Raw genomic sequence first — 57,671 nt, forward strand, 5'->3', positions numbered from 1 at the left:
TATCAGACAATCTGTGTGGACACTGCGCGGGAAGGTATCTTCAGGTAAGGAGGTGATCCAACCGCAGGTTCCCCTACGGTTACCTTGTTACGACTTCACCCCAGTCATGAATCACAAAGTGGTAAGCGCCCTCCCGAAGGTTAAGCTACCTACTTCTTTTGCAACCCACTCCCATGGTGTGACGGGCGGTGTGTACAAGGCCCGGGAACGTATTCACCGTGGCATTCTGATCCACGATTACTAGCGATTCCGACTTCACGGAGTCGAGTTGCAGACTCCGATCCGGACTACGACGCACTTTGTGAGGTCCGCTTGCTCTCGCGAGGTCGCTTCTCTTTGTATGCGCCATTGTAGCACGTGTGTAGCCCTACTCGTAAGGGCCATGATGACTTGACGTCATCCCCACCTTCCTCCGGTTTATCACCGGCAGTCTCCTTTGAGTTCCCGACCGAATCGCTGGCAACAAAGGATAAGGGTTGCGCTCGTTGCGGGACTTAACCCAACATTTCACAACACGAGCTGACGACAGCCATGCAGCACCTGTCTCAGCGTTCCCGAAGGCACCAAAGCATCTCTGCTAAGTTCGCTGGATGTCAAGAGTAGGTAAGGTTCTTCGCGTTGCATCGAATTAAACCACATGCTCCACCGCTTGTGCGGGCCCCCGTCAATTCATTTGAGTTTTAACCTTGCGGCCGTACTCCCCAGGCGGTCGACTTAACGCGTTAGCTCCGGAAGCCACTCCTCAAGGGAACAACCTCCAAGTCGACATCGTTTACGGCGTGGACTACCAGGGTATCTAATCCTGTTTGCTCCCCACGCTTTCGCACCTGAGCGTCAGTCTTTGTCCAGGGGGCCGCCTTCGCCACCGGTATTCCTCCAGATCTCTACGCATTTCACCGCTACACCTGGAATTCTACCCCCCTCTACAAGACTCAAGCCTGCCAGTTTCAAATGCAGTTCCCAGGTTAAGCCCGGGGATTTCACATCTGACTTAACAGACCGCCTGCGTGCGCTTTACGCCCAGTAATTCCGATTAACGCTTGCACCCTCCGTATTACCGCGGCTGCTGGCACGGAGTTAGCCGGTGCTTCTTCTGCGGGTAACGTCAATCGACGCGGTTATTAACCGCATCGCCTTCCTCCCCGCTGAAAGTACTTTACAACCCGAAGGCCTTCTTCATACACGCGGCATGGCTGCATCAGGCTTGCGCCCATTGTGCAATATTCCCCACTGCTGCCTCCCGTAGGAGTCTGGACCGTGTCTCAGTTCCAGTGTGGCTGGTCATCCTCTCAGACCAGCTAGGGATCGTCGCCTAGGTGGGCCATTACCCCGCCTACTAGCTAATCCCATCTGGGTTCATCCGATAGTGAGAGGCCCGAAGGTCCCCCTCTTTGGTCTTGCGACGTTATGCGGTATTAGCCACCGTTTCCAGTGGTTATCCCCCTCTATCGGGCAGATCCCCAGACATTACTCACCCGTCCGCCACTCGTCACCCAAGAGCAAGCTCTCTGTGCTACCGTCCGACTTGCATGTGTTAGGCCTGCCGCCAGCGTTCAATCTGAGCCATGATCAAACTCTTCAATTTAAGTTTGATTTGCTTAAACAAGTTAAGCGGTGCTCATCTGTAAAACGTCATAATGAATTTCATTATGTGTTCACTCGTGAGGCTTGATATTTTTTTACGTCCGGAGACGCTGATATCAATCCTGCGAGTGCCCACACAGATTGTCTGATAAATTGTTAAAGAGCAGTGCGAACAGTGCGTTAGCGTCCTGTCGCGAGGTGGCGTATATTACGCTTTCCTCCTGCAGAGTCAACCTCTTTCTCAGAAGTTTTTCTCCGGCGGCGCAGTCTCCTGTGCCTCTCAACCCGCTTCCCGTTGCCGGTGTTCCGTGTCGATGGAGGCGCATTATAGGGAGTTTCCGCGGGCTGACAAGCGTTTCTTTGAATTAATTTGCTGAGCGCATCTTTTTTAAACGAACGGCTTAAAAAGAGACGTTTCATGACGGAATAACGCACAAAAATCGCCATTAAACGTTGTAAAGAGACCTGCCGTTGCTTAATGCGGGTGCTATTATTTTGCTTCTTCTCGCAGGATAACCCCAGGAAGGATACTCAATGATAAAATCCGCGCGCAGCATGGCTGGTTTGCCATGGATAGCTGCCATGGCCTTTTTCATGCAGTCACTCGACGCCACCATACTGAATACTGCCCTGCCCGCTATCGCCACCAGCCTCGACCGTTCTCCTCTGGCCATGCAATCCGCCGTCATCAGTTACACCCTGACTGTCGCTATGTTGATTCCGGTCAGCGGCTGGCTCGCCGATCGCTACGGCACGCGCAAGGTATTTATCGTTGCCGTTTCGCTGTTCACCCTCGGCTCGCTGGCTTGTGCACTTTCTCCCACACTCCAGGTACTGGTCATCTCGCGCATCATACAGGGCGTCGGTGGCGCAATGATGATGCCGGTCGCGCGACTGGCGCTGTTACGCGCCTATCCGCGCAGTGAGCTGTTGCCGGTGCTCAACTTTGTCACCATGCCGGGATTAGTTGGCCCGATACTGGGGCCAATGCTGGGCGGCGTGCTGGTGACCTACGCGACCTGGCACTGGATTTTCCTGATTAATATCCCGATTGGCATTCTCGGCATTATCTACGCACGCAAATATATGCCGGACTTCACCACGCCGAAGCGCCGCTTCGACTTTTTCGGCTTCTTATTGTTCGGGGCTGGACTGGTGATGATCTCGATTGGGATTGAGCTGTTTGGCGAGCGGATTGTTTCCGCCTGGCTGGCGGGCGGGATATTACTCAGCGGGATTGTGCTTTTGCTTCTTTATATAGTGCATGCCCGAAATCACCCTTCGCCACTGATCAATCTGCCGATGTTTAAAACCCGGACATTCTCAGTGGGCATCGGTGGCAACATCGCGTCACGTCTTGGCACCGGTTGTGTGCCCTTTTTGATGCCGCTCATGTTGCAGGTCGGCTTTGGCTATTCAGCGATTATCGCGGGCTGCATGATGGCACCTATCGCCATTGGTTCAATACTGGCGAAGTCGACGGTGACGCAACTACTGCGCTGGCTGGGTTACCGCCGCCTGCTGGTTGGCATTACCGCCATTATTGGCATTCTGATCGCCAGCTTCTCTCTGCAGTCGCCCGCTGAAAGCATCATCGTGCTATTACTTCCGCTGTTTATTCTCGGCATGGCCATGTCTACGCAGTTTACCGCCATGAATACTATCACCCTGGCCGATCTGAATGATGATAACGCCAGCGGTGGTAACAGCGTGCTGGCCGTGACTCAGCAGCTAGCGATCAGTTTTGGTGTGGCCGTCAGCGCCGCGGTGCTGCGCTTCTACCAGGAGTTTGAAACCAGCACCATTTCACAGTTCCACGCCACGTTTATGACCATGGGCGTGGTAACAGTACTGTCGGCGCTGACCTTTATGCTGCTGAAAAACGGCGATGGCCGTAATCTGATCAGTAATCGCGACAAAAAGAAAAAGCGCTAAACCGATCCACGTACCACCAGTTCCGGCGTCAGCACCAGCGTTTGCTGACTGGCGTCGGGATTGCTGAGACGATGGAGCAGGGTGTCTATCGCCAGTTCACCCAGCGCATCTTTCGGTTGATGAATGGTACTCAGTGGCGGAGTGAGATAGCGCGCCAGTTCGATATCGTCATATCCCATTACCGCCATCTGCTGCGGAACCTGCATGCCGGCCTGGTAAAGTGCGTGATAAACGCCCACCGCCATGGCATCGTTGCTGGTGAAAACCGCTTCCGGCGGCGTTTCCAGCGCCAGCAGTTCGACCATCCCGTTGTAGCCTCCCTGGAATTCAAAGTCACCATTCACCACATAGCCGGGCAGAATCGCCAGGCCACTCTTTGTCATGGCGTTGCGATAACCTTCCAGGCGCATACGAGCCGGGGTTTTATCCTGAGGACCGGCGATACAGGCGATGCGGGTATAACCACTGTCGATAAGATGCTGAGTCGCCAGCTCCCCGCCCAGCAGCGCGTTATCCTGAATAATGTCACCACGGCCTTCAAACGGCGCCCAGTCCATCATGACGGCAGGTATAGAGGGATAACGGTTCAGAATGTCGGCCGAGGGCAGGTGACTTTCCGTACACATGATCAATAAACCGTCGACGCGCTTCTGCATCAGCGTTTCCAGGCTGCGGTTCATCCGCTCTTCATCACCTGCCGTGTTACAGAGAATCAGGCTGTAGCCACGCTGATAGCAGCTCTCCTCCACACCCCGCACCACTTCGGCATAAAATGGGTTACTACTGGTGGTCAGCAGCATACCGATCGTGTGCGTCTGATTGATTTTCAGACTGCGCGCCAGCGCAGAGGGGGCGTAATTCAGATGGCGGATGGCCTGCTCAACTTTTTCGCGCACGCCTTCACTAACAAAGCGATTGTTATTGATAACGTGCGAGACAGTGGAGGTAGAGACGCCCGCCAGGCGAGCGACATCTTTCATGGTGCTCAAATGCTTAGCCCTGCTGCTGCAAAAATTCATCGATCTCCGCGCGCCACGGCACGGAGGGCTGCGCACCCGAGCGGGTAACGGCGATAGCAGCGGCGGCATGGGCAAACCGCACCGCGTCATACATCGTTTTCTGCTCCAGTCGCGCGGTAATAAAGGCGCCATTAAAGGTATCGCCCGCCGCGATGGTGTCGATAGCTTTAACACTGAAGCCAGCAATACGCTGACCTTCTCCCTGCTCGCTCAGCCAGACACCGCGGCGACCCAGAGTAATCAGAACCGTGCCGATACCTTTCGCATGCAGTACTGCCGCAGCGCGGGCGGCATCTTCATCGTTGCTGACCGCAATGCCGGTCAGACTCTCGGCTTCGGTTTCATTCGGGGTAATAATGTCGATCAACGCCAGCAGTTCATCTGAGAGCTGGGTGGCGGGTGCAGGATTGAGAATAACCTGCGTCTGATGCTGTCGGGCAAGCGTCGCGGCGGCCAGCACACTTTCCAGCGGTGATTCCAGCTGCATTAATAGTGCATCGGCGTCGGCGATAATCTGCTGATGGCGCGTCACGCAGGCGGGTGTTAACGCCGCGTTTGCACCGGAGTAGATGCCGATGTTGTTCTCACCGTCACCATTGACGAAAATCATCGCCACGCCGGTTGACTCACCCTCGACCACTTCGACCGGCGTGGTATCAATATTGTCCTGGGCCAGTTGCTGACGAACACGTTCACCAATGTCGTCAGCGCCCACACAGGCGATAAATGCGATATCGGCACCAGCACGACCGGCGGCGACAGCCTGATTCGCACCCTTACCGCCAAACGCAATCTGATAATTCTGCCCGATCACCGTTTCACCGGGACGAGGAAAGTGCGCCAGATTAAGGATGTGGTCAGCGTTAATGCTGCCAAGAACGGCCAGTTTTGCGTTTTTGCTCATTAGGGGAGTCCGGAATAAGTGCGCCACCAGGAGGGTGGCGCAGTGCCCTGCTTTTCTTTGAGTTATTGAGTGACCAGCTTCAGGTCGACCGGGTTGATCGCCTTCACTTTTTCACCCTTCAGCACTTTATCAGCGGTATCTACGCCGATCATGCCAATTTTGTCTGGCATCTGTGCCACGGTCGCGGACAGTTTGCCACCTTCTACCGCTTTAACGCCATCAGCAGTACCGTCAAAACCAACGACGATCACACCAGTTTTACCGGCGGTCTGCAGCGCACGCAGTGCACCCAGCGCCATTTCGTCGTTCTGAGCGAATACGGCCTGAACGTCCGGATGTGCCTGAAGCAGGTTCTGCATGACGTTCAGACCTTTGGTACGGTCAAAATCGGCAGGCTGGCTGGCGAGGATCTGGAATTTATGCGCATCAGCGGCCTGTTTGAAGCCTTCGCCACGCTCACGGGCGGCAGAAGTCCCGGCAATGCCCTGCAGTTCAATAATTTTGGCGCTTTCGCCGACTTTTTTGGCGATGAAGTCGCCGGCCATTTTACCGCCGAAACGGTTATCGGAGGCGACGTGGCTGACAACGGTGCCCTGTGCCGCAACGCGATCCAGCGTGATCACCGGGATGTTCGCCTGGTTAGCCATCTTCACCGCATTGCCCACAGCATCAGAGTCGGTTGGGTTGATCAGCAGCAATTTGGTGCCGCGAACAGTCAGATCCTGCACGTTAGCCAGCTCTTTCGCCGGGTTGTTCTGTGAATCCAGCACCACCAGGTTGTAGCCCAGCTTGTCCGCTTCTTTCTGCGCGCCCTCTTTCAGCGAAACAAAGAACGGGTTATTCAGGGTTGAAACCACCAGCGCGATAGTATCTTTGGCCATAGCGCTGGTACTGAGCGTTGCGCCAAGGATCACGGCCAGTGCGGTTAACTTTTTCATCATGTCATCCTGTGTAAGGTCAGAGTTATTTACTGCTTTTATTATCTACCAGCACCGCCAGCAGGATTACTACCGCCTTAACGATCATCTGGTAGTACGAAGAGACGCCCATCAGGTTCAGGCCGTTGTTCAGGAAGCCGAGAATCAGCGCGCCAATCAGGGTGCCGAAAATACGGCCCTTACCGCCTGCCAGGCTGGTTCCGCCCAGCACGACCGCAGCAATCGCATCCAGCTCATAGCCGGTGCCCGCTGTCGGCTGTGCCGAAGAAAGGCGCGCCACTTCAATGGTGCCTGCCAGCGCTGCCAGCATGCCACTCAGTGAATAGACGATGATTTTGACGCGATTCACATTGATACCGGAGAGACGCGTTGCCGCTTCATTACCGCCAAGCGCATAGATATAGCGGCCCAGGCGGGTGTGCTGCAGCATGTACCAGGCAGCAATAAAGACCAGCGCCATCAGCCAGACCGGCGCAGGGATACCCAGCGGACGACCAATACCAAACCAGCCCAGCAGATCGGCATTGGCATTAAAACCCGTGTTTACCGGACTGCCATCGGTATAGACCATGGTGACACCACGCAGCAGCAGCATCATGACCAGCGTGGCGATAAACGCCTGCACTTTGCCGCGCGCCACAATGGTGCCGGTCAGGGCACCGATTGCCGCTCCCAGCGCCAGCGACGCCGCCACCGCGACCAGGGCATTGACCTCCATACCCACCAGCGATGCACCCACCGCGCCAGTCAGGGCCAGCAGCGATCCTACAGAGAGGTCGATACCAGAAGTCAGGATCACCAGCGTCATCCCGACCGCCATAATGGCGTTAACCGAGGTCTGCTGCAGAATGTTGAACAGGTTCGCCACGGTAAAGAAGTTCGGGCTCTGGCTGGCCACCACGGCGATCAGCACCATCAGCGCAATCAGCGACTTCTGTTCCAGTAGCCAGCTTTTGCTAAACCAGCGACGGCTGGCAGGTAAAGTTTGGGTCGTCATACCACTAAATCCTCGCTGTGTTGCTTGCCTACGGCGGCTGCCATCAGGCTCTCCTGAGTGGCTTCTTCTCGGGTAAATTCGCCGCTGATACGGCCTTCATGCATCACCAGAATCCGATCGCTCATGCCCAGCACTTCCGGCATTTCCGAGGAGACCAGAATGATGCTCAGCCCTTCGGCTTTAAACTGGTTAATCAGTTGATAGATCTCTTTCTTCGCGCCGACATCCACACCGCGTGTCGGTTCATCCAGAATCAGTACGTTAGGCCGGGTCATCAGCCCGCGGGCAATCGCCACTTTCTGCTGGTTGCCGCCCGAAAGCAGACCAATGGGCTGCTCCATTGAAGGCGTTTTAACGTTAAACAGCCGGATAAAGTCGCCCACGGCCAGCTGCTCTGCCGCGTGTTTCAGCGTGCCGCTGCCGTGACTGAAATAGCCTAACGCTGTCAGCGACATGTTCTCTTTTACTGACATGCCCAGCACCAGGCCATCGCGCTTACGATCTTCGGAGATATAGACGATGCCGTTAGCCAGCCCATCCTGCGGTGAGCGCGTCACCACTTCCCGACCATTGAGCCACAGTGTGCCTTCGCGACGCGGCAGGGCGCCGTAAAGCACCTTCATCAGTTCGGTACGGCCCGCGCCCATTAAGCCGGAAACCCCAAGGATTTCACCTTTGCGCAGGCTGAAACTGACGTTATCCACGCCCGGTCCGCTGACGTTCTCCACTTTCAGCCGCACGTCGCCTGGCGCCTGATCAATATGGGGATATTGATCTTCCAGCTTACGGCCGACCATCATTTCGATCAGGCTCTCTTCGGTCAGTTCGCTGACCGGGCGTTCAGCAATAAACTGACCGTCGCGGAACACCGTGACGTCATCGCAGATCTCAAAGATCTCTTTCATGCGATGCGAGATATAGACGATGCCGCAGCCCTGCGCTTTCAGTTCGTTGATCACCCGGAACAGCGACAGCGTTTCGGTATCGGTCAGCGCATCGGTCGGCTCATCCATGATGATCACCTGCGACTCAAAGCTCAGGACTTTGGCGATTTCGACCATCTGCTGATCGCCAATCGACAAATCCCCCACCAGCTTGTGGCTGTTGAAGCGCAGATTAAGCCGTTTAAGCAGCGCATCGGCTTCGGCATACATGCCCGGCCACTGGATACGGCCAAAACGGCTGACATATTCGCGGCCGAGAAAAATATTCTCCGCCACGGTTAATTGAGGGATCAGGTTCAGTTCCTGATGAATGATGCCAATACCCGCTTCCTGAGACGCTTTCGGCCCGCTGAAACGGGTCTCTTTGCCCAGCCAGCGCAGCGTACCGGCATCATATTGATAGATGCCGGTCAGCACTTTCATCATGGTGGACTTGCCTGCGCCGTTCTCGCCCACCAGCGCCATCACGCGTCCTGCCCGGACATTCAGCGACGCCCCCTTGAGGGCTTTCACACCCGGAAAAGATTTTTCAATGCCGTCGAGTTGCAGTAAAGGTTGCATAGCGGCCTCAGAAGGTCACACCGGCGCTGAGGATGACATTCGCAAACGGAGAGCACTCTCCGCTGCGAATGACCGCCTGACTACGCTGCGTTTGTTGTTTGAATTGTTCATGACTGGTGTAGCTGATGGTGATGATATTCCCCTGGTGCTGTTGCAAGGCTTCGAGCACGGCGACAAGCGCGCTATGAAGTTGCGGATTATGCTGCTTAATCTCTTCCGCGATCAGGGCGCTCTCTACCTGCATCTCCAGTGCAACAGCATTAACCACCTGCATAAAATCGGGCGTACCCGGCGTGAGCGCTAAATCGATGCGCTGCGGTCCGGCCGGAATCGGCAAGCCTGCATCAGCAATCGTCAGCGTATCCGTGTGTCCCAGGCGGGCAATCACATGAGAGAGTTCAGCGTTTAACAAGCGACCTTTTTTCATCTTTTCACTCCACAGCGAAACGTTTCGCTGTCAGGAGTGTATGAAAAGCCGCCATCAACTCAACCGGCAAAGAAGAAATCTGTGATCGCTATCGAAACGTTTCGCTCACGCGGGGAGAAATTTGTATTAAGTCGGGGGAGGGGCAGAAAAAAGGGCCGCGAACGCGGCCCCGGAGGAGAGGATTAAGGCAGTTTCTTAACCTGCTTAACGTCCATCTCAATGCTGTTGAAATCTTTATCCAGTTCACCCGTCAGCTCGACGTTGTCTTTAGGTGAGATAGTCTGGCCGTTCCAGTGCTTGTGGTCGATTTCGACTTTCATGGTGCCGGTCTGGTCGCGGAACAGATAATCTTCGTTGCCGATCTGTTTCTCCAGCTTACCGCGCACGGTGACCCAGCTGTCATCTTTCATCTCTTCAGCCTGCTTTACGGTCACCACACTGGTGTGATCGGCACTGAAACCACCCTGACCGGCTGCTGCCTGCGTCTGTGCGGCTGGCGCACTGGGATCAACAAATCCACCCTGCTGTGCAGCGAAAACCGGGGCGGAAGCCAGCATTACGACGGCCAGAATTGCAGCGTGCTTTTTCATTTTGTCACCTCTTTTCCATGATGTGGTTCGTCTTGTTGAGCTTAGTTGACCATAAAGTTCTTAACAGCTTCTTAAGAGGCAAAAATAAGCTATTTTCGCCGAAATCAGCTGTACAAGCAGGAAGTTGCTTCGTATAAAGCGCTATCGGAACAGGGAGACGTGATGCGTATTTTACTGATTGAAGATGATCGTTTAATTGGCGACGGTATCAAGGCGGGGCTGAGTAAACTGGGCTTCAGCGTTGACTGGTTTACCTCTGGTGAGACGGGGTTTAACGCGCTGGAGGCCGCGCCCTGGGATGCGGTGATCCTGGATCTCTCACTGCCCGAGCGGGATGGGCTCGATATTCTGCGGCAGTGGCGACAGCAGGGGAAAGATGTACCGGTACTGATACTGACCGCACGCGATGCGCTCGATCAGCGGGTCGAAGGTCTGCAACTGGGAGCCGACGACTATCTGTGTAAACCCTTTGCCTTAACCGAAGTGGCTGCTCGCTTACAGGCGCTGATCCGCCGCCGTCATGGCCAGCTGCAGCCCGAACTCCGGCACGGTAATGTGGTGCTGATACCCGGCAGCCACAGTGTGATGCGCGAAGGTGAGGCGATTGCGCTGAAAAGCCGTGAACTGGCGCTGCTGGAACTGTTTATGCGAAACCCGGGCCGGGTGCTGACACGCAGCCAGCTGGAAGAGAAGCTCTACAACTGGGACGCCGATGTCTCCAGCAATGCGGTAGAGGTTCACATTCATCATCTGCGTAAAAAACTGGGCAGCCAGTTTATCCGCACGCTGCACGGCGTCGGTTATACCCTGGGAGCGGCTGAATGCGATCAATGAGCCTGTTTCTGCGGCTGGGTATCGGTTTTGTGCTGCTGCTCGGGATCTGCTGGGCCAGCGCCAGCCTGAGTGCCTGGCATCAGACACGTGAAACCCTTGATGAGCTCTTCGATACCCAGCAGATGCTGCTGGCAAAGCGTCTGCTGACGCTGGATTTCTCCTCGCTGGACAACGCCACTCTGCCTAAAACCAAAGAGATACTGCGCCACCATCGCGGCGATCAGGATGACGACGCCCTGGCCTTTGCCGTCTTCACGCGCGACGGCCGGCAGGTGATGAATGATGGTGACAATGGCCGCTACCTGCCGTTTGAGGCGGAGTATCAGGGATTTCATGAGGGTCAGCTCACCAATGATGACGATCGCTGGCGGTTTGTCTGGCTGACTACGCCCGACCAGCAGTTCCGGGTGGTGGTGGGTCAGGAGTCCGAATACCGTGACGACATGACGCGGGATCTGATGAAAGCCAGCATGCTGCCCTGGCTGATCGCGCTGCCCTTTATGTTGCTGCTGCTGATCGGTCTGGTCTGGTCTGAACTGCGCCCACTGAAGACGCTGGCACAGCAGCTGGCGCAGCGCGCGCCCGATGATGATACGCCGCTGCAGGCAGACCGCGTGCCGAAAGAGGTGCAACCGCTGATGGTCGCGCTCAACGGTCTGTTCAGCCGCATCAGCGCAATGATGCAGCGTGAACGGCGCTTTACCTCTGATGCCGCACATGAGCTGCGCAGTCCGCTGGCCGCGCTGCAGGTGCAAAGCGAGGTGATCCAGCTGACTGCGGATGATGAAGTGATGCGAAGCCATGCGCTGCAGCAACTGGATGCCGGCATTATCCGCGCAACCCGGCTGGTGGATCAGCTGCTGACGCTCTCACGGGTTGAAGCAGATGATGCACGCAGCGCCTTCGAAACGGTGGCGCTGAAACGCACGGTCCAGGAGACGCTGGCTGCACAGCTGCCGCTGGCGGATAAAACGGGTGTCACGCTGCGGCTGCATGCTGACGCCGATCCGCAGATTCAGGGGCATCCGCTGTTACTGTCATTGCTGGTGCGTAATCTGCTGGATAATGCCATTCGCTATACGCCAGCGGGCAGCGAAGTTGATGTGCGGCTTCAGGCGAATAGCCTGTCGGTAGAGGATAACGGCGAAGGTCTGAGTGCAGCCGATCTGCAACGGCTTGGTGAACGTTTCTGGCGACCGCCAGGTCAGGAGAAAAGCGGAAGCGGGCTGGGATTATCGATAGTCCACAATATCGCCCAGTTGCACGGGATGCAGGTCAGCTTCAGCCAGCGATCGGGTGGCGGATTATGCGTTATGCTGCGCTGGTCAGCGCCCGCCCCGTAAGGCGGGCGCTGCAGATCAAATCTCGACCTGGGTGCCCAGCTCAATCACCCGGTTTGGCGGGATCTCAAACTGGTCTGGCGCACGGAGCGCATTGCGCTGCAGCGCCAGGAAGAGTTTGCCACGCAGGCGCAGATACCACGGCCGTTTGCCGATAATCAGCGACTCATGCGACATGAAGAACGATGTCTCCATCATGCGGCAGTTGAGCCCTTCCAGCCCGCAGCGGTGGAAAATCTCCTCGACGTTTGGCGTTTCGCGCCAGCCGTAGCTGGCCACCACCCGCCAGAAGGTGGGTGACAGCTGCTCAATCGTCACGCGACGCACGTTGTGCACGTAAGGCGCATCTTCTGTCCGCAACGTCAGCAGCACCACCCGCTCATGCAACACTTTGTTGTGCTTAAGGTTATGCAGCATGGCAAACGGAATCACATTCAGCGCACGCGACATATAGACCGCCGTGCCCGGCACGCGAACCGGCGGCGATTTCTCCAGTGACGCGATCATCGCCTCCAGAGAGTTGCCATGCTCGTGCATGCGGCGCAGCAGGCGGAAACGTTCGCTTTTCCACGTCGTCATAATGATAAACATCACCAGGCCGAGACAGAGCGGCAGCCAGCCACCGGAGAAGATTTTCACCAGGTTGGCGGTAAACAGCGGCACATCGATACAGAGCATCAGTACCAGGATGACGGCAACCGCCAGCTTATTCCAGTGCCAGTTTTTAACCGCCACGGTACAGGAGAGCATCGCGGTCAGCACCATGGTGCCGGTGACGGCGATACCGTAGGCCGCAGCCAGATTACTTGAATGCTCAAAGCTGATAATCACAATCAGCACGGCGAAGTAGAGTACCCAGTTAATCACCGGAATATAGATCTGGCCCGATTCGCGCTCAGAGGTGTGGATGATACGCATCCCCGGCAGATAGCCCAGTCGCACCGCCTGACGCGTCAGCGAGAAGACGCCGGAGATCACCGCCTGTGAGGCAATCACCGTGGCCAGCGTCGCCAGAATCAGCATCGGGATCAGCGCCCAGTCCGGCGCCAGCAGGAAGAAGGGGTTTTTAATCGCTTTGGGATCGCTGAGTAACAGCGCGCCCTGACCAAAGTAGTTCAGGACCAGCGACGGCAACACCACCGAGAACCAGGCCAGTCGGATCGGCACTTTACCGAAGTGACCCATATCGGCATACAGCGCTTCAACCCCGGTAATCGCCAGCACCACCGCGCCAAGCGCGAAGAATGAGACAGATTTATAGTGCAGGAAGAACTCGACCGCATAGGCGGGATTCAGCGCATGCAGCACTTCCGGGTTTTTCATGATGCCGCTGACCCCCAGGATCGCCAGCACCAGGAACCACACCAGCATCACCGGCGCGAAGAGTTTGCCCACCATGCCGGTGCCATGTTTCTGAATCGCAAACAGCAGCGTCAGCACCGCAATCGACATCGGCACAATAAAGGGATCCAGCGACGGCGCGGCAATCTCCAGACCTTCAATGGCTGACATCACCGAAATGGCCGGCGTGATCACCACTTCCCCATAGAAGAAGCTGCCGCCAATCAGGCCCATGATCACCAGCACTGCCGTGGCGCGTGCACCCGTATGGCGGCCCGCCAGCGACATCAGTGTCAGAATACCGCCTTCACCGGCATTGTCGGCGCGCATCACATAACTGATGTACTTCAGTGATACCACCAGCACCAGCAGCCAGAAAATCAGCGACAAAAAGCCAAACACCGCTTCCCGCTCAACGCCGAAGCCGAACTGTCCGGAGAGACATTCACGCAAGGTATACAGCGGACTGGTGCCGATATCCCCGTAAACAACACCAATAGCGGCCAGCGTTAATCCGCGAAGTGACTGCTTATTATCCGAGCTCATAGAGTTATCTTTTGTTGGAGTCTAAGAGGCGCAACAACCCCTCGCTCAGGCCATCAAAAAGCGCACAGTATGCACGGTTTGCCGAAAATTCCTATACCCGCTTCGCCTGTCTGCCAGGGTAACGGGGTGGTTTCAGGCATTAAAGCGTTAATGCGCCGCTTTCAAAGCAGGCAAACCTTATGAAACAAAAAAGCTGACAGCTATCAACGCTTTCACGCATGATGATCTATAGAGTAAGGCGCTTGCTGAAGCGCGGCGGCCCGACGATCGTAAGGACATTGAAGTGATTATGGCTCAACCCCATCTTTTGGCAGAAAGAATTTCTCGCCTTAGCAATGCGTTAGAAAAAGGATTGTATGAGCGACATCATGCCATCCGCCTTTGCCTGCTGGCAGCGCTGAGCGGTGAAAGCGTGTTCCTGCTGGGACCGCCCGGCATCGCCAAGAGCCTGATTGCCCGCCGCCTGAAATATGCCTTTCAGCACGCCCGCGCCTTTGAATATCTGATGACCCGTTTCTCCACACCGGAAGAGGTGTTTGGCCCGCTATCTATTCAGGCACTGAAGGATGAAGGGCGCTATCAGCGCCTCACTAAAGGTTATCTGCCCGACGCGGAGATTGTTTTTCTGGATGAGATCTGGAAAGCCGGCCCGGCGATTCTGAATACACTGCTGACCGCTATCAACGAACGCCGCTTCCGCAATGGCGACAGCGAAGAGGCCATTCCGATGCGTCTGCTGGTCACCGCCTCTAATGAAATGCCGGAAGCGGACAGCGGCCTTGAAGCGCTCTATGACCGGATGCTAATCCGCCTGTGGCTGGATAATGTGCATGAGAAGCAGAACTTTCGCAGCATGCTGACCCATCAGCAGGATGAGCACACCAATCCGGTCGCGGAATCCCTGCGCATCAGTGATGAGGAGTATGCGCAGTGGCAGCTCGGCATCAGTCAGGTCAGCCTCCCGGATGCGGTGTTCGAGCTGATTTATCAGCTGCGCCAGCAACTGGAAAGCCAGCCCGCCGCGCCCTATATTTCCGATCGTCGCTGGAAAAAAGCTATTCATCTGCTGCAGGCCAGCGCCTTTTACAGTGGCCGCAGCGCCATTGCGCCGATAGACCTGATCCTGCTGAAAGATTGCCTCTGGCACGACGTCGCGTCCATGCAGCTGCTGGAGCGCGAAATCGATCAGCTGATGACACAGCACGCCTGGCAGCAGCAGCCGATGCTGCTGAAACTGCATCAGATAAAAGCGCGTCGCATAGCTCTGCAGCAGCAACAGAGCATCGCACAGGCGATCACCCTGGAAAAACACAGTGGGATGTTCAGTCGCAAACCCCATTACGATCTGCCGGAAAGCTTCACTGATGAGCAACTGACGCTGATGCTGCAAAAGCCGCTGATGCTGCATGACATGCAGGTGACACATCTGGTTATCGCGCGTGATGCACTGAATCAGTGGCTGCAGAAAGGGGGCGAGGTTCGCGGCAAGCTCAATGGAATTGGCTTTGCGCAGAGTCTGGATTTACAGGTGGATGCGCAGCACTGCCTGGCTATCCGTGATGTCAGCCTGCAATCGTCGCGTCTGACACTGCCTGGCGTCAGCAATAGCGAGCCGCTGCCCGGTGAGATCACCGAAGCGCTGGATGCACTGGAGAGTGAACTGCGGTCGCAGCGTCATCTGTTCAGCCAGCATCAGCGCTGCCTGTTTATCAGTGATGACTGGCTGGCGCGCGTTGAAACCAGCCTGCAGGATGTGGCGGAACAGTTGAAACAGGCGCGTAAATGATCCCACTGGAGACGCTCAGCACACTGCTCTCCGTGGGTGAAACCGAACTGATTGAAGAGCTGATTATTGCCCTGCTGGCGTCTCCACAGCTGGCGCTGTTTTTTGAAAAGTTTCCCGGGCTGAAAAAAGCACTGTTACGCGATGTGCCACGCTGGCGAGCGGAGATCAACGCTGAGCTCAAAGCCACGCCGGTTCCGGCCACGCTGGCCGAAGAGTTTCAGCTGTTCCAGCGGGTACAACTCCTCAGCGATCGTGAATTCAGCCACCAGCTGAATGCCACGCTTCAGGCGCTTGAAAGCCTGCCTTCCCCTTTTCTGGATGAAGCCAACCGGCTGCTGCAGCACACCGATATCAGCCATCTCAGCAGCGCGCAGCACCAGCTTTTTCTACAGCGCTGGCGGCTGAGCCTGACCTTACAGACCCTGACGCTGAATCAGACGTTGCTGGAACAGCAGCGCGAACGCCTGCTGGCGGAACTGCAGCAGCGTATGGCGCTGAGCGGTCAGCTGGCACCGATTCTTGGCGACGATGACGAAGCCGCCGCTGGCCGGCTGTGGGACATGAGCAAAGCGTCACTGCAGCCTGGCGACTATCAGCTGATGCTGCAATATGGCGACTTTCTGGCGCAGCAGCCGGAGCTGCTGAAACTGGCCCAGCAGCTGGGTCGCAGCCGCGAGGCAAAATCGGTGCCGTCGCAGGATGCCCCTATGGAGGCCTTTCACCATATGGTGCAGGAACCTGCGGCCGTGCCGGAGGAGGTCAGCGGCATTCACCAGAGCGATGACGTGCTGCGTCTGCTGCCGCCGGAGTTAGCTGCGCTGAGTATCAGTGAACTGGAGCTGGAGTTTTACCGGCGGCTGGTAGAGAAACGGCTGCTGACCTACAAGCTGCAGGGCGATGCCTGGCATGAAAAGGTCACGATGCGTCCGGCCAGCCACCAGCAGCATGAAGAGCAGCCGCGTGGGCCTTTCATCGTCTGCGTCGATACCTCGGGTTCGATGGGTGGCTTCAATGAGCGCTGCGCCAAAGCGTTTTGTCTGGCGCTGCTGAAAGTCGCGCTGGCCGATCGCCGTCGCTGCTACATCATGCTGTTTGCGCACGAGGTGATCGGCTACGAACTGACCGGTGATGATGGGCTGGAACAGGCGATTCGCTTTCTCAGTCAGCGCTTTCGCGGCGGCACCGATCTGGCAGCCTGCCTCTCTTCCGTTGTGACCCGAATGGAAGGCGTCCTGTGGCAGGAAGCCGATGCGGTGATCGTCTCCGATTTTATTGCCCAGCGTCTGCCGGAAGAGGTGATCGGGACCATTAAAACGCGTCAGCGAAATAATCAGCAACGTTTTCACGCCGTGGCTATGTCGGCCCACGGGAAACCAGGCATTCTGCGCATCTTCGACCATATCTGGCGTTTCGATACCGGCATGAAAAGCCGTCTGCTGCGTCACTGGCGGCGTTAAGTCATCGGGCAGAAATGCATATTTGCTATAGTAAATTACCGTTTCACTTACTCAGCAATCTGGAGCTTCCTGTGACGCTTGCTCAACCTCATCGCGATCTGCCTGCGCCGACGCGAACGCTACTGCTCTCCGGCCATAACATTGAACAAAAACGTGCCGAATTGCTGGCCTATTTCCACCAGACCTGGGAACAGTATGAAAGTCTGTTTACCTGTCTGGCCGATTCCCAGGCCTGGTTTACCAAAGCCATTCCGCTGCGCCATCCTTTAATCTTCTATTTTGGCCACACCGCTACCTTCTACATTAATAAGCTGATGGCCGGACGCCTTATCGACGCGCGTCTGGACGATCGTATCGAAGCGATGATGGCGATTGGTGTGGATGAGATGAGCTGGGACGATCTCAACGACAACCACTATGACTGGCCTACTGTCGAAGAAGTCCGCGAATACCGCGGGCGCGTTAAAGCGCTGGTCAGCGATCTGATCCAGACCCTGCCGCTGACTCTGCCGATCACCTGGGAGAGTCCGGCCTGGGTGATCCTGATGGGCATTGAGCATGAGCGTATTCATCTGGAAACGTCCAGCGTACTGATACGCCAGTTACCGGTCGGGTGGGTGAAACCCCAGCCTGCGTGGCCGGTCTGCCCGATGGCGCGCCACCAGCGCGAGGCTGTTCCGGCCAATACCCTGCTGCCGATGCCCGGCGGCACCGTCACGCTGGGTAAAACCGACGAGACCTATGGCTGGGATGTCGAATATGGCCGCCAGCAGATCGCGCTGCAGCCGTTCAGGGCGAGCAAAATGCTGGTCAGCAACGCGGAATTCCTGGCGTTCGTTGAGGCGGGGGGTTATCAGGACGCTCGCTGGTGGGATGACGAAGGCTGGGGCTGGTGTCAGTTTGCAAAAGCGGAGATGCCCACCTTCTGGGTCGGCACGCCTGCGATGCCCGATCAGCTTAAACTGCGTCTGATGTGTGAAGAAGTCGCAATGCCGTGGGACTGGCCAGCCGAGGTTAACCAGCTGGAAGCGGCGGCCTTCTGCCGCTGGAAAGCGGATCAGACGGGAATGAGTGTTCAGCTCCCCTGTGAAGCGGAGTGGGCTCAGCTGCGCGAACAGGTCGCGGGCGATCAGCCGGATTGGGATCGGGCACCGGGCAACATTAACCTGGCGTACTGGGCTTCCTCTTCACCGGTCGATCTCTTCGCCCAGGGCGACTTCTTCGATATCGTCGGTAACGTCTGGCAGTGGACGACCACGCCGACCAACGGCTTTGAAGATTTTAAAGTCCACCCGCTTTACGATGATTTCTCTACCCCGACCTTTGATGGCAAACATTCGCTGATCAAAGGCGGTAGCTGGATATCGACCGGCAACGAAGCGCTGAAATCGGCACGCTATGCGTTCCGCCGCCACTTCTTCCAGCATGCCGGTTTCCGCTACGTGGTTTCCAGCCATCAGGAAACCATGGCGCTGAACCCGTATGAATCTGACGCCATGGTGTCGCAATACCTCGACTTCCAGTATGGCCCGCGCTATTTCGGCGTGGATAACTATGCCGAAAGCCTGGTAAACCTGGCGCTGAACTACACCACAGCACGCGGCGAGGCACTGGATATCGGCTGTGCCACCGGACGCGCCAGTTTTGAACTGGCCCGCCACTTTGAACGTGTCACCGGCATGGACTACTCGGCGCGCTTCATCGATGTGGCGCTTCAGCTGGCCAGCGGCGAAGACTTCCGTTATCTCCTGCCACAGGAAGGCGATCTGGTGGAGTATCGCCAGGTTCGCCTGAAAGATTTCGCGCTGGAGAGCGAACTGGCGCAGCGGATTCAGTTTGTTCAGGGCGACGCCTGTAACCTTAAGCCGCAACCCGCCCGTTACGATCTGGTACTTGCATCCAACCTGATCGATCGCCTGCGTCAGCCCGCACGCTTCCTGCGGGATGTCACGCCGATGCTGCGTCAGGGCGGCATTCTGGTGCTCTCATCGCCCTATACCTGGCTGGAGGATTTCACGCCGAAGGAGAACTGGCTGGGCGGCGTGCGTGAAAACGGTGAGGCACTGACGACGCTGCAGGCACTGCAACGTCTGCTGGCGGCCGACTTCGACCTGGTCGATGAACCGCAGGATAAACCGTTTGTGATCCGCGAAACGGCCCGCAAGTTCCAGCACACGCTGGCGCAGGTCACCGTCTGGCGCAAACGCTAAGTGAACCGGCAGCGACGCCCGTCGCTGCCGGGAGTTGCCTGAACCACTATTTTGCTGCACATTCATCCTTGTTTACTTAAGCAGACCAATAACGAGGATGGCCATGGCCGAACATCTGCAGCTCGATAACCTGGATCGCGGCATTCTGAATGCCCTGCTCGACAATGCGCGCACTGCTTACGCCGAGCTGGCAAAACAGTTTAACGTCAGCCCCGGCACCATTCATGTCCGCGTGGAGAAGATGAAGCAGGCGGGCATTATCCTGGGCACCCGGGTTGATATCGATCCGCGCCAGCTGGGGTTTGATGTCTGCTGTTTTATCGGCATTATCCTTAAGAGCGCGCGTGACTATCCGGCGGCGCTGAGCAAACTGGATGCGCTGGATGAAGTGGTTGAAGCCTGGTACACCACCGGCCACTACAGCATCTTTATTAAGGTGATGTGCCGGTCCATTGATGCCCTGCAACAGGTGCTGATCAACAAGATCCAGACCATAGATGAAATTCAGTCGACGGAAACGCTGATCTCGCTGCAAAACCCGATCATGCGCACTATCAAGCCCTGATCCTTCTCCGCCTTGTGCATAATCTTATCCCTGACGAATGTGGCGGCTGGCAACGGCTGCGTTCGCTTCTCATAATCTATTAACCCTGTTGTCCACAGGTGGATCACCGCTTGATCACAGCGTACAATGCTCGCCTTAATGTCCGGGAGAGCAAGATGGCCGATATCACCTTAATCAGTGGCAGTACTCTGGGTAGCGCAGAGTATGTGGCTGAACATCTGGAAGAAAAATTACAGGAAGCGGGCTTCTCAACGCAGATGCTGCATGGCCCGGAGCTGGATGAAGTGCCACATGAGGGTATCTGGCTGGTGGTCTGTTCAACTCACGGTGCAGGCGATATTCCCGATAACCTGCTGCCGCTGTTCGAAGCCATCACGGAAAGCCAGCCCGATCTCTCGCAGGTCCGGTTTGGTGCCATCGGACTCGGCAATCATGAATATGATCTCTTTTGTGGCGCGATCCGCCAGATTGAAGCCCTGTTAATTGCTCAGGGTGCCCGCCAGATCGGCGATCGTCTGGAGATTGATGTGCTGGAGCATGAGATCCCTGAAGATCCCGCAGAAGCCTGGCTGGAAAGCTGGAAAAAGGCGATCTGAAGGGGGCTGGGGATCGCGAAATAGTAACGATCCCCAGTGGAAGATGCTGATTTTATCCTTTTCCGCTCGTTTATTTTGTGGATAACTACCCTCTTTTACTGCGTATAACCGGTAGTTATCCAAAGAACAACCGTAGAATAAATTTTGAGCTGTGGATAACATGCCATTTTGATCCCAGCTTATACGGATCAGGATCACCGATCACTAACAGGTAGTGATCCTCTTCATCCTGTTGTTTCTGCTGTGCTTCTGGCACATATCCACAGAAAAGCGGGATCCTAATAAGAGATCTAACAGAAAGATCATATACAGATCTAAGATCCTTTCTTTTAAAACCGGACGATCCCGCGGCTTTCACCCCAGACGGAATTTGAGTAGAATCCACGCCCCAGGACGACGATCCTGCAAGTTCATCAACCGAGGTACCACTTCATGTTTTATCAGGATCCTTTTGACGTCATCGTAATTGGTGGTGGTCATGCGGGCACCGAAGCCGCAATGGCGGCAGCCCGAATGGGTCAGCAAACCCTGTTACTCACCCATAACATTGATACGCTTGGACAAATGTCCTGTAACCCGGCGATTGGTGGGATTGGCAAAGGACATTTGGTGAAGGAAGTGGATGCCCTGGGTGGTCTGATGGCCAGTGCGATTGACCAGGCGGGTATCCAGTTTAGGATACTAAACGCCAGCAAAGGTCCGGCAGTGCGGGCAACCCGTGCTCAGGCGGATCGCGTGCTCTATCGCCAGGCAGTGCGTACGGCACTGGAGAACCAGCCCAATCTGATGATCTTCCAGCAGGCGGTCGACGATCTTATCGTGGAAAACGATCGTGTGGTGGGTGCAGTCACCCAGATGGGACTGAAGTTCCGCGCGAAAACAGTCGTACTCACCGTCGGCACGTTTCTTGACGGCAAAATTCATATCGGTCTGGATAATTACAGTGGCGGTCGTGCAGGTGATCCCCCGTCCATTCCGCTGGCAAAACGACTGCGTGCGCTGCCGCTGCGGGTAGACCGCCTCAAGACTGGTACGCCACCGCGTATCGATGCGCGCACCATCGATTTTTCAGTGCTCAGCCCGCAGCACGGCGATAACCCGATGCCGGTGTTCTCGTTTATGGGCAATGCGTCTCAGCATCCGCAGCAGGTACCATGCTGGATCACTCACACCAATGAGAAAACCCATGAGGTGATCCGCAATAATCTGGATCGCAGCCCGATGTATGCCGGGATCATCGAGGGGATCGGTCCACGCTACTGCCCGTCTATCGAAGACAAAGTGATGCGCTTTGCCGATCGTAACTCGCATCAGATCTTCCTGGAGCCGGAAGGGCTGACCAGCAATGAGATCTACCCGAATGGCATCTCAACCAGTCTGCCATTCGATGTGCAGATTCAGATCGTTCGCTCCATGCAGGGCATGGAGAATGCGAAGATCGTGCGTCCGGGCTATGCCATCGAGTATGACTTCTTCGATCCACGCGATCTCAAACTGACGCTGGAGAGCAAATTTATTCACGGCCTGTTCTTTGCCGGCCAGATCAACGGCACAACCGGCTACGAAGAAGCCGCTGCGCAGGGGATGCTGGCGGGTATGAATGCCGCCCGTCAGTCTGCGGACAAAGAGGGCTGGGCACCACGTCGTGACCAGGCTTATCTGGGCGTACTGGTTGATGACCTCTGCACGCTCGGTACCAAAGAGCCGTACCGGATGTTTACCTCCCGTGCTGAATATCGTCTGATGCTGCGCGAAGACAATGCCGATCTGCGTCTGACCGAAACCGGTCGTGAACTGGGTCTGGTGGATGATGCGCGCTGGGCGCGTTTCAATCAGAAGCTGGAAGCGATTGAACAGGAGCGTCAGCGCCTGCGCGATATCTGGGTCCATCCGAAGTCAGAGCATGTGACGGAAGTGAATACGGTACTCAGTGCGCCACTGACCAAAGAAGCGAGCGGCGAAGATCTGCTGCGCCGTCCTGAGCTGACCTATCTGAAGCTGATGACGCTGGATGCCTTTGGTCCGGCACTGGCTGATGAGCAGGCCGCTGAGCAGGTTGAGATTCAGGTCAAATATGAAGGTTATATCGCGCGTCAGCAGGAAGAGATCGATCGCCAGCTGCGCAACGAGAACACGCTGTTACCGGTGGAGCTCGACTATCGCCAGGTGAACGGCCTCTCAAATGAGGTTATCGCCAAGCTGAACGATCACAAACCGAGTTCGATTGGTCAGGCGACGCGTATCTCCGGTATTACGCCGGCGGCCATCTCAATTCTGCTTATCTATCTGAAAAAACAGGGTCTGCTGCGTAAAAGCGCCTGATCTGAAAACGGGGCGAGGAGACTCGCCCCCGCTGAATGGACTTATGCTGTGATCAACACACTCACGTCGCTGCTACAGGCAGCCGGTATTTCCCTCTCCGATCAACAAAAACAGCAGCTGGTTGCCTATGTCGGCCTGCTGGATAAGTGGAACAAAGCCTACAATCTGACATCAGTGCGCGATCCGCAGCAGATGCTGGTACGCCATATCCTCGACAGCATCGTGGTGGCGCCGCATCTGCAAGGCTCACGTTTCATTGATGTTGGAACCGGACCAGGACTGCCTGGCATTCCGCTGGCTATCGTGATGCCTGATGCGCACTTTACGTTGCTCGACAGCCTGGGCAAGCGGGTGCGTTTCCTGCGTCAGGTTCAGCATGAGTTAGGACTCACTAACATTACTCCGGTGCAGAGCCGGGTTGAGGCGTTCCCGGCTGAGCCGCCCTTTGATGGCGTGATCAGTCGTGCATTTGCCTCGCTGACCGACATGGTGAACTGGTGTCATCATCTGCCGGGAAGAGAAGGGCGCTTCTTCGCGCTGAAAGGCGTGCGTCCGGACGATGAAATTGCGGAGTTACCGGCAGGCTACGTCTCTGATGCTGTGATTAAGTTGCAGGTACCACAGCTGGAAGGTGATCGCCACCTGGTCATTCTTCGTCACCAATAGGCTTTCGACTGGCAGAGATTTAGCGTTTATCTGCCAGTGATTTTCGTCAGTTCCGGGATGAAAAAAGTGCAGATGATGCGCTATCAATAAAAGATTTTGATTAAGCCCTGGCTGACCGAAGGTTAAAATGCTGACGGAAATTATCCGAAAAGCTCTGTTACATTTAACGTTTAATTCACATTCAGTTATCAGAAATATCACTTGTATAGGCGGGTCGCTGAATAAAAGTAGTCACGGCAGAAAATATATCGCGGTAATAACTTTGCGTGCGTAATATCAATTACACGATTCTTAAGCACAGTTCGATGTCAATAGCGTGTTTTCTGTGAAAATAGTCTTGCAGATGCATTTTTATAATTTCAATGCTTTGATTTTATTGAGTTAATTTGTAATACAGATTGTTCTTAAATAGCGAGAAGATAAAACTCAGTGTAGTGAAAGTGCTTATTATGTGATCTAAAGCACGCTTTAAAAGCAAGTTGCGAGGGAATTTTCAGTCAGATTAGGGTGAATCTCTGCAGGGTAATCTTTGGAAAAATAGCCCTCCGGAAAGAAATTTAAATAATTGTTCACCTTTTCGCTACTTACCGATTGAAATCGCAGGTGCGGCCCGTATAATTTGCACGGCTTTTGCTGCTTGACTCAACTGCGCAAAGGCAGTCTTATACGACACGCGACATACCCCTAACGGGGCAGGAGAGTATCAGCGTCATGTCAGTGTCTCTTTACAGTGTAAAATACGCCCGAACGGTGCTGATGATTCAGCTGGTGACGATAGTCATCATCGGTGCACTCTTTGCTCTTAAAGATGTCATCTGGGGTCTCTCTGCTCTTGCTGGCGGTGCGGCAGCCTGGCTGCCAAACGTATTGTTTTTGTTTTTAGCCTGGCGCCTGCAGGGGCAAACCCCAGCTTCGGGGCGAGTCGCGTGGAGCTTCGCTTTGGGTGAAATAGCCAAAGTGTTTGCGACCATCATTTTGCTCATTGTGGCGTTGGGTCTATTCGGAGCGGTTTTCTGGCCGGTCGGAATAACCTGGTTATCGGTGCTGGTGGTACAAATGCTGGCACCGGCGGTAATTAACAACAAAGGGTAAGAGGCATCATGGCTGCAGGAGAAATCTCTACTCCGCAAGAGTACATTGGTCACCACCTGACTCATCTTCAGTTGGACCTGCGTACCTTCGAGATAGTGAATCCGCACGACGCTCCCGCGACGTTCTGGGTATTAAATATCGATTCCATGTTTTTCTCTATGGTGCTGGGAATCATCTTCCTGGTGTTGTTCCGTAGCGTGGCAAAATCTGCCACCAGCGGTGTGCCAGGGAAAATGCAGGCGGCTATCGAACTGGTTGTCGGTTTCGTCGATAGTAACGTGCGCGACATGTATCACGGTAAGAGCAAACTTATCGCCCCGCTGGCTCTGACAATCTTTGTCTGGGTCTTCCTGATGAACTTCATGGATCTGCTGCCAATCGACTTGCTGCCATATATTGGCGAGCACGTATTGGGGTTACCGGCGCTGCGCGTCGTACCATCTGCAGACGTGAACATCACGCTATCTATGGCGTTGGGCGTATTTATTTTGATTCTGTTCTACAGCATCAAAATGAAAGGCATTGGCGGCTTCACTAAAGAGCTGACGCTGCAGCCTTTTAACCACCCGATCTTCATCCCGATCAACCTGATTCTGGAAGGTGTGAGCCTGCTGTCTAAGCCTGTATCACTGGGTTTACGACTGTTCGGTAACATGTATGCGGGTGAACTGATCTTTATCCTTATTGCCGGTCTGTTGCCGTGGTGGTCGCAGTGGGTGCTGAATGTGCCGTGGGCCATTTTCCACATCCTGATCATTTCGCTACAGGCTTTCATTTTCATGGTCCTCACGATTGTCTATCTGTCGATGGCATCTGAAGAACATTGATTTTTTTCTCAACACTACTTTCCCTCTTGATTTCGGGTTGCAGCGCACACCGCTGAAGCCCGGAAGATGAAGGGAGCATTTAACTGAAACAAACTGGAGACTGTCATGGAAAACCTGAATATGGATCTGCTGTACATGGCTGCCGCTGTGATGATGGGCCTGGCGGCAATCGGTGCTGCGATCGGTATCGGCATCCTCGGAGGAAAATTCCTGGAAGGCGCTGCTCGTCAGCCTGACCTGATTCCTCTGCTGCGTACGCAGTTCTTTGTTGTAATGGGTCTGGTGGATGCAATCCCGATGATCGCTGTTGGTCTGGGTCTGTACGTGATGTTTGCTGTCGCCTAAAGCCCTGTGTTCACTCAGCGCACAATGTGCAAGGGTGAACGGATTCTGCCGCTTATCGTTGATAACGGCAGAAAAGTTAAATACTCAATCTAGAGGCATTGTGCTGTGAACATTAATGCAACAATCCTCGGCCAGGCTATCGCGTTCATCCTGTTTGTCGCGTTCTGCATGAAGTACGTATGGCCGCCGCTCATGGCTGCTATCGAAAAGCGCCAGAAAGAAATTGCTGAAGGCCTTGCTTCTGCTGAACGTGCAAAGAAAGATTTGGATCTCGCGCAGGCTAATGCGACCGACCAGCTGAAAAAAGCCAAAGAAGACGCTCAGGTCATTATCGAGCAAGCGAACAAGCGTCGCGCGCAGATTCTGGACGAAGCCAAAACCGAAGCTGAAAACGAACGTAATCGCATCGTGACACAAGCGCAGGCTGAAATTGACGCTGAACGCAAACGTGCGCGTGAAGAACTGCGTAAGCAGGTCGCGTTGCTGGCTATGGCTGGCGCCGAGAAGATCATCGAACGCTCCGTGGATGAAGCTGCTAACAGCGACATCGTTGATAAACTGGTCGCTGAACTGTAAGGAGGGAGGGGCTGATGTCTGATCTGATTACTGTAGCTCGCCCCTACGCCAAAGCAGCTTTTGACTTTGCTGTTGAGCATCAAAGTATTGAACGCTGGCAACAGATGCTGGCGTTTGCCGCAGAAGTGGCTCGCAATGAACAGATGGCTGATCTTCTCTCAGGTGCATTAGCACCCGAAGCGCTGGCAGCGTCGTTTAACGCAGTCTGTGGTGATCAACTGGATGAACCCGCGCAGAACCTGATTAAGGTGATGGCGGAAAACGGACGTTTGACAGCGCTTCCGGCTGTACTGGCTCAATACATCGAACTGCGTGACGCTCATGAAGCCACCGCTGAAGTTGATGTTATCTCCGCCAGTACGCTGAGTGACGACCAGCTGAATAAAATCAGCGCCGCGATGGAAAAACGTCTGTCACGCAAAGTTAAGCTGAATTGCAAAATTGATAAGTCTGTGATGGCAGGCGTGATCATCCGTTCGGGTGATCTGGTTATTGATGGCAGCGTACGCGGCCGTCTTGACCGTCTGGCTGACGTCTTGCAGTCTTAAGGGGACTGGAGCATATGCAACTGAATTCCACCGAAATCAGCGAACTGATCAAGCAGCGCATTGCTCAGTTCAATGTCGTGAGTGAAGCTCACAACGAAGGTACGATTGTTTCTGTAAGTGACGGTATCATCCGCGTACACGGCCTGGCCGATGTCATGCAGGGTGAGATGATTGCCCTGCCGGGCAACCGTTACGCTATCGCCCTGAACCTCGAGCGTGACTCGGTTGGTGCAGTGGTGATGGGCCCTTACGCTGACCTCGCCGAAGGCATGAAGGTTAAGTGTACTGGCCGTATTCTTGAAGTACCGGTAGGCCGTGGCCTGCTGGGCCGCGTAGTGAACACCCTGGGTGCTCCTATCGACGGTAAAGGCGCAATCGACAACGACGGTTTCTCTCCGGTTGAAGTCATTGCACCTGGCGTTATCGACCGTCAGTCAGTCGACCAGCCGGTTCAGACCGGTTATAAGTCGGTCGATGCGATGATTCCAATTGGCCGTGGCCAGCGTGAGCTGATCATCGGTGACCGTCAGACCGGTAAAACCGCAATGGCGATCGATGCGATCATCAACCAGCGCGACTCAGGCATCAAGTGTGTCTACGTTGCGATTGGTCAGAAAGCCTCAACCATCTCTAACGTGGTTCGTAAGCTGGAAGAGCATGGCGCACTGCAGAACACCATTGTTGTTGTGGCGTCTGCTTCTGAATCTGCTGCACTGCAGTATCTCTCTCCGTACGCAGGCTGTGCGATGGGCGAATACTTCCGTGACCGCGGTGAAGATGCGCTGATCGTATACGATGACCTTTCTAAGCAGGCTGTCGCGTACCGTCAGATTTCTCTGCTGCTGCGCCGTCCGCCAGGTCGTGAAGCATTCCCTGGCGACGTGTTCTATCTCCACTCCCGTCTGCTGGAACGTGCATCACGCGTAAGCGCTGATTATGTAGAGCGTTTCACCAATGGCGCAGTGACAGGTAAAACCGGTTCACTGACCGCGCTGCCGATCATCGAAACCCAGGCGGGCGACGTTTCTGCGTTCGTTCCGACCAACGTAATCTCGATTACTGATGGTCAGATCTTCCTGGAATCGAACCTGTTCAACTCCGGTATTCGTCCGGCCGTTAACCCAGGTATTTCGGTATCCCGCGTAGGTGGTGCTGCACAGACCAAGATCATCAAGAAACTGTCCGGTGGTATCCGTACCGCGCTGGCACAGTATCGTGAACTGGCGGCATTTTCGCAGTTCGCCTCTGATCTGGATGATGCAACCCGCAAACAGCTGAGCCACGGTCAGAAAGTGACCGAGCTGCTGAAGCAGAAACAGTATGCGCCGATGTCTGTCGCACAGCAGGGTCTGGTTCTGTTCGCTGCAGAGCGTGGCTATCTGAACGACGTTGAACTGGCAAAAATTGGCAGCTTCGAAGCTGCACTGCTGGCCTTCGCCGATCGCGACCACGCTGAGCTGATGGCTGAAATCAACCAGTCGGGTAACTTTAATAACGATATCGAAGCCAAGCTGAAAGGCCTGGTCGAGACGTTTAAAGCAACCCAGTCCTGGTAATGTCTGGCGGCTTGTCTGAAAAGGCAGGCCGCAAGGCTTTGAGGAGAAGCTAATGGCCGGCGCAAAAGAGATACGAAGCAAGATTGGAAGCGTGAAAAACACGCAGAAGATCACCAAAGCGATGGAAATGGTCGCCGCCTCCAAGATGCGTAAAACGCAGGAACGCATGGCGGCCAGCCGTCCGTATGCAGAAACCATGCGCAAAGTGATTGGTCACCTTGCGTTGGGTAATCTGGAATACAAGCACCCTTACCTGGAAGAGCGCGACGTGAAGCGCGTCGGCTACCTGGTCGTTTCAACTGACCGCGGGCTTTGTGGTGGTTTGAACATTAACCTGTTCAAAAAGTTACTGGCGGATATGAAGTCCTGGTCCGATAAAGGCGTGCAGAGCGATCTGTCGATTATCGGTTCAAAAGGGGCGTCATTCTTTAATGCTGTGGGTGGCAACATTGTGGCGCAAGTCAGTGGCATGGGCGATAAACCTACCCTGTCTGACCTGATTGGCCCGGTAAAAGTGATGTTGCAGGCTTATGATGAAGGCCGCATCGACAAGCTGATGATCGTCAATAACAAATTCAATAACACCATGTCTCAGACTCCGACCATCACCCAACTGCTGCCGTTACCGCCAGCGGAAGGTGAAGAAGAGATGAAGGCGAAGACCTGGGATTACCTGTATGAACCCGATCCGAAAGCGCTGCTGGATACCCTGCTGCGTCGTTATGTCGAATCGCAGGTTTATCAGGGTGTGGTGGAAAATCTGGCCAGTGAGCAGGCCGCACGTATGGTAGCGATGAAAGCCGCAACCGATAACGGCGGAAATCTGATCAAAGAGCTGCAGTTGGTGTACAACAAAGCTCGTCAGGCCAGCATCACCCAGGAACTTACCGAGATTGTCGGTGGAGCCTCCGCGGTTTAACCAGGTTTGGAATTAGGTAGAGGATTCAAGATGGCAACTGGAAAGATTGTCCAGATTATCGGCGCCGTTGTTGACGTCGAATTCCCTCAGGACGCGGTACCGCAAGTGTACAGCGCCCTCGAGGTTATGAATGGTGATGCGCGTCTGGTGCTGGAAGTTCAGCAGCAGCTCGGCGGCGGCGTAGTACGTACCATCGCAATGGGTACGTCTGACGGCCTGAAGCGTGGTCTGAGCGTCAACGACCTGCAGAAACCGATTCAGGTACCCGTCGGTAAAGCGACCCTGGGCCGTATCATGAACGTTCTCGGCGAGCCAATCGATATGAAAGGCGAGCTGAAAGAAGAAGATGGCAGCGCAGTAGAGATCGCCTCTATTCACCGCGCAGCCCCTTCTTATGAAGATCAGTCTAACTCGCAGGAACTGCTGGAAACCGGCATCAAGGTTATCGACCTGATGTGTCCGTTTGCTAAAGGCGGTAAAGTCGGTCTGTTCGGTGGTGCGGGTGTAGGTAAAACCGTCAACATGATGGAACTGATCCGTAACATCGCGGCTGAACACTCAGGTTACTCAGTGTTTGCCGGTGTGGGTGAGCGTACTCGTGAGGGTAACGACTTCTACCACGAAATGACTGACTCTAACGTTATCGATAAAGTTGCACTGGTCTATGGCCAGATGAACGAGCCGCCGGGTAACCGTCTGCGCGTAGCACTGACCGGTCTGACCATGGCGGAAAAATTCCGTGATGAAGGCCGCGACGTTCTGCTGTTCATCGATAACATCTACCGTTATACCCTGGCCGGTACAGAAGTTTCTGCACTGCTGGGTCGTATGCCATCTGCGGTAGGTTACCAGCCAACGCTGGCAGAAGAGATGGGTGTGTTGCAGGAGCGTATTACCTCCACCAAGACCGGTTCAATCACCTCCGTACAGGCCGTTTACGTCCCTGCGGATGACCTGACTGACCCATCACCAGCAACTACCTTTGCGCACTTAGACTCAACGGTAACGCTGAGCCGTCAGATCGCCTCTCTGGGTATCTACCCGGCCGTTGACCCGCTGGACTCTACCAGCCGTCAGCTGGATCCGCTGGTTGTCGGTCAGGAGCACTATGATGTTGCACGTGGCGTTCAGTCACTGCTGCAGCGTTATCAGGAACTGAAAGACATCATCGCCATCCTCGGTATGGATGAGCTGTCTGAAGAAGACAAACTGCTGGTGGCACGTGCGCGTAAGATTCAGCGCTTCCTGTCTCAGCCGTTCTTCGTTGCAGAAGTATTCACCGGTTCACCGGGCAAATACGTGACGCTGAAAGACACTATCCGTGGCTTTAAAGGCATCATGGAAGGTGAGTTTGACCACCTGCCAGAGCAGGCCTTCTACATGGTTGGCGCCATCGAAGAAGCCGTGGAAAAAGCGAAGAAACTGTAATAACGGTTTCCCGGGAGGAAGATTATGGCTATGACTTATCACCTGGATGTGGTCAGCGCAGAGGAGCAGTTGTTCTCTGGTCTGGTACAGAAAATTCAGGTGTCAGGTAGCGAAGGTGAACTGGGGATTTTCCCTGGCCATGCGCCGCTGCTGACTGCCATTAAGCCTGGAATGATCCGTATCGTGAAACAGCACGGCGAAGAGGAGTTTATCTACCTCTCTGGCGGCGTGCTGGAAGTGCAACCGGGCAGCAGCACCGTTCTGGCCGATACCGCTATCCGCGGTACCGATCTGGACGAAGCGCGCGCTCTGGAAGCAAAACGCAAAGCAGAAGACCATATGAACAGCAGCCACGGCGACGTGGACTATGCTCAGGCCTCTGCCGAGCTGGCGAAAGCCATTGCTAAACTGCGCGTGATCGAACTGACCAAAAAAGCGATGTAATCCAGCTTTATGCGTCATGAAATGCCAGCCCTCGGGCTGGCATTTTTTTTGTCTGCTGCACCTGATCTGCCTGTCCGCCTAATTTCGGCCTGAGAAAAATGTAGTAATCTCAATCCCAAACCGTTTTACTTTCACCCGTAAAAATTCACTCAGGATAGTTATGTCTAACAGTGCGATGAGTGTGGTGATCCTTGCTGCTGGCAAGGGCACCCGTATGTATTCCGATCTGCCTAAAGTTCTGCATACGCTGGCAGGCAAACCCATGGTTCAGCATGTGATTGACGCGGCTAAAGGGCTGGGCGCACAGCAGGTCCATCTGGTTTATGGTCACGGCGGCGATCGCCTGAAGGCGACCCTCACTGACAGCTCGCTCAACTGGGTGCTGCAGGCCGAGCAGCTCGGCACTGGCCATGCGATGCAGCAGGCAGCGCCTGCATTCGCGGATGATGAAGATATCATGATGCTTTACGGTGACGTGCCGCTCATCTCTCAGGCGACACTACAGCGGCTGCGCGAAGCCAAACCGCAGGGCGGCATTGGCTTACTTACCGTGGTACTGGACGACCCAACCGGTTATGGCCGCATTGTGCGTGAGAACGACACCATCACCGGCATTATCGAACAGAAAGATGCCAGCCCGGCGCAGCTCACCATTAAAGAGATCAACACCGGCATTCTGATCGCCAACGGCGGCGATTTAAAACGCTGGCTGGCGCAGCTCACCAACAATAATGCGCAGGGTGAGTATTACATCACCGATATTATTGCGCTGGCGCATCAGGAAGGTCGGGTAATCAACGCGGTTCATCCGGCACGCATCAGTGAAACCGATGGCGTCAACAACCGGCTGCAGCTGGCGACATTAGAGCGCACTTACCAGGCTGAACAGGCGGAAAAGCTGCTGCTGGCTGGCGTGATGTTGCGCGATCCGGCCCGTTTTGACCTGCGCGGGACGCTGACGCACGGGCGGGATGTTGAAATTGACACCAACGTCATTATTGAAGGCCAGGTCACGCTGGGCGCACGCGTCAGAATCGGCGCGGGCTGCATTATCAAAAACAGCGTGATTGGTGATGACTGTGAAATCAGCCCCTATTCGGTGATCGAGGATGCGAATCTCGCCACTGCCTGCACCGTCGGACCTTTTGCCCGTCTGCGTCCTGGCAGCGAACTGGCCGATGCTGCCCACGTGGGCAACTTCGTCGAAATGAAGAAAGCGCGTCTGGGCAGAGGATCGAAAGCGGGGCACCTCTCCTATCTCGGTGATGCGGATATTGGCGACAACGTAAATATCGGTGCAGGCACCATTACCTGCAACTACGACGGTGCGAACAAATTCAAAACCGTGATTGGCGATGATGTGTTTGTGGGCTCAGATACCCAGCTGGTGGCGCCGGTCAGCATCGCGGCAGGGACCACCATTGCGGCGGGCAGCACCATCATGAAAGATGTGACCCAGGCCGGTCTGGTCTATAACCGTAAAGAGCAGAATCACAAAGCGGACTGGCAGCGCCCACAGAAGAAAAAATAAATTTTAACGGCCCGCTTTAATGCGGGCCGATGCAGTGCAGTGCCAAAACTATAATCCCCACTCTCTACAAGGCTCGGGGAACCGGCAAAGCCGGATATCAGGTCGCATGACAACAGAAGTGGCGAAAAGCCATGTAGTCAGGAAAACATCATTATGTGTGGAATTGTTGGTGCAGTAGCGCAACGTGATATCGCAGAGATTCTGCTGGAAGGTCTGCGTCGTCTTGAATATCGCGGATATGATTCGGCCGGTCTGGCCGTGGTCGATCGTCAGGGGCACGTCACGCGCCTGCGGCGTTTAGGAAAAGTGCAGAAACTGGCGGAAGCCGCTGAGCAGCAACCGCTGATTGGTGGCACCGGCATCGCGCACACGCGCTGGGCAACCCATGGCGAGCCGTCGGAAGCGAACGCGCATCCGCACGTCTCAGAGCACATCATCATCGTGCACAACGGCATCATTGAAAATCATGAGCCATTGCGCGCTGAACTGATCGCGCGCGGTTATGTCTTTGCCTCTGAAACGGACACCGAAGTGGTGGCGCATCTGGTTCACTGGGAGCAGAAGCAGGGCGGTTCGCTGCGTGAAGTCGTACTGCGTGTGATTCCGCAGCTGCGCGGTGCCTATGGCATGGTGATCATGGACAGCCGCGATCCGTCACTGCTGGTGGCGGCCCGTTCCGGCAGCCCGCTGGTGATTGGTCGTGGCATGGGCGAAAACTTTATCGCCTCGGATCAGCTGGCCCTGCTGCCAGTGACCCGTCGGTTCATCTATCTGGAAGAGGGTGATATCGCCGAGATCAGCCGTCGCGATGTCACGGTGATCGACCGTGAAGGCAACACCGTGACCCGTGCCGAGATCGAGTCGAACCTGCAATATGATGCCGGTGACAAAGGCATTTACCGTCACTACATGCAGAAAGAGATCTACGAACAGCCCATGGCGCTGAAAAGCACCCTGAGCGGTCGGTTCAGCCAGGGTCAGGTTGATCTCAGCGAACTGGGCGCGGGCGCAGAAGCGCTGCTGAGCCAGGTTGAGCATATCCAGATTATCGCCTGCGGCACCTCCTACAACTCCGGCATGGTGTCACGCTACTGGTTTGAGTCGCTGGCAAACCTGCCCTGTGATGTCGAGATTGCCTCGGAATTCCGCTACCGTAAATCAGCGGTGCGCAAAAACAGCCTGCTGATCACCCTGTCGCAGTCGGGTGAAACGGCAGATACCCTGGCGGCGCTGCGTCTCTCTAAAGAGCTGGGCTACCTGGGCTCGCTGGCGGTCTGTAACGTGGCCGGTTCATCACTGGTGCGGGAATCTGACCTGGCGCTGATGACCAAAGCGGGCACCGAAATCGGCGTCGCCTCTACCAAAGCGTTCACCACCCAGTTAGCGGTGCTGCTGATGCTGGTGGCGAAACTGGGCCGTCTGAAAGGGATGTCTGCCGAGACTGAACATGAGATCGTTCATGCACTGCAGGCGTTGCCGAACCGGATTGAGCAGATGCTGGCGCAGGATAAGCTGATTGAAAATCTGGCAGAAGGCTTCTCTGACAAGCATCACGCACTGTTCCTGGGTCGTGGCGATCAATATCCGATTGCCATGGAAGGGGCGCTGAAGCTCAAGGAGATCTCCTACATTCATGCGGAAGCCTACGCCGCAGGCGAGCTGAAACATGGCCCGCTGGCGCTGATTGATGCGGACATGCCGGTGATCGTGGTGGCACCTAACAACGAACTGCTGGAGAAGCTCAAATCCAACATCGAAGAGGTACGCGCACGCGGTGGCCTGCTTTATGTTTTTGCCGATCAGGATGCGGGCTTCAGCGACAGTGACGGAATGAAGATTATCCCGTTGCCGCATGTCGAAGAGGTCATTGCGCCCATCTTCTACACGGTGCCGCTACAGTTACTCTCCTATCACGTCGCCCTGATCAAAGGGACCGACGTCGATCAGCCACGTAACCTGGCAAAATCGGTTACTGTGGAATAACCGGGTGGGCCCCGTCGCGGGCCCACTTTGCTCTGGCCCTCTGTCATATAACTGTCATATTTCGTACATTTCACTGTCATCAAACTGTCCTATTTTCCCTCCTGCAGCAATCACAGATTCTTACTAAAACGGCCCCAAGCCTGACTTTTCTCCCCTGGAGGGAATATGACACTGATGCGTAGCACCGTAGCCCGAATCCTCGCCACCACCTTCGCCGTAAGCGCGGTATCTGCTTTTGCGGCAACCGATCTCACTGGCGCAGGCGGGACGTTCCCGGCGCCGGTTTATGCCAAGTGGGCAGCAGAATATCAAAAAGCCACCGGTAGCAAAGTTAACTACCAGGGTATCGGTTCATCTGGCGGCGTGAAACAGATCATCGCCAAAACCGTCGATTTCGGTGCGTCCGATGCGCCAATGAAAGATGAAGATCTGCAGAAAAATGGCCTGTTCCAGTTCCCTACCGTGATCGGTGGCGTGGTACTGGCGGTTAACCTGCCGGGTATCAAGTCAGGTCAGCTGACGCTGGATGGCAAAACCGTCGGTGATATCTACCTCGGCACCATCAAAAAGTGGAACGACCCGGCGATTGCTAAACTTAACCCAGGCGTGAAACTGCCAGAGACCAACATCAACGTGGTACGTCGCGCTGACGGTTCAGGCACCTCGTTCGTCTTCACCAGCTATCTGGCGAAAGTGAACCCGGACTGGAACAGCAAAATTGGTAAAGGTAACACCGTCAACTGGCCGGTCGGTCTGGGCGGTAAAGGCAACGACGGCGTCGCCGCGTTTGTTCAGCGTCTGCCGGGTTCAATCGGCTACGTGGAGTACGCCTACGCCAAACAGAACAACCTGACCTACACCAAACTGATCGATGCCGATGGCAAAGCGGTCGCCCCAAGCGAAACCAGCTTCAGTAATGCCGCGAAAGGCGCTGACTGGAGCAAATCGTTCGCGCAGGATCTGACCTTCCAGAAGGGCGCTGATGCCTGGCCAATCTCGTCAACCACCTTTATTCTGATCTACAAGGATCAGGCTAATGCGGCCAAGGGTGCTGAAGTACTGAAATTCTTCGACTGGGCTTACAAAAGCGGCAGCAAAACCGCCACAGCGCTGGACTATGCTGCGCTGCCAGAGAGCGTGACTGAACAGATTCGCGCCGCCTGGAAAGCCAACATCAAAGACAGTTCTGGTAAAGCGCTTTATCAGTAATTGACCGACCCTGACCGGACAGCAGTCCGGTCAGACTCAACGGGCGGCGTCATGCCGTCCTGATAACTTCTGAAGACTGAGACTTCTATGGCTGCAACGAAGCCGGCATTCAAAGCCCCAGGTAAACAAGGTGACAGAATTTTTGGCGCGCTGGTCAGGCTGGCTGCGCTGATTGTCCTGTTACTGATGGGCGGCATTATTGTCTCCCTGATCATCTCCTCGTGGCCCAGCATCCAGAAGTTTGGTTTCGCCTTTTTGTGGACCAAAACCTGGGATGCGCCCAACGAACAATTTGGTGCACTGGTACCGATCTACGGCACCCTTGTGACCTCCATTATTGCCCTGATTATCGCAGTACCGGTGAGTTTTGGTATCGCGCTGTTCCTGACCGAACTCGCGCCAGGCTGGCTGCGTCGCCCGCTGGGCACCGCCATTGAGTTGCTGGCGGCCATTCCCAGTATTGTTTATGGCATGTGGGGTCTGTTTGTTTTCGCGCCGCTGTTTGCCGAATACTTCCAGACACCGGTCAATGACGTGATATCGGGCATTCCGATTGTCGGCGAGCTTTTCTCCGGCCCCGCTTTCGGTATCGGCATCCTCGCGGCGGGTGTGATTCTGGCGATCATGATCATCCCTTATATCGCCTCGGTGATGCGCGACGTCTTTGAGCAGACCCCGGTGATGATGAAAGAGTCAGCCTACGGCATCGGCTGCACCACCTGGGAAGTGATCTGGCGCATCGTACTGCCCTTTACCAAAAATGGCGTGATTGGCGGTGTGATGCTTGGACTGGGTCGTGCGCTGGGTGAAACCATGGCGGTGACTTTTATTATAGGCAACACCTACCAGCTCGACAGCCCGTCGCTGTTTATGCCGGGTAACAGCATCACCTCGGCGCTGGCCAACGAGTTCGCTGAAGCGGAATCGGGCGTGCATGTCGCCGCGCTGATGGAGCTGGGACTGATCCTGTTTGTGATTACCTTTATCGTGCTGGCGATTTCAAAGCTGATGATTATGCGGCTGGCGAAAAGTGAAGGAGCGCGCTCATGACCACAATTGAAATTCAGGCGCGCGCCGAACTGGACGCATCACGCCGTAAAATGCAGTCCTGGCGCAGCACTAAAAATAAAATTGCGCTGACGCTGTCGCTGCTGACCATGGCTTTTGGCCTGTTCTGGCTGGTGTGGATCCTGTTCACCACCGTATCGCGCGGCGTGGATGGGCTCTCCTGGTCCCTGTTCACCGAATCAACGCCACCACCCAATACCGCGGGCGGCGGGCTGGCTAACGCCCTGGCAGGCAGCGGATTACTGATTTTCTGGTCTACCTTCTTCGGCACACCGCTGGGCATCATGGCGGGTATCTATCTGGCGGAATATGGGCGCAAGTCGCCACTGGCAGAAGTGATCCGCTTTATTAACGACATTCTGCTTTCGGCACCCTCGATTGTGGTCGGCCTGTTCGTCTACACCCTTGTGGTATCGCAGATGCAGCACTTCTCCGGCTGGGCCGGGGTGATTGCGCTGGCGCTGCTGCAGGTGCCGATTGTGATTCGTACCACCGAAAACATGATGCGACTGGTGCCAGACAGTATGCGTGAAGCGGCTTACGCGCTGGGTACGCCCAAGTGGAAGATGATCGCGTCTATCACCCTGAAAGCGTCGGTCTCCGGCATCATCACGGGTGTGCTGCTGGCGATTGCGCGCATTGCAGGTGAAACGGCACCGCTACTGTTTACGGCATTGTCGAACCAGTTCTGGAGCACCGACATGATGCAGCCGCTGGCGAACCTGCCGGTCACCATCTTTAAGTTCGCCATGAGCCCGTTCGCAGAATGGCAGAGCCTGGCCTGGGCAGGTGTGCTGATTATTACCCTGTGCGTGCTGGTGCTGAACATCGTGGCGCGGGTGATTTTCGCCAAAGGTAAACACGGTTAATTTCCGGCGCGGCCCTGTGCGGCGCCGTATAAGAGAGATGAATTATGAGTATCGCGACAGCATCAGCCGATAAAATTCAGGTCCGTAATCTGAACTTCTATTACGGCAAATATCATGCGCTGAAGAACATCAATCTGGATATCGCTAAGAATCAGGTGACTGCGTTTATCGGGCCATCGGGCTGTGGTAAGTCGACCCTGCTGCGGACCTTCAACAAAATGTACTCGCTCTATCCGGATCAGCGGGCTGAAGGGGACATTCTGCTGGATGGCGAAAACATTCTGGCGACTCAGCAGGATATCGCGCTGCTGCGCGCCCGGGTCGGCATGGTGTTTCAGAAGCCTACGCCGTTCCCGATGTCGATCTATGACAACATCGCCTTTGGCGTTCGCCTGTTTGAAAAGCTGTCGCGTGCAGATATGGATGCGCGCGTACAGTGGGCGCTGACCAAAGCCGCGCTGTGGAATGAAACCAAAGACAAGCTGCATCAGAGCGGTTACAGTCTCTCCGGCGGCCAGCAGCAGCGTCTGTGCATTGCCCGCGGTATCGCGATTCGCCCGGAAGTCTTACTGCTGGATGAGCCCTGCTCCGCGCTTGATCCTATCTCTACTGGCCGTATTGAGGAGCTGATCACCGAGCTGAAACAGGATTACACCGTGGTGATCGTGACGCACAACATGCAACAGGCTGCACGCTGCTCTGACCATACGGCTTTCATGTATCTGGGCGAACTGATTGAGTTCAGCGATACCGACACGCTGTTCACTAAACCCGCCCAGAAGCAAACCGAAGATTATATAACTGGCCGCTACGGCTGATCTGACAGGAGATCGACATGGATAATCTTAATCTGAATAAGCACATCTCCGGTCAGTTCAATGCCGAGCTGGAGCATATCCGTACCCAGGTGATGATCATGGGCGGTATGGTCGAGCAGCAGCTGACCGATGCAATTACCGCTATGCATAATCTGGATGGCGAACTGGCGCAGCGGGTGATCGACGGTGACCAGAAGGTCAATATGATGGAAGTGGAGATTGATGAAGCCTGCGTGCGCATCATCGCCAAACGTCAGCCAACCGCGATCGATTTGCGACTGGTGATGGCGATCATCAAAGCTATTTCTGAGCTGGAACGGATTGGCGACGTGGCGGAGAAGATCAGCCGCACGGCGCTGGAGAAGTTTGGTCAGCAGCATTTGCCGCTGCTGGTCAGCCTTGAGTCGCTGGGTCGTCACACCGTACAGATGCTGCATGATGTGCTGGACGCTTTTGCACGCATGGATCTCAACGAAGCGATCACTATCTACCGTGAAGATAAAAAGGTGGATAAAGAGTACGAAGGCATTGTGCGTCAGCTGATGACCTACATGATGGAAGATCCGCGCACCATTCCCAGCGTGCTGACGGCGCTGTTCTGTGCCCGCGCCATTGAGCGTATCGGCGATCGTTGCCAGAATATCTGCGAAATTATCTTCTATTTCGTCAAAGGTCAGGATTTCCGTCACGTTGGCGGTGACCGGCTCGATGAATTACTGTCGGGCGACGACGGCAGCAACAGACCTTCCTGATAAATCTTCTTCCTGCGCCTGATCGGCGCAGGGATAAGCCTTTTCAATTGGTCACATCCTGAACTCTCTCTATAATTGCGGCACTTTTCTTTATGAGGTGCGCAACGATGTCCCCTTCTCCCCAATCTAAGCCCGGCGTAACGCCAGGCAAAGCGATGCTGGCTGCGGTCAGCGGTTATGCCATGGATGGATTTGACCTGCTGATACTCGGCTTTATGCTGCCGGCTATCAGTGTTTCGCTGGCGCTCAATCCATCACAGGCGGGATCGCTGGTGACCTGGACGCTGATTGGCGCGGTTATCGGTGGCATCGTATTTGGTCATCTCAGCGACCGCTATGGCCGCATCCGCATGCTCACCGTCACGATTCTGGTCTTCTCGGTCTTTACCGGCCTGTGCGCGGTGGCGCAGGGCTACTGGGATCTGCTCGCCTGGCGAACGCTGGCGGGTGTCGGTCTGGGTGGCGAATTTGGTATCGGCATGGCGCTGATTGCCGAAGCCTGGCCGGCGGAGAAGCGTAATCGCGCATCAGCGTGGGTTGGCATCGGCTGGCAACTCGGGGTGCTGATGGCGGCCTTTATCACACCGCCGCTGCTGACTATCATCGGCTGGCGCGGCATGTTTCTGGTCGGCTTGTTGCCTGCGCTGGTCTCGTTTGCCATTCGTCGCGGCATGGGTGAACCGGAGGCGTATCAACGGCAGGTTAAACATGTGCCGTCACTCTCTTTTCCGGCGCGCCTGAAACTGCTGGTGCGCGATCGCGCCACCGCCAAAGCCAGCCTGGGCATTTTTATCCTCTGTTCAGTACAGAACTTTGGTTACTACGGGCTGATGATCTGGATGCCGAGTTACCTCTCCTCCAGCTTTGGCTTCAGCCTGACGAAGTCGGGTCTCTGGACCGCGGTGACCGTGGTCGGGATGACCTTTGGCATCTGGCTGTTTGGCGTACTGGCCGACCGCTTCGCTCGCTGGAAAATCTTCCTGCTCTATCAGTTTGGCGCAGTAGTGATGGTGGTGGTGTATGCTCAGCTGCGCGACCCGAACATCATGCTATTTACCGGCGCGATCATGGGGATGTTTGTTAACGGCATGATTGGCGGTTATGGCGCGCTGATTTCCGATACCTTTCCGCCGCAGGTGCGTGCCACCGCGCAAAACGTCCTGTTCAACCTTGGCCGCGGTGTGGGCGGCTTCGGCCCGGTGGTGATTGGTCTGCTGGCGAGCCAGTTCTCGTTTACGGCGGCGATTACCCTGCTGGCGCTGATTTATCTGCTGGATATTGCAGCGACGCTGTTCCTGCTGCCGAAGAAACAGGGTCAGGAAGATACGCTGGGCGCGATTGGCTGATGCTACCGTGATGGTATGGCTGGGTAAGTGTCATCCCGGCCATTCCGGATCAGTAATATGGCTCACGATCACCTGTTCTGCCTTCATTACCCCCCTGGCATTACATGGCAGGGGGATCCGTTAACAGGCGATTTAAATTCATAACAGGCAGAGCGTTCTCGCAGGTTTACTTCATCAGCGGCAGGAGCTGTTGATACAGCGTCGCAAAGGTCTCCCGACGCGGCTGGTAGTGCGCTACCCGGGCCGGATCCGGCTGGTGTCGCTGCACCAGAACCGGGGTCGGCACGGTGACCTCTGCATCCAGCGCCTGCTGTGCCAGCCTGGCGGCTCCCAGCGCCGGGCCAACCTCACCGCCATGACAGTAATCCAGTGTCTGGTCGCTGATGTCTGCCAGCATCTGACGCCACAGTGCACTGCGTGCGCCGCCGCCGATCAACATAATGCTCTTTGGCTGAACGCCGCAGTCGTGCAGCGCGTCCATGCCCTCCGCCAGCGCAAACCCTACGCCTTCCAGCACCGCTCTCGCCAGCTCGGGACGGCCATGCTGGTGGGTAAAGCCAAAGAAAGCACCCCGGGCATTCGGGTTATTGTGCGGCGTGCGCTCACCGGAAAGATAGGGCAGAAACCACAGGCCGGGCACGTCATCGCGCGCGCGTTCAGCCTCAGCCAGGAGCTCAGGAACATCTCTGCAACCGGTCAGCGTCGCTGCCCAGTCCAGACAGGAGGCTGCGCTGAGCATCACCGACATCAGATGCCAGCGCTGGGGTAACGCATGACAGAAGCTGTGTACCGCGCGCTGCGGATTGCTGAGATAGCCGTCGCTCACCACGAAGTAGACACCTGACGTACCCAGCGACAGCATGCCCTGGCCCGGTTCAGTCATGCCGACACCAATCGCACCCGCAGCATTGTCGCCACCGCCCGCCGCCAGCGGCACGATGTTCATCCTCCAGCGTGTGGCCAGTTCGGCATGTAAGCGGCCGGTCAGGGCATTGCCCTCATAGAGTTGCGGCATCTGATCGCGGCTGAGGTCGCAGGCGCGCAGCATCGCATCGCTCCAGTCACGCCGTGCCACATCCAGCCACATTGTGCCTGCTGCATCTGACATATCAGTGGCGAAGTCGCCACTCAATCGCCAGCGCAGGTAATCTTTGGGCAACAGCACGTGAGCGATCTGATTGAATATTGCCGGTTCATGTTGCTGAACCCACAGCAGCTTAGGAGCCGTGAAGCCGGGCATCATCAGGTTGCCGGTGATCGCCCGCGAATCCGGCACCTTCTGTTCCAGCTCACGGCACTGCGCCTCGCTGCGCCCATCATTCCAGAGCATGGCCGGTCGTAATACCTGGTTTGCACTGTTGAGCAGCGTTGCACCATGCATCTGTCCGCTCAGCCCGATGGCCTGCACCGCGCGCAGATCCTGCTGCGCGCTCAGCGCCTGCATGGCCAAATCCAGCGCCTGCCACCAGCTTTCGGGATCCTGTTCGCTCCACAATGGCTGCGGACGCGAAACCTGCAGCGGCGCTATTTCCGTCGCCACCACGTTGCCTTGTGCATCCATCAGCACCACTTTGACGCCAGAGGTGCCTAAATCGATCCCGATAAACATGCTCTGCTCCTGAAGGGTTAGAAATCAAACAGGTAGTGATTCACCAGATTTTCCAGCTGCTCCTGACGTCCGCTCTGATGCTGCGGATTGAGCTGCTGCTGCTGAGCATGCGCCGCCAGTGCCTCCAGTGAAAACTCACCTTTCAAAATTTGCTGGCCGAACTCACCATTCCAGCCGCTGTAGCGCTGTGCCACACGCTTATCGAGTTCACCATCGCTGATCATGCGAGCGGCGACCTTCAGCGCCAGCGCCATGGTATCCATCGCGCCAATATGACCGTAGAAGAGATCGTATTTATCAGTGCTCTGACGACGCACTTTGGCATCAAAGTTTAAGCCGCCAGTGGTAAAGCCGCCCGCTTTGAGAATTTCGTACATCACCAGCGCATTCTCTTCCACGCTGACTGGGAACTGATCGGTATCCCAGCCGCACTGCGGATCGCCGCGGTTGGCATCCACTGAACCAAAAATGCCCAGCGCAATGGCCGTCGCAATTTCATGATGGAAAGAGTGACCCGCCAGCGTGGCGTGGTTCGCCTCAACGTTAACCTTGATCTCTTTCTCCAGTCCGAACTGTTTCAGGAAGCCATAAACCGTCGCGACATCATAGTCATACTGATGTTTGGTCGGCTCCTGCGGTTTCGGTTCAATTAGCAGCGTTCCCTGGAAGCCAATTTTGTGTTTGTGCTCGACCACCATCTGCATAAAGCGGCCAATCTGCTCGCGCTCCTGGCGCAGATCGGTATTCAGCAGAGTTTCGTACCCTTCGCGTCCGCCCCACAACACATAGTTTTCACCGCCCAGGGTTTTGGTCGCCTGCATGGCGCTGCAGACCTGCGTCGCTGCCCAGGCAAAAACTTCAGGATCGGGATTGGTGGCAGCCCCGGCTCCGTAGCGTGGATGGGTAAAGCAGTTGGCCGTGCCCCACAGCAGTTTCACGCCGGTCTCCTGCTGTTTCTCCAGCAGTTTATCGGTCATGGCGGCAAAATTCTCTTTGTAGCTGTGCAGCGAATCGCCTTCTGGTGAGACATCAACGTCATGGAAGCAGTACCACGGCACATTCAGCTTGTGGAAAAACTCAAAGGCCACATCCGCTTTCAGTTTTGCCTGCTGCAGTGCATCTCCGCTTTTCTGCCACGGACGATCAAAAGCGCCGACACCAAACATATCCGCGCCATTCCAGCAGAAGGTGTGCCAGTAACAGGCGGCAAAGCGCAGATGCTCCGCCATGGTCTTGCCGAGGATCACCTCATCGGGATTGTAGTGGCGGAAAGCGAGAGGATGAGTCGACTGGGTGCCTTCATAACGAACCCGATCGATCTGATCGAAATAAGCGTGCATGGTTTGCTCCTTAGCATCAGTACCCGAATGGCCTGCGTTGAAGCAATATTTGATATTGGCTGCTGCCTCAGCTCAATTACGATATTTCACTACGGGTGTCAGATAATTATTATTTGTGCGCTGGCTCGCAAAATAATGTTATTTACGGGATGGTTTATCATTATCGCTCTCTTGTCCGAAAAAGATGAAACCTCGATCGCGCTCATAAAAAATGAAATAAACCAAAAAACGTAATAGCCGGATAAAAATCAGTAATTGCTGTAACAGGAAAATAAGGGCAACAATTCATCCGCCTGGTTTATAGGCCTGAAACGACAATAGCCTCAACCTACAGGATGATCACAATGAAGATGAAACATGCACTGCTCGCCGCCTGTGCGGCGCTGGCGCTGTTCAGCCAGACCAGCGTGGCAAAAGAAGTGAAGATCGGTATGGCGATTGACGATTTGCGACTCGAACGCTGGCAGAAAGACCGCGATATTTTCGTAAAACAGGCTGAGACGCTGGGTGCGAAGGTGTTTGTTCAGTCAGCCAACGGCAACGAAGAGACACAGATGTCGCAGATTGAAAATATGATCAATCGCGGTGTCGATGTGCTGGTGATTATTCCTTACAACGGTCAGGTATTGAGTAATGTTGTCGCTGAAGCGAAACGGGAAGGCATTAAAGTGCTGGCGTATGACCGAATGATAAATAATGCCGATATCGACTTTTATATCTCTTTCGATAATGAAAAAGTGGGCGAGCTGCAGGCCGAAAGCATTGTGAAACAGGTGCCTAAGGGCAACTATTTTTTAATGGGCGGATCGCCTGTGGATAATAACGCACGCCTGTTCCGTGCCGGACAGATGAAAGTGTTAAAACCCTATATCGATAACGGCAGCATTAAAATTGTTGGCGACCAGTGGGTCGATGCCTGGCTGCCGGAAAATGCCCTGAAAATTATGGAAAATGCCCTGACCGCCAACGGCAACCATATCGATGCGGTGGTGGCCTCTAACGATGCCACCGCAGGCGGCGCGATTCAGGCTCTGAGCGCGCAGGGGCTGGCAGGAAAAGTGGCGATCTCCGGTCAGGATGCCGATCTGGCAGCTATTAAGCGTATCAAAGCGGGCACCCAGACCATGACGGTTTACAAACCGATCACTGAGCTCGCCACCGAAGCGGCGAAAATTGCCGTCGAGCTGGGCGAGGGCAAAACACCCGCCAGCAACAGCACGCTGAACAATGGTCTGAAAGAGGTTCCGTCACGGCTGCTGAAGCCGATTCCGGTCAACAAAGACAATATTGAAAGCACCGTGGTGAAAGACGGTTTCCACAAACAGAGCGAACTCTGACTGCGCATAGCGTGAGGGAGAACAGTCGATGCTGCTGGAAATGAAAAATATCACCAAACGTTTCGGTGCCGTGAAGGCGCTGAATGATGTCAGCCTGCAACTTGAGGCGGGCGAAGTGATGTCGCTGTGTGGTGAGAATGGATCGGGCAAATCGACGCTGATGAAAATCCTGTGCGGACTCTATCCGCACGGCGATTTTGAAGGGCAGATTCACTTCTCTGGCGACGACATTCAGGCGCAGACCATTCGCGATACCGAGCGTAAAGGCATTGTGATTATTCATCAGGAGCTGGCGCTGGTGCGGCAACTGACGGTGATGGAGAACATCTTCCTCGGTGCCGAACTGAGCCGTTTCGGCATGGTGGATGATGAAACCATGACCCTGCGCTGCCAGCAACTGCTGGCGCGGGTCGGGCTGAATGTCTCTCCCGCCACCCGGGTCGGTGAGTTAGGCCTTGGGCAGCAGCAACTGGTGGAGATTGCCCGCGCCCTTAACAAACAGGTCCGGCTGCTGATTCTGGATGAGCCGACCTCTTCCCTGACGGAGCAGGAAACGGACGTGCTGCTCGGCATCATCCGCAATCTGCGTGAACACGGCATCGCCTGCATCTACATCTCGCACAAGCTGAATGAGGTTAAGGCGATCTCCGACACCATCTGCGTGATTCGTGACGGCCAGCATATTGCTACCCGTCCGGCAGCGGGCCTGAGCGAAGATGACATCATCACCATGATGGTAGGACGCGAGCTGACCGCGCTCTATCCCCACGCGCCGCATCAGATTGGCGACGTGATACTGAAAGTTGAAAACCTCACCGCCTGGCATCCGGTTAACCGCCACATCCGCCGCGTTAACAATGTCTCATTTACGCTCAGACGCGGTGAAATCCTCGGCATTGCCGGGCTGGTAGGCGCAGGCAGGACGGAAACGGTGCAGTGTCTGTTTGGCGTCTGGCCAGGACGCTGGCAGGGCGATATCTGGATTAATGGCAAACAGGTCAACATCACCGATTGCCGCGCCGCCATTGCGCACGGCATCGCTATGGTGCCGGAAGATCGTAAAAAAGATGGCATCGTGCCGCTGATGGCGGTGGGCAAAAATATTACCCTGGCGGCGCTGGACCAGTTCAGCCACCGGCTCTCAACGCTGGATGAAGCACAGGAGCAGCAGGCGATCAACGACGCGATCGGTCGGCTGCGGGTGAAAACCTCCTCATCAGAACTGCCGATTGGCCGTTTAAGCGGCGGCAACCAGCAGAAAGCAATTCTGGCGAAATGTCTGCTGCTCAATCCAAAAATCCTGATCCTCGATGAACCGACGCGCGGCATTGATGTGGGCGCACGTCAGGAGATCTACCTGCTGATCAATGCGCTGGTTCAGCAGGGTATCGCGGTGATTGTGATTTCCTCTGAGCTTCCGGAAGTGCTGGGCCTGAGCGATCGGGTGCTGGTGATGCATGAAGGGCAGATCAAAGCCGATTTGATTAACGATAACCTGACTCAGGAGCAGGTGATGGAAGCTGCCCTGCGGAGTGAACATTATGCTTAAAAGTGAAAGTACCCAAAGCCGCCTCTCCGGCACGCCGGGCAAACCGTCACCGGGCAGGTTCACACTGCCTAATCTGCAGGTTCTGGTGATGCTGGGCGCAATTGTGCTGATTGCCCTGTTCTTTACCTGGTCCACAGACGGCTCGTGGCTCAGTGCGCGTAACGTCTCCAACCTGCTGCGTCAGACCGCCATTACCGGCATTCTGGCCGTGGGTATGGTGTTCGTAATTATCTCGGCGGAGATCGACCTGTCAGTCGGTTCCATGATGGGCCTGCTGGGTGGCGCGGCGGCGATATTCGACGTCTGGCTCGGCTGGCCGTTGCCGCTGACCATCGTGGTGACGCTGGTGATGGGATTGCTGCTTGGCACGTGGAATGGCTGGTGGGTGGCCTACCGTAAAGTGCCTTCGTTTATCGTGACGCTGGCGGGAATGCTGGCTTTCCGCGGTGTTCTGGTCGGAATTACCGATGGCACTACGGTTGCGCCGATCACGCCAGGCATGTCGCAGATTGGTCAGAGTTATCTGCCGGGCGGCGTCGGTTTCGGCTTTGGCTTTGCCGGTCTGGCGTTGTTTATGTTGTGGCAGTGGCGGCTGCGGCTGCGTCGTCAGCAGCTCGGACTGGCGCAGGGCGCAGCCAGCGGCACCATCGGACGTCAGGCGATCACCGCCATCTTAGTGCTGGGTGCCATCTGGTTGCTCAACGACTATCGCGGCGTGCCGACCCCGGTGTTACTGCTGGCCGTGCTGTTGCTGGCGGGCATGTTTATGGCAACCCGCACCGCGTTTGGCCGTCGTATCTACGCCATCGGCGGTAACATTGATGCTGCGCGCCTGTCTGGCATTAACGTGGCGCGTACCAAGCTGGCGGTGTTTGCCATCAACGGTGTGATGGTGGCGATTGCCGGGCTGATCCTCAGTTCACGGCTGGGCGCAGGTTCGCCGTCGGCGGGTAATATTGCGGAACTCGACGCTATCGCCGCCTGTGTCATCGGCGGCACCAGCCTGGCGGGTGGCGTGGGTTCGGTTGCGGGCGCGGTAATGGGAGCCTTTATTATGGCCTCGCTGGATAACGGCATGAGCATGATGGATGTGCCGACTTTCTGGCAGTACATCGTCAAAGGCGCGATTCTGCTGCTGGCGGTGTGGATGGATACGGCAACGCGGCGTCGGGTGTAATCGCGCGGGCGATCACATTGTGGCGCAAACAATTTTTTTGCCCCTTTCAGCCGTGTTATGCAATGCGCTGAGGATTTAAGGGAACGCGCCATCATGCATGAGAAACGCTATCGCATTACCCTGCTGTTTAACGCCAACAAAGTGTATGACCGTCAGGTTGTGGAGGGCGTCGGTGAGTATCTGCAGGCGTCGCAGACTGACTGGGATATCTTCATCGAAGAAGATTTCCGCTGCCGCATCGACAACATCCGGGAGTGGCTGGGCGATGGGGTGATCGCCGATTACGACGATCGCTCTATCGAAACCCTGCTGTCAAATGTCTCCGTGCCGATTGTCGGCGTTGGCGGCTCTTACCACCGGCAGGAGGATTATCCGCCGGTGCATTACATCGCGACTGACAACGCCGCGCTGGTGGAGAAAGCCTTTCTGCATCTGAAAGAGAAGGGCATTAACCGCTTCGCCTTTTATGGTTTACCGGTCTCCAGCGGCAAGCGCTGGGCACAGGAGCGTGAACAGGCGTTTCGCCAGCTGGTGGGACGTGAGCGCTACCAGGGCGTGGTCTATCAGGGCATGGAAACCGCGCCGGAAAACTGGCAACACGCCCAGAACCGTCTCGCCGACTGGCTGCAGACACTGCCGCCGCAAACCGGCATTATCGCCGTCACGGATTCACGGGCGCGACACCTGCTGCAGGCGTGCGAACACCTGAAAATACCGGTGCCGGAGAAGCTTACGGTGATCGGGATTGATAATGAGGAGCTGACCCGCTATCTGTCACGCGTGGCGCTCTCGTCCGTGGCGCAGGGCTCGCGACAGATGGGCTATCAGGCGGCTAAACTGCTGCATCGGCTGCTGGATAAGCAGCCCTTACCGCTTCAGCGTATCCTGGTGCCGCCGGTGAAAGTCATCGCCCGGCGCTCTACCGACTTCCGCTCGCTGCGCGATCCGGCGGTGATTCAGGCGATGCACTACATCCGCTTCAACGCCTGTAAGGGGATCAAAGTGGAGCAGGTGCTGGATGCAGTCGGGCTGTCGCGCTCTAATCTGGAAAAACGCTTTCGGGATGAGACCGGCGACACCCTCCATGCGATGATCCACCGTGAAAAACTGGAAAAAGCGCGCGAACTGCTGGCCTCTTCATCGCTCAACATCAACGAGATCTCGCAGATGTGCGGCTATCCTTCGCTGCAATACTTCTATTCGGTCTTCCGCAAAAGCTACGACACCACGCCAAAAGAGTATCGCCAGCATTTTGGGGAGAATGTGTTGTAGCAGGAAGCGTTCAGTCTGAGGTGGATGGATACCGGATGAATGAGGGCGGCTTGAGCCACTAGATCATCCGCTGCTCACTCTGCTCCAGCACCGCCAGCGCCAGCCCGTTGGCCGGATCGATCCGCTGCTCAGGAAAGTGCAGCAGGGTATGTGCGGCGGTAAAGGCCAGCGCGTTGCCGTGTGCGGTAGTGCGCACCGCCTTGCAGAAGACTTCACTGGCGTTCCACGGACAATCAATGATGATGGTGGCGGGATTGAGCAGCAGCATAATCTGACTCAGCGCCGCACCCAGATAGCCACCCGCCTGCGCCATCACCTCATCCACCACCCGTGGCGCGCTGTCGCGGTTCTGCCAGCTCAGGCCAGGCTGACGCTGCGCCAGCTGCTGTTTAACCGCAGGCTGGCTGACCAGCGCTTCCAGGCAACCGCGGCGGCCACAGCTGCAACGCGGGCCGTCGGGCTGGACAACCAGATGTCCCGCCTCGCCCGCCGTCCAGCTGTGCCCGGTAAATACTTCGCCATGCTGTACCAGTGCGCCGCCAATTCCCTCGGAAATACGCAGATAAAAGTGACCGCTCTCCACAGATAATCCACGTAGCTGTACCGCCAGCAGCGCAGCGGCTTTGACATTATTCATAATGCGGATGGGGAGACTGACGTGCTTACTCAGCGCGCCCAGCAGGTCAACATCCTGCCATTCGAGGGGCAATGAAATATGCATCCAGCCGCGCCGGGGATCGACGATACCGGGAAAACCCAGGCCAATGCCGAGCAAATCAGGATAGCTTTTCACCAGTTCCCGGCACAGCATCGCCAGCTCAGCCAGCAGTCGGGTCGGGTTACTGGTATCGGTGCGCAGCGTCTTTTCAGCCAGCACCTGTGAAAAATAGTCGCAGACCCGCCAGTGGATGACGTTGCGTTCCACCATGATGCCTGCGCTCTTGAGTTTTTCCGGTCGCAGGGTAATCCCGATTTTAGGCCGTCCGGCGGAAGCGACGCTGACCGGCCCCAGCTCCTCTATGAGGCCCTGCTCCAGCAGGTCATCAATGATTAATGAGACGGTATTTTTGCTGAGTGTCAGCGTCTCCGCCAGATCCTGACGCGACGTCACGCGCAGCTTACGCAGCTGAGTCATCACCCGTTTCTGGTTATTCAGTCGCAGTAGTGCAGGGCCTTTGCCGTTCGTTTTCATTACGGGTTCACTCAACAGAGGAGTAAGAATTGAGTGTATCAGCCCATACGTATTCCACATCCCACACTTTTGCGGGCTGTTTCACACAACCCGATCGCCTGTGGCTAAGATCGTGACCGCGATCAGATCGTGGGATTAATGCCGGATTTTCTGCTGCACCAGTGGCCGGACGTCGGGATGATCCTGACTCAGCGCGTCCGGCTGCGCCGGGCATGGGCGGAAGGGCAAAGGCGGTGTAGCGCGTCGTTATGACGAGGGGCTTCAGGCCCGATGAGCGCAGTGACCCGGCGCTGCCGGGTCACTGTTTAATATTCGTCGCCGCGTACCCGACTGCGATAGCTTTCCCAGTCGAAGCGCACCCACAGGCTGTTGCCGAGGCGCATACGGTCCATGACACGCTCGCCCAGCAGCGTATTCATGCCCGCATGGTCGAGGTTGGATAACATGCCGGTCGGGCGTTTCGAGGAGGATCGGCGATCGACAATCTGGTTAATAATCACTTTTTCGTAGCGCGATTCGCTCTGCATACCGATCTCATCAATCACCAGCAGATCAACACTGCTGAGATCCTGAATCAGCCGCTCTTCGGTAATGCCGCTGCTGCCGCTGAAGGTGCCCTTCATGCTCGACATCAAATCAGCAACCGTCACGATCAGCACGCTTTTACCGCGCAGGATCAGGTCGTTGCCAATCGCGGCGGCCAGATGGTTTTTACCGGTGCCGGGACGGCCTGAAAAGACAAAACTGGCGATGCTGCCATCAAATTCAGCGGCATACTGACGCGCCAGTTCCAGCGCCTTGCGCTGTCCCTCATTCTCTACCCGGTAATTATCAAATGAGCAGTTCATATGCAGCTCTCGAATGCCGGAACGGCCCATTACGCGCTGCATTTTCATTGCGCGATTCTCACGCACAATCGCCTCTGATCGCAGGCGACCCTGCTCCTGATTCCACGCCAGTAGCTCTTCGCCATTGGCAAATTTAGGACGTGTGCCTGCGGGCATCATTTTTTTCAGACGGTTAAAGAGATCGTTTGGCGTTTTCATCATTCACCTCGGAAACCATCGGGAATGGTACGGTCAGGATCGGGCAACTGCGTGATATCACGCTTCGGTTGCCCGCCGTTTGCGGCACGGTTCATCTGAATGCTGCGTGCCAGTTTCTGTTGCCACTGCACATGATGGAACATCCGGCCTTCCGCCTGCCAGTAGGCCACAAAGGCCGCCAGCTCACTGGGGGTCACCGGTTCGCCCAGCGCCACACCCCAGATCGCGGCCTGGCGCGTAAAGTCGGCATCCGGCTGCCAGCCCTGATACATGGCGAACTTACCAGCCGGCGTATGGATCGCGGCGGGAGAATCGTCATACAGGCTGTCATCCAGCGCCACATCATTCGGCTGCCGGGCGGCGGCTTCCAGCGCCAGCAGCTCAGCCAGACGCTTAGGTGTGATGGCGTACATCACCGGCGCATAATTATCTAACACCGCCAGCGTGCCCTTTTCCGCCTGCTGCAGGGCAGTCAGCGGATCCTGTCGGAAGGCATCCAGGCCAATGAGCGTTGAAGTTAAGATTTTAGCTGACATGAAAAGACCTGAGGTTAACGAACACCTTGCGCCGGGAACCCGTCGCCGACGCAGAAGTGTTTATTGTACCTTTTTTAATGATGCGGATCGCTTAAAAAGCAAGAGTGCGGATCAGTGCGAGGTGACCGGAGAAGTGGCGTGACGGGCCGGTGCAGATTCGGTGGCGTGCACGCTGACGGCAGCGGCGGCCGGACGTGTCTGCCATAGATAGCGAACCGAGGCCAGCCAGCACAGGCCGTAACCCAGCAGTTCGGTACCCTCTTCGGCCATGTTTTTCACCACGCGGTTGTAATCCCCCAGCATCAGGTGCTGCCACAACGCATGAATACCAAACAGTCGTGAGAAGACCAGCACCACTAAAAAGCCGGAGGCCATCACCGGCCAGCTGCGGTGCTGCAGCAGCCTGGCCAGCGCATGCAGGGTTTTTTTCGGCGTTCGCAGCGCGACGGCCAGACAACCGGCCGTCACCGCCAGGGCGAACCAGATCCAGCTGCCATGCTGGATGGCATCAAACACAAAGTCGAGTTCACGGATCAGCATACAGCTATAGAAGCCCGCCACTAAGGTCAGCGCGCCGCGCTGAGCCGGACGGCGCTGGGCCGCAATAAAGAACAGGGCGGCAATCACCGCCAGCATGATTTCCTGGGTGGTTTCAGTAAAAGAAGTTTCGTGCAGCGCATCATTCATCCAGGCCACATCAATATAGATGGGCAATATCATCAGAGCGAGAAAGAGTGCTGCCAGTATGAAGACCGTCATTTCACGGCCAATAATTGTCAAATCGTTGCGCATAGTGTTACCAGTATAATGATTAGCGGACTCATTATATTTTAAACGCCCGATTCCCTTTCTCTTTTCATGCCTCGGTCAGAAGCTGGCGCTGAAGCCAAAGGTATAAAGTTGCTGCTCCTGGTTATTCAGCGCTTCGCTTTGTGAAAACGCGGCGAAAGCCGCCAGATTATCGTTCAGAGGCACTTGTGCACCGATGCTCAGATCGATGCCTTCGGACTGATCGGTGCCGTTCGTCGCCTCACGCCGGGAATTCTGCGGCGAGTCTGCCAGCAGATAGTGATAACTCAGCTGCGCCCAGGGCGATATCCATCCCTGCTGTGAATCGATGCGCCAGCCGACGCTGGCGCTCTGCTCACGACTCTGTTGATCGCTGTAGTCACATTGCAGACAGTTCATCTGCTGCGGATCAACGGCATACTGCGCCACCGGCCCGGTGGTAAATGACGGGGCAATGGGCAGGTCAACCCCAGCCCGATAGCGTTTTCCCAGCGGGGTGGTGCCTACGCTGCCGGTTTCACTGTGGACGGCGATGGGTGACGCGGTGGGAGAGTTGATGGCGGCTTCAAACAGGGCGCGGCTCTCATCGCTGAAGGCGAGTGGCGTCAGGGCGATCTTCTCCGCCAGAATCGTATCGTAGTCGGGCAGAAAGTCGGGATGTTGAGGCGCAGAGATGCCGCCGCGCGCAAAAGTCGGTTGCGTTAAGATTAACAGCCATACAGCACAGCAGATCCGCAGACCTTTCCAACCGCTTCTCGGCAACATCGCTTCTCCAGGCAAGGCTGAAGTTATTATCCGGCGTTTAAATTAAATTTCGGCCCGTCTCTGTTATTTAACCGGTGATCGTTTAACTATCAACCGATTAATTCTAAGATCAAGCGGACCGCTAAAATATTCTTGTTATAAAGGAACAAAGCGATGCAACGATGTGGTTGGGTAACGCAGGATCCCCTCTATCTGGCTTATCACGACAGGGAGTGGGGTGTGGCACAGAGAGACAAGCGTGCGCTGTTTGAGATGCTCTGTCTGGAAGGACAGCAGGCGGGGTTATCCTGGATTACCGTGCTGAAAAAGCGGGAAAACTATCGGGCGGCGTTTCACCAGTTTGATCCGCAGGCCATAGCGTTGATGGATGCGGCAGAGATCGACACACTGATGCTCAACAGCGGCATTATCCGCCACGCCGGTAAAATCGCGGCGATTATCGCCAACGCCCGTGCTTATCTTCAGATGGAAGCGCAAGGGGAGGATTTCAGCCACTTCGTCTGGCAATTTGTCGATAACGTACAAATCGTTCACCATTATCCCGACTATAGCCTGGCTCCCACCACGTCAGAGCAGGCCATTGCGCTCTCGAAGGCGCTAAAGCAGCGTGGTTTCAAATTCATCGGCCCCACAATCTGCTACTCCTTTATGCAGGCCTGCGGGCTGATAAACGATCATCAGAGCAACTGTTTTTGCCATCCTGACAACCAAAAGGCGTAATTCCCGTTAAATCAGGATTTTTCCTCACTACATTCCCGGCCACCAGGCGGCATAATCGTGCCACTTATGGGAAAGGTTTTCCCCTGTGTGTCGAATGTAAGGGAACAAAAATGCAGAAGAAATTAATCGCCATCACCTTGTTATTAAGCGGCAGTCTGGCCCTGCCAGGTTGTACCACCAATCCTTACACCGGCGAATCTCAGGCGGGTAAGTCAGGTGTGGGCGCAGGCCTGGGTGCGTTAGTGGGTGCCGGTGTCGGTGTACTCTCCTCGTCGAAGAAAGATCGCCGTAAAGGTGCGCTGATTGGTGCTGCAGGCGGAGCCGCACTGGGCGGTGGCGTGGGCTACTACATGGATGTGCAGGAAGCGAAACTGCGCGACAAGATGCGCGGAACGGGCGTCAGCGTGACCCGTAATGGCGATAACATCGTCCTGAATATGCCAAACAATGTCACCTTCGACTCCAGCAGCAGCAATCTGAAACCTGCCGGCGCGAACACCCTGACAGGTGTTTCAATGGTGCTGAAAGAGTATCCGAAAACCGCGGTAAACGTAGTGGGTTATACCGACAGCACCGGCACCCGCGCGCTGAACATGCGTCTGTCACAGCAGCGTGCTGAAAGCGTCGCCAGCGCGTTGATCGTGCAGGGTGTTGCCAGCGATCGCCTGCGCACCCAAGGTGCAGGCCCGGATAACCCGGTTGCCAGCAACAGCACCGAAGCAGGCAAAGCGCAAAATCGTCGTGTTGAGATCACGCTCAGCCCGCTGGGATAAACGCGGTCGCCCCCGCCCGGGGGCGCCTTTTTTCTGTAAAGCATCGCGTTAAAAGTATCAGTAATGTTTCTGCGAATAGAGCCAGCAGAGGCTTTATGGTAGTCTGATCAAAAATTGATCAATGGACGCCTTCCCATGTCTCTTAAAGCCATCGCTGCGGTTTTAGGTCTTTCCGTAACGACCGTCAGCCGCGCCCTCAACGGTTATCAGGATGTCGCTCCGGAGACGCGTAAACGCATCGAAGAGGAAGCGCAGCGGCGTGGCTACCGGCCTAATGCGGCGGCCCGGCGTCTGAAAACCGGCCGTGCTAATGCAGTGGGGTTCGTCTACCCGATCGGTGCCTCTCCCCTGAATGGCAGCGACTTCAGCGACATGCTGCTGGCGCTGGAGCATCACCTTGCCCGTTATGACATTAACCTGCTGTTGCTGGCGGATAAGCAGCAGAGTCAGGCGACGCTGACACGCCTGCTGCGCAGTGGCGCCGTTGATGCCCTGATCGTCGGCCACACCACGCCAGAAGACAGTCGGCTTCATGCTCTGCTCCAGACCAATTTTCGTTTTCTGGCGCTGGGCCGCAGCGATCTGCCATCGACCTATGCGTGGTTTGATGTTGATCACCTTGCCGGTTCACAGCTGGCGGTGGGCTGGTCGCTGGCGCAGGGACGGCAGCGGATAGCCTGGCTTGGCAGCAATGAAAACAGTACGCGGGTGCGTGACCGGCGTCAGGGTTATCTGACGGCGCTGGGGGAGGTTACGCCTTATGCGATGGCGGCGGTGGCGCCGTCGCGTCGCGCCGGCTATCAGCAAACCCGGGAGTGGCTGGCAGAGGGGCCAGTACCGGAAGTGATCATCACCGACTGCGCTGCGCTGGCTGAAGGCGCGGCTCTGGCGCTGCAACTGGCGGGGCGTGCAGCGGGCGAGGGTGCCATTCTGCTGGCGGGCTGGGAAGGATTGCCGCGAGATGCGATTCTCGATCATCCCATTGTCGCCATTCGCCAGGCGACGCCGCATCAGGCCGGTGAACAGGTGGCTGAAATGGTCATCCGGCTGATTGATGGCGCACCGCCGGAGACGTTACAGACCCTGTGGCAACCCTGGCTGCAATTACCGGCGTAGCGCTTTTTGCGCCGGGCTTTGCTTGTGCTAGTCTCTGCCGGGTTTCTTATTACGCAGGATATCTCATGAAAATCAGGCCGCCTCGCGCCACCATCAGCGATGTTGCTCACGCGGCACGAACCGGTAAAACCAGCGTTTCACGCTATCTCAATGGTGAACTGCATCTGCTCTCTGCCGGTCTGAAAGCGCGGATCGAACAGGCTATTGCTGATCTCAGCTATCGCCCGAGTCAGATGGCGCGCGGCCTGAAGCGCGGACGTACCCGCCTGATCGGGCTGATTATCGCCGATATCACCAATCCCTATTCTGTTGATGTCATGAGCGGTATTGAAGCTGCCTGCCGCGAGCAGGGCTTCACGCTGCTGATGTGTAACACCAATAACGAAGTGGATCTGGAGCAGCACTATCTGCAATTGCTGAGCAGCTATCAGGTTGAGGGCATTGTGGTAAACGCCGTCGGGATGCGCGAAGAGGTGCTGAACCATCTGCAACAATCCCTGCTGCCGATGGTGCTGATTGACCGTAAAATCCCCGATTTTCCCTGCGATGTGGTGGGCCTGAATAACGCCGAGGCAGCTGAAACGGCAACGCGGCATCTGGTCGACAATGGCTATGATGCGCTGCTGTTTCTTAGCGAGCCGCTGGGCAGCGTCAACACGCGCCGTGAGCGCCTGCAGGCCTTCCGCCAGCTACTGGCAGAGCATCCGCAGGTTGAGCATGAGAATACGGAAGTGGCGCTGCATCAGCCCGCCGCGCTGGATCAGGCGCTGCTGGCCTTTCATCAGCGTCACACCGGCAAACGTTGCGCAGTGATGGTCGCCAACGGGGCGCTGACCCTGCAGGTAGCGCGATCGCTACAGCGACTCAATCTGCACTGGGGCCGCGATATCGGCCTGCTCGGTTTTGACGAACTGGAGTGGGCGGCGCTGGCCGGTGTCGGTATCACCACGCTGAAACAGCCCACCTGGCAGATTGGCTACAGTGCGCTGGAACGACTGATTACGCGCATCGAAGGCAGCGGATTGCCGGTTGCCGAGCAGGTCTTTTCTGGCGAACTTATCGTTCGCGGCTCCAGCCAGCCTCTTAACTGAATTTCAGATTTAACCTTCCGTTTACGTGCTCGCTTCGTGAGCACGATCATAATTTCACAGTTTGCTGCTTTGCTTTGGAACCGGTTCCATTTAGGGTTTTTGTATTCGTTATGAGCAGAACCCTGCCATGGAGTAGAACATGAAACCTGACATCATCGTGGTGACCGCCGCATATGGCCACGCACAGATCGCCGCTCTCGGCGGTCAGCGTGCGCTGCTGCCGATTATCCAGCAGGCGGGCGCAGACGGGGTCGAAATCCGCCGCGAACTGCTTGATGACGCGGCACTGGCCGATCTGCCGGCACTGGCCCGGGCGGTGGCGCAGCATCAGCTGCACAGCAGCTATTCGGTGCCCGATACGCTGTTTTGTGACGGCGGCGAAATCAATCCCCGTATAACCCACTACGTTGAAGAAGCACGCCAGTTAAACGCTCAGCGGCTGAAAGTGGCGCTGGGAGAGTTCACCGGTGCGCTGCCTCGCGAAGC

The 57,671-nt window shown here is 55.9% G+C and carries 51 protein-coding genes and 1 rRNA gene (1 of these 52 running past the window's edge); 36 read left to right on the top strand and 16 right to left on the bottom strand.

The features are described 5' to 3' along the window. Positions 1–45: 45 nt before the first annotated feature. Positions 46–1,585 (bottom strand): 16S ribosomal RNA (locus ACO6VX_RS17645). Between the two features lie 533 nt (positions 1,586–2,118). On the opposite strand from ACO6VX_RS17645, the gene mdtD reads away from it, so the two are divergent. Then, a complete protein-coding gene (mdtD, locus tag ACO6VX_RS17650) occupies positions 2,119–3,519 on the top strand; it encodes a multidrug transporter subunit MdtD (protein ID WP_010258829.1) in 1,401 nt (466 codons plus the stop codon). Here the strand turns inward: mdtD and rbsR are convergent. From rbsR to ACO6VX_RS17685, 7 genes are all read right to left on the bottom strand, one after another. Further along, positions 3,516–4,499 (bottom strand): ribose operon transcriptional repressor RbsR, encoded by a 984-nt coding sequence (rbsR, locus tag ACO6VX_RS17655; protein WP_033759297.1) that lies wholly within the window; start codon positions 4,497–4,499, stop codon positions 3,516–3,518. The two genes, mdtD and rbsR, sit on opposite strands and share 4 nt — an antisense overlap. A gap of 13 nt (positions 4,500–4,512) precedes the next feature. Further along, complete coding sequence (gene rbsK, locus ACO6VX_RS17660) at positions 4,513–5,442, bottom strand: ribokinase (protein WP_060681381.1); 930 nt, start codon at positions 5,440–5,442, stop codon at positions 4,513–4,515. A gap of 62 nt (positions 5,443–5,504) precedes the next feature. Beyond that, positions 5,505–6,380, bottom strand: coding sequence for a ribose ABC transporter substrate-binding protein RbsB (gene rbsB / locus ACO6VX_RS17665; RefSeq protein ID WP_052270980.1), 876 nt, complete (start codon positions 6,378–6,380; stop codon positions 5,505–5,507). 25 nt (positions 6,381–6,405) lie between these two features. Continuing rightward, a complete protein-coding gene (gene rbsC / locus ACO6VX_RS17670; RefSeq protein ID WP_010258841.1) occupies positions 6,406–7,377 on the bottom strand; it encodes a ribose ABC transporter permease in 972 nt (323 codons plus the stop codon). Beyond that, entirely contained in the window at positions 7,374–8,882 is a 1,509-nt protein-coding gene (gene rbsA / locus ACO6VX_RS17675) for a ribose ABC transporter ATP-binding protein RbsA (RefSeq protein WP_422458240.1), read from the bottom strand. The genes rbsC and rbsA overlap by 4 nt, the downstream gene beginning before the upstream one ends. Before the next feature lie 7 nt (positions 8,883–8,889). After that, a complete protein-coding gene (gene rbsD / locus ACO6VX_RS17680) occupies positions 8,890–9,309 on the bottom strand; it encodes a D-ribose pyranase (protein ID WP_003849483.1) in 420 nt (139 codons plus the stop codon). A gap of 182 nt (positions 9,310–9,491) precedes the next feature. After that, positions 9,492–9,899, bottom strand: a complete 408-nt coding sequence (locus tag ACO6VX_RS17685; protein ID WP_010258845.1) for a YgiW/YdeI family stress tolerance OB fold protein — start codon at positions 9,897–9,899, stop codon at positions 9,492–9,494. A gap of 162 nt (positions 9,900–10,061) precedes the next feature. On the opposite strand from ACO6VX_RS17685, the gene qseB reads away from it, so the two are divergent. Continuing rightward, the gene (gene qseB, locus ACO6VX_RS17690) at positions 10,062–10,733 is read left to right on the top strand and encodes a quorum sensing response regulator transcription factor QseB (RefSeq protein WP_031590982.1); all 672 of its coding nucleotides are present in this window, start codon (positions 10,062–10,064) and stop codon (positions 10,731–10,733) included. Then, positions 10,721–12,076 carry a quorum sensing histidine kinase QseC gene (gene qseC, locus ACO6VX_RS17695; RefSeq protein WP_422458241.1) on the top strand — a complete coding sequence of 452 codons (1,356 nt, stop codon included), beginning with the start codon at positions 10,721–10,723 and terminating at the stop codon, positions 12,074–12,076. Before qseB ends, qseC begins: the two co-directional genes overlap by 13 nt. A gap of 15 nt (positions 12,077–12,091) precedes the next feature. On the opposite strand, the gene kup is transcribed toward qseC, so the two are convergent. Next, on the bottom strand, positions 12,092–13,960 hold the full coding sequence (gene kup / locus ACO6VX_RS17700) for a low affinity potassium transporter Kup (protein ID WP_010258849.1): 1,869 nt from the start codon (positions 13,958–13,960) through the stop codon (positions 12,092–12,094). 289 nt (positions 13,961–14,249) lie between these two features. On the opposite strand from kup, the gene ravA reads away from it, so the two are divergent. The 24 genes from ravA to ACO6VX_RS17820 all read left to right on the top strand — a co-directional run bounded on the left by ravA (position 14,250) and on the right by ACO6VX_RS17820 (position 40,873). After that, positions 14,250–15,746, top strand: a complete 1,497-nt coding sequence (gene ravA / locus ACO6VX_RS17705; protein ID WP_089415189.1) for an ATPase RavA — start codon at positions 14,250–14,252, stop codon at positions 15,744–15,746. Beyond that, entirely contained in the window at positions 15,743–17,203 is a 1,461-nt protein-coding gene (gene viaA, locus ACO6VX_RS17710; protein ID WP_010672185.1) for an ATPase RavA stimulator ViaA, read from the top strand. Before ravA ends, viaA begins: the two co-directional genes overlap by 4 nt. 71 nt (positions 17,204–17,274) lie before the next feature. Next, entirely contained in the window at positions 17,275–19,413 is a 2,139-nt protein-coding gene (gene ovoA, locus ACO6VX_RS17715; RefSeq protein WP_060681386.1) for a 5-histidylcysteine sulfoxide synthase, read from the top strand. Between the two features lie 103 nt (positions 19,414–19,516). Beyond that, complete coding sequence (asnC, locus tag ACO6VX_RS17720; protein ID WP_003849496.1) at positions 19,517–19,978, top strand: transcriptional regulator AsnC; 462 nt, start codon at positions 19,517–19,519, stop codon at positions 19,976–19,978. A gap of 155 nt (positions 19,979–20,133) precedes the next feature. Further along, positions 20,134–20,574, top strand: a complete 441-nt coding sequence (gene mioC, locus ACO6VX_RS17725) for an FMN-binding protein MioC (protein WP_010258855.1) — start codon at positions 20,134–20,136, stop codon at positions 20,572–20,574. 432 nt (positions 20,575–21,006) lie between these two features. Next, the gene (gene mnmG, locus ACO6VX_RS17730) at positions 21,007–22,896 is read left to right on the top strand and encodes a tRNA uridine-5-carboxymethylaminomethyl(34) synthesis enzyme MnmG (RefSeq protein WP_422458242.1); all 1,890 of its coding nucleotides are present in this window, start codon (positions 21,007–21,009) and stop codon (positions 22,894–22,896) included. Positions 22,897–22,944: 48 nt separating this feature from the next. Next, positions 22,945–23,562: a 16S rRNA (guanine(527)-N(7))-methyltransferase RsmG gene (rsmG, locus tag ACO6VX_RS17735; RefSeq protein ID WP_010258859.1), complete on the top strand. Its 618-nt coding sequence runs from the start codon at positions 22,945–22,947 to the stop codon at positions 23,560–23,562. Positions 23,563–24,273: 711 nt separating this feature from the next. Further along, positions 24,274–24,654, top strand: coding sequence for a F0F1 ATP synthase subunit I (atpI, locus tag ACO6VX_RS17740; RefSeq protein WP_010258861.1), 381 nt, complete (start codon positions 24,274–24,276; stop codon positions 24,652–24,654). An 8-nt stretch (positions 24,655–24,662) separates the two neighbouring features. Further along, complete coding sequence (atpB, locus tag ACO6VX_RS17745; protein WP_010258863.1) at positions 24,663–25,481, top strand: F0F1 ATP synthase subunit A; 819 nt, start codon at positions 24,663–24,665, stop codon at positions 25,479–25,481. Positions 25,482–25,586: 105 nt separating this feature from the next. Beyond that, positions 25,587–25,826 (top strand): F0F1 ATP synthase subunit C, encoded by a 240-nt coding sequence (gene atpE, locus ACO6VX_RS17750; protein ID WP_003849523.1) that lies wholly within the window; start codon positions 25,587–25,589, stop codon positions 25,824–25,826. 105 nt (positions 25,827–25,931) lie between these two features. After that, complete coding sequence (gene atpF / locus ACO6VX_RS17755) at positions 25,932–26,402, top strand: F0F1 ATP synthase subunit B (RefSeq protein ID WP_003849528.1); 471 nt, start codon at positions 25,932–25,934, stop codon at positions 26,400–26,402. 14 nt (positions 26,403–26,416) lie between these two features. Continuing rightward, positions 26,417–26,950 carry a F0F1 ATP synthase subunit delta gene (gene atpH, locus ACO6VX_RS17760; protein WP_003849530.1) on the top strand — a complete coding sequence of 178 codons (534 nt, stop codon included), beginning with the start codon at positions 26,417–26,419 and terminating at the stop codon, positions 26,948–26,950. Positions 26,951–26,964: 14 nt separating this feature from the next. Continuing rightward, positions 26,965–28,506 carry a F0F1 ATP synthase subunit alpha gene (gene atpA, locus ACO6VX_RS17765; RefSeq protein WP_010258868.1) on the top strand — a complete coding sequence of 514 codons (1,542 nt, stop codon included), beginning with the start codon at positions 26,965–26,967 and terminating at the stop codon, positions 28,504–28,506. A gap of 52 nt (positions 28,507–28,558) precedes the next feature. Further along, positions 28,559–29,425 (top strand): F0F1 ATP synthase subunit gamma, encoded by an 867-nt coding sequence (atpG, locus tag ACO6VX_RS17770; RefSeq protein ID WP_010258869.1) that lies wholly within the window; start codon positions 28,559–28,561, stop codon positions 29,423–29,425. A gap of 30 nt (positions 29,426–29,455) precedes the next feature. Beyond that, positions 29,456–30,853, top strand: coding sequence for a F0F1 ATP synthase subunit beta (gene atpD, locus ACO6VX_RS17775; RefSeq protein ID WP_010258870.1), 1,398 nt, complete (start codon positions 29,456–29,458; stop codon positions 30,851–30,853). 24 nt (positions 30,854–30,877) lie between these two features. Next, on the top strand, positions 30,878–31,297 hold the full coding sequence (locus ACO6VX_RS17780) for a F0F1 ATP synthase subunit epsilon (RefSeq protein ID WP_010258871.1): 420 nt from the start codon (positions 30,878–30,880) through the stop codon (positions 31,295–31,297). 160 nt (positions 31,298–31,457) lie between these two features. Continuing rightward, on the top strand, positions 31,458–32,828 hold the full coding sequence (glmU, locus tag ACO6VX_RS17785) for a bifunctional UDP-N-acetylglucosamine diphosphorylase/glucosamine-1-phosphate N-acetyltransferase GlmU (protein WP_422458243.1): 1,371 nt from the start codon (positions 31,458–31,460) through the stop codon (positions 32,826–32,828). Between the two features lie 153 nt (positions 32,829–32,981). Then, positions 32,982–34,811 (top strand): glutamine--fructose-6-phosphate transaminase (isomerizing), encoded by a 1,830-nt coding sequence (gene glmS / locus ACO6VX_RS17790; RefSeq protein WP_010672188.1) that lies wholly within the window; start codon positions 32,982–32,984, stop codon positions 34,809–34,811. Positions 34,812–34,976: 165 nt separating this feature from the next. Next, positions 34,977–36,020 carry a phosphate ABC transporter substrate-binding protein PstS gene (pstS, locus tag ACO6VX_RS17795; RefSeq protein ID WP_010258875.1) on the top strand — a complete coding sequence of 348 codons (1,044 nt, stop codon included), beginning with the start codon at positions 34,977–34,979 and terminating at the stop codon, positions 36,018–36,020. An 87-nt stretch (positions 36,021–36,107) separates the two neighbouring features. After that, complete coding sequence (gene pstC / locus ACO6VX_RS17800) at positions 36,108–37,070, top strand: phosphate ABC transporter permease PstC (RefSeq protein ID WP_010258877.1); 963 nt, start codon at positions 36,108–36,110, stop codon at positions 37,068–37,070. Continuing rightward, on the top strand, positions 37,067–37,957 hold the full coding sequence (gene pstA / locus ACO6VX_RS17805) for a phosphate ABC transporter permease PstA (protein WP_010258878.1): 891 nt from the start codon (positions 37,067–37,069) through the stop codon (positions 37,955–37,957). The genes pstC and pstA overlap by 4 nt, the downstream gene beginning before the upstream one ends. Before the next feature lie 44 nt (positions 37,958–38,001). Then, positions 38,002–38,775: a phosphate ABC transporter ATP-binding protein PstB gene (gene pstB, locus ACO6VX_RS17810; protein WP_010258879.1), complete on the top strand. Its 774-nt coding sequence runs from the start codon at positions 38,002–38,004 to the stop codon at positions 38,773–38,775. 17 nt (positions 38,776–38,792) lie between these two features. Continuing rightward, the gene (gene phoU, locus ACO6VX_RS17815) at positions 38,793–39,527 is read left to right on the top strand and encodes a phosphate signaling complex protein PhoU (protein WP_010258881.1); all 735 of its coding nucleotides are present in this window, start codon (positions 38,793–38,795) and stop codon (positions 39,525–39,527) included. Positions 39,528–39,634: 107 nt separating this feature from the next. Next, complete coding sequence (locus tag ACO6VX_RS17820) at positions 39,635–40,873, top strand: MFS transporter (protein WP_010258883.1); 1,239 nt, start codon at positions 39,635–39,637, stop codon at positions 40,871–40,873. A gap of 166 nt (positions 40,874–41,039) precedes the next feature. On the opposite strand, the gene xylB is transcribed toward ACO6VX_RS17820, so the two are convergent. Together xylB and xylA are read right to left on the bottom strand one after the other, a co-directional pair. After that, positions 41,040–42,482, bottom strand: a complete 1,443-nt coding sequence (gene xylB / locus ACO6VX_RS17825; protein ID WP_422458244.1) for a xylulokinase — start codon at positions 42,480–42,482, stop codon at positions 41,040–41,042. Positions 42,483–42,499: 17 nt separating this feature from the next. Continuing rightward, positions 42,500–43,822, bottom strand: a complete 1,323-nt coding sequence (xylA, locus tag ACO6VX_RS17830) for a xylose isomerase (RefSeq protein ID WP_003849568.1) — start codon at positions 43,820–43,822, stop codon at positions 42,500–42,502. A gap of 344 nt (positions 43,823–44,166) precedes the next feature. Here xylA and xylF point away from each other — a divergent pair, with 344 nt between their 5' ends. The 4 genes from xylF (at position 44,167) to xylR (ending at position 49,157) form a co-directional block, all read left to right on the top strand. Next, positions 44,167–45,159: a D-xylose ABC transporter substrate-binding protein gene (gene xylF / locus ACO6VX_RS17835; RefSeq protein WP_010258888.1), complete on the top strand. Its 993-nt coding sequence runs from the start codon at positions 44,167–44,169 to the stop codon at positions 45,157–45,159. A 28-nt stretch (positions 45,160–45,187) separates the two neighbouring features. Beyond that, a complete protein-coding gene (locus tag ACO6VX_RS17840) occupies positions 45,188–46,708 on the top strand; it encodes a xylose ABC transporter ATP-binding protein (protein WP_052270969.1) in 1,521 nt (506 codons plus the stop codon). After that, positions 46,701–47,885, top strand: coding sequence for a sugar ABC transporter permease (locus ACO6VX_RS17845; protein WP_187492213.1), 1,185 nt, complete (start codon positions 46,701–46,703; stop codon positions 47,883–47,885). The genes ACO6VX_RS17840 and ACO6VX_RS17845 overlap by 8 nt, the downstream gene beginning before the upstream one ends. Before the next feature lie 93 nt (positions 47,886–47,978). Continuing rightward, entirely contained in the window at positions 47,979–49,157 is a 1,179-nt protein-coding gene (gene xylR, locus ACO6VX_RS17850; RefSeq protein ID WP_010672192.1) for a D-xylose utilization transcriptional activator XylR, read from the top strand. Between the two features lie 58 nt (positions 49,158–49,215). On the opposite strand, the gene ACO6VX_RS17855 is transcribed toward xylR, so the two are convergent. The 5 genes from ACO6VX_RS17855 to ACO6VX_RS17875 form a co-directional block, all read right to left on the bottom strand. Continuing rightward, positions 49,216–50,349 carry an ROK family protein gene (locus tag ACO6VX_RS17855; protein ID WP_191920564.1) on the bottom strand — a complete coding sequence of 378 codons (1,134 nt, stop codon included), beginning with the start codon at positions 50,347–50,349 and terminating at the stop codon, positions 49,216–49,218. 305 nt (positions 50,350–50,654) lie between these two features. Then, positions 50,655–51,395, bottom strand: a complete 741-nt coding sequence (gene dnaC, locus ACO6VX_RS17860) for a DNA replication protein DnaC (protein WP_010258898.1) — start codon at positions 51,393–51,395, stop codon at positions 50,655–50,657. Beyond that, the gene (gene dnaT / locus ACO6VX_RS17865) at positions 51,395–51,931 is read right to left on the bottom strand and encodes a primosomal protein DnaT (protein WP_033780812.1); all 537 of its coding nucleotides are present in this window, start codon (positions 51,929–51,931) and stop codon (positions 51,395–51,397) included. The genes dnaC and dnaT overlap by 1 nt, the downstream gene beginning before the upstream one ends. A 111-nt stretch (positions 51,932–52,042) precedes the next feature. Next, entirely contained in the window at positions 52,043–52,723 is a 681-nt protein-coding gene (locus ACO6VX_RS17870; protein WP_010671597.1) for a hypothetical protein, read from the bottom strand. 75 nt (positions 52,724–52,798) lie between these two features. Beyond that, complete coding sequence (locus ACO6VX_RS17875; protein WP_022624795.1) at positions 52,799–53,485, bottom strand: autotransporter; 687 nt, start codon at positions 53,483–53,485, stop codon at positions 52,799–52,801. A gap of 153 nt (positions 53,486–53,638) precedes the next feature. On the opposite strand from ACO6VX_RS17875, the gene ACO6VX_RS17880 reads away from it, so the two are divergent. The 5 genes from ACO6VX_RS17880 to ACO6VX_RS17900 form a co-directional block, all read left to right on the top strand. After that, positions 53,639–54,205 (top strand): DNA-3-methyladenine glycosylase I, encoded by a 567-nt coding sequence (locus tag ACO6VX_RS17880; RefSeq protein WP_422458245.1) that lies wholly within the window; start codon positions 53,639–53,641, stop codon positions 54,203–54,205. A 110-nt stretch (positions 54,206–54,315) separates the two neighbouring features. Next, entirely contained in the window at positions 54,316–54,978 is a 663-nt protein-coding gene (locus tag ACO6VX_RS17885; RefSeq protein WP_010258904.1) for an OmpA family lipoprotein, read from the top strand. Between the two features lie 135 nt (positions 54,979–55,113). Further along, positions 55,114–56,094, top strand: coding sequence for a LacI family DNA-binding transcriptional regulator (locus tag ACO6VX_RS17890; RefSeq protein ID WP_129063207.1), 981 nt, complete (start codon positions 55,114–55,116; stop codon positions 56,092–56,094). Between the two features lie 65 nt (positions 56,095–56,159). Beyond that, positions 56,160–57,185 carry a LacI family DNA-binding transcriptional regulator gene (locus tag ACO6VX_RS17895; RefSeq protein ID WP_010258906.1) on the top strand — a complete coding sequence of 342 codons (1,026 nt, stop codon included), beginning with the start codon at positions 56,160–56,162 and terminating at the stop codon, positions 57,183–57,185. Between the two features lie 139 nt (positions 57,186–57,324). Beyond that, positions 57,325–57,671, top strand: partial view of a hypothetical protein gene (locus ACO6VX_RS17900; protein ID WP_010258907.1) — the 5' portion only. It continues 403 nt past the right edge of the window; 347 of the gene's 750 nt are visible here — the first part of the coding sequence; its start codon is at positions 57,325–57,327; its stop codon lies beyond the right edge, outside the window.

The sequence above is a fragment of the Pantoea sp. BJFS-204 genome (genome assembly GCF_049310725.1).
GTDB lineage: Bacteria > Pseudomonadota > Gammaproteobacteria > Enterobacterales > Enterobacteriaceae > Pantoea > Pantoea agglomerans.

Coding starts and splice junctions, on each gene's coding strand:
- mdtD (WP_010258829.1), top strand. CDS start 2,119: ATGATAAAATCCGCGCGCAGCATGGCTGGTTTGCCATGGATAGCTGCC.
- rbsR (WP_033759297.1), bottom strand. CDS start 4,499: ATGAAAGATGTCGCTCGCCTGGCGGGCGTCTCTACCTCCACTGTCTCG.
- rbsK (WP_060681381.1), bottom strand. CDS start 5,442: ATGAGCAAAAACGCAAAACTGGCCGTTCTTGGCAGCATTAACGCTGAC.
- rbsB (WP_052270980.1), bottom strand. CDS start 6,380: ATGAAAAAGTTAACCGCACTGGCCGTGATCCTTGGCGCAACGCTCAGT.
- rbsC (WP_010258841.1), bottom strand. CDS start 7,377: ATGACGACCCAAACTTTACCTGCCAGCCGTCGCTGGTTTAGCAAAAGC.
- rbsA (WP_422458240.1), bottom strand. CDS start 8,882: ATGCAACCTTTACTGCAACTCGACGGCATTGAAAAATCTTTTCCGGGT.
- rbsD (WP_003849483.1), bottom strand. CDS start 9,309: ATGAAAAAAGGTCGCTTGTTAAACGCTGAACTCTCTCATGTGATTGCC.
- ACO6VX_RS17685 (WP_010258845.1), bottom strand. CDS start 9,899: ATGAAAAAGCACGCTGCAATTCTGGCCGTCGTAATGCTGGCTTCCGCC.
- qseB (WP_031590982.1), top strand. CDS start 10,062: ATGCGTATTTTACTGATTGAAGATGATCGTTTAATTGGCGACGGTATC.
- qseC (WP_422458241.1), top strand. CDS start 10,721: ATGCGATCAATGAGCCTGTTTCTGCGGCTGGGTATCGGTTTTGTGCTG.
- kup (WP_010258849.1), bottom strand. CDS start 13,960: ATGAGCTCGGATAATAAGCAGTCACTTCGCGGATTAACGCTGGCCGCT.
- ravA (WP_089415189.1), top strand. CDS start 14,250: ATGGCTCAACCCCATCTTTTGGCAGAAAGAATTTCTCGCCTTAGCAAT.
- viaA (WP_010672185.1), top strand. CDS start 15,743: ATGATCCCACTGGAGACGCTCAGCACACTGCTCTCCGTGGGTGAAACC.
- asnC (WP_003849496.1), top strand. CDS start 19,517: ATGGCCGAACATCTGCAGCTCGATAACCTGGATCGCGGCATTCTGAAT.
- mioC (WP_010258855.1), top strand. CDS start 20,134: ATGGCCGATATCACCTTAATCAGTGGCAGTACTCTGGGTAGCGCAGAG.
- mnmG (WP_422458242.1), top strand. CDS start 21,007: ATGTTTTATCAGGATCCTTTTGACGTCATCGTAATTGGTGGTGGTCAT.
- atpI (WP_010258861.1), top strand. CDS start 24,274: ATGTCAGTGTCTCTTTACAGTGTAAAATACGCCCGAACGGTGCTGATG.
- atpB (WP_010258863.1), top strand. CDS start 24,663: ATGGCTGCAGGAGAAATCTCTACTCCGCAAGAGTACATTGGTCACCAC.
- atpE (WP_003849523.1), top strand. CDS start 25,587: ATGGAAAACCTGAATATGGATCTGCTGTACATGGCTGCCGCTGTGATG.
- atpH (WP_003849530.1), top strand. CDS start 26,417: ATGTCTGATCTGATTACTGTAGCTCGCCCCTACGCCAAAGCAGCTTTT.
- atpA (WP_010258868.1), top strand. CDS start 26,965: ATGCAACTGAATTCCACCGAAATCAGCGAACTGATCAAGCAGCGCATT.
- atpG (WP_010258869.1), top strand. CDS start 28,559: ATGGCCGGCGCAAAAGAGATACGAAGCAAGATTGGAAGCGTGAAAAAC.
- atpD (WP_010258870.1), top strand. CDS start 29,456: ATGGCAACTGGAAAGATTGTCCAGATTATCGGCGCCGTTGTTGACGTC.
- ACO6VX_RS17780 (WP_010258871.1), top strand. CDS start 30,878: ATGGCTATGACTTATCACCTGGATGTGGTCAGCGCAGAGGAGCAGTTG.
- glmU (WP_422458243.1), top strand. CDS start 31,458: ATGTCTAACAGTGCGATGAGTGTGGTGATCCTTGCTGCTGGCAAGGGC.
- glmS (WP_010672188.1), top strand. CDS start 32,982: ATGTGTGGAATTGTTGGTGCAGTAGCGCAACGTGATATCGCAGAGATT.
- pstS (WP_010258875.1), top strand. CDS start 34,977: ATGACACTGATGCGTAGCACCGTAGCCCGAATCCTCGCCACCACCTTC.
- pstC (WP_010258877.1), top strand. CDS start 36,108: ATGGCTGCAACGAAGCCGGCATTCAAAGCCCCAGGTAAACAAGGTGAC.
- pstA (WP_010258878.1), top strand. CDS start 37,067: ATGACCACAATTGAAATTCAGGCGCGCGCCGAACTGGACGCATCACGC.
- pstB (WP_010258879.1), top strand. CDS start 38,002: ATGAGTATCGCGACAGCATCAGCCGATAAAATTCAGGTCCGTAATCTG.
- phoU (WP_010258881.1), top strand. CDS start 38,793: ATGGATAATCTTAATCTGAATAAGCACATCTCCGGTCAGTTCAATGCC.
- ACO6VX_RS17820 (WP_010258883.1), top strand. CDS start 39,635: ATGTCCCCTTCTCCCCAATCTAAGCCCGGCGTAACGCCAGGCAAAGCG.
- xylB (WP_422458244.1), bottom strand. CDS start 42,482: ATGTTTATCGGGATCGATTTAGGCACCTCTGGCGTCAAAGTGGTGCTG.
- xylA (WP_003849568.1), bottom strand. CDS start 43,822: ATGCACGCTTATTTCGATCAGATCGATCGGGTTCGTTATGAAGGCACC.
- xylF (WP_010258888.1), top strand. CDS start 44,167: ATGAAGATGAAACATGCACTGCTCGCCGCCTGTGCGGCGCTGGCGCTG.
- ACO6VX_RS17840 (WP_052270969.1), top strand. CDS start 45,188: ATGCTGCTGGAAATGAAAAATATCACCAAACGTTTCGGTGCCGTGAAG.
- ACO6VX_RS17845 (WP_187492213.1), top strand. CDS start 46,701: ATGCTTAAAAGTGAAAGTACCCAAAGCCGCCTCTCCGGCACGCCGGGC.
- xylR (WP_010672192.1), top strand. CDS start 47,979: ATGCATGAGAAACGCTATCGCATTACCCTGCTGTTTAACGCCAACAAA.
- ACO6VX_RS17855 (WP_191920564.1), bottom strand. CDS start 50,349: ATGAAAACGAACGGCAAAGGCCCTGCACTACTGCGACTGAATAACCAG.
- dnaC (WP_010258898.1), bottom strand. CDS start 51,395: ATGAAAACGCCAAACGATCTCTTTAACCGTCTGAAAAAAATGATGCCC.
- dnaT (WP_033780812.1), bottom strand. CDS start 51,931: ATGTCAGCTAAAATCTTAACTTCAACGCTCATTGGCCTGGATGCCTTC.
- ACO6VX_RS17870 (WP_010671597.1), bottom strand. CDS start 52,723: ATGCGCAACGATTTGACAATTATTGGCCGTGAAATGACGGTCTTCATA.
- ACO6VX_RS17875 (WP_022624795.1), bottom strand. CDS start 53,485: ATGTTGCCGAGAAGCGGTTGGAAAGGTCTGCGGATCTGCTGTGCTGTA.
- ACO6VX_RS17880 (WP_422458245.1), top strand. CDS start 53,639: ATGCAACGATGTGGTTGGGTAACGCAGGATCCCCTCTATCTGGCTTAT.
- ACO6VX_RS17885 (WP_010258904.1), top strand. CDS start 54,316: ATGCAGAAGAAATTAATCGCCATCACCTTGTTATTAAGCGGCAGTCTG.
- ACO6VX_RS17890 (WP_129063207.1), top strand. CDS start 55,114: ATGTCTCTTAAAGCCATCGCTGCGGTTTTAGGTCTTTCCGTAACGACC.
- ACO6VX_RS17895 (WP_010258906.1), top strand. CDS start 56,160: ATGAAAATCAGGCCGCCTCGCGCCACCATCAGCGATGTTGCTCACGCG.